Raw genomic sequence first — 55,118 nt, forward strand, 5'->3', positions numbered from 1 at the left:
CTCGCCGCATGCGCGATGGCCGAGGTCGCATGCAGATCCGCCCAGAGCGTCTCGTAGTTCTCCGGCATCTCGATCGGCGCGTCGCTGAAGCTTGAGGACACCTTGCGCGCGAGGATCGTCGTCGACGCCGAGGCGGCCGGAATGATCTCGAAGCCCGCCTTGAGCAGCATCGCCTTCAGCGTCTCGTGATTGAAATTGTAGATATGGGCGTAGTGGAAGCGCGTCGACGGCGCGTGATTGGTGTTCTGGATGTTGGGAACGGCGACCGAGAACAACCCGTTGTCGCGCAGCAGGCCGTTGATCGCGCGCAGCGAGGCGAGCGGATCGGGCAGATGCTCCAGCACGTGGTTCAGGTTGATGATGTCATAGCCGTCGTCGCGCAGATCCGCTGTTTCGTAGGTGCAGTTCTGCACCGGCAGGCCGAGCACCCGCTTCGTGTAGTCGGCATAGCCCGTGTTGGGCTCGACGCCGGTGACCTCGAAGCCCATCTTGCGGGCCATGTAGAGGAACTCGCCGCTGCCCGATCCGATGTCGAGAAAGCGCGTCTGCTCCGGGCTTGCGTGTCCGGCGATCTGGGCAACCCGCTGATAGGCGCCCGGCGCATAGCGGTAGGTGTGCTTCAGCTTCGGTTCGTAGGTCGACTTGTAGGCCTTGCGGTAGTCGACGGCATAGAAACGGTCGAGCTCTTCCTTGGTCGGGATCGGGTGGCTGTGCACCAGACCGCAGCCGGTGCAGATCACCGTCGTCAGCGGCTTTGCGTCGCGGCCCACGCCGGAGACCACGCGCCGGTCTTTCCCGGCGCAGATGCGGCATTCCGTTTCCAGCGTGATCACGCTTCCGTTTTCGACATTCGGCAAGACACGGCCCCCGTTCTGGAAAGATCTGCGGTTTGGGCAGGGCATGCGGCTCCCGCGCCGTCCCGCGGCCCTGTCATATTGGATCGGGCCGTTTGCGACCAGAAAAATGTGCCGCCGAGCAGCCCGGCGTCGGGCTTGACGTTCCACGGGCTGGAGGCGCCAGCCTTGCGGCGTGGCCGCCGTCTCGCGACAGGACGCCGGCCGGGTTTCGCAGTCGCTCGGGAGATGCAGGATGAGCCACGCAAGTCATGGTCCGGCGCCGGTGCGCGGGCGCGGAATGGCGATTTCCGCCTGGCTGACCGGGATTTACTTCGTCGTGGAACTGGCGATCGGATTGTGGATCGGATCGGTCGCCGTGATTGCGGATGCGCTGCACACATTTTCGGCCGTCGGCGGGATCCTGGTCGCGCTTCTCGCCGCCCGGCTTGCCCGGCGCCCGGCCGATGCGCAACGCTCCTTCGGCTGGTACCGCAGCGAGATCATCGGCGCATTGGTCAACGGCGGCTTCCTGCTGGCAATGGCGATCGTGGTGATCGTGATGTCGGCAATGCGCCTGTTCGACCCGATCGAGTTGCCGACCACTCCGATGCTGATCGCCGCCGCCGGCGGTCTGGCGACGGAGGTCGTCTCGCTCGCGCTGGTCTGGAGGCAGGCGCGCGAGGACATCAACGTGCGCGGCGCGCTGTGGCACATCATCCAGACCTTCGTCGGCAGCCTGTTGATCATCGTCACCGCGCTGGTGATCTGGCTCACCGGTTTCTACGCCATCGATCCCCTGTTGGGGATGGCTTTCGGCTTTGTGCTGATCTGGGCGAGTTGGGGGATCCTGCGCGATGCGTCGCATCTGCTGATGGAGGGAACACCCCCCGGCATCGAGCTGCAACAGGTGTCGGCCGCGCTTGCCGGGCTTGACGGTGTCGTCGACGTTCACCACCCCCATGCCTGGGCCCTCACCAGTGGCCGGCACGTGTTTTCCGCGCATTTGCGGGTGCGCGACGACGCCCTTTCCCCGGCGGTGCTGGCCAGCGCGCACGACCTGCTGCGGCACAGGTTCGGGTTCTATTTTTCCACCCTGCAGCTGGAAGTCCGCTGCCTCGACGAGGAAACCGCCCCGCAGATCGATGTCGCCCGCGCGTCGTACCCGCGCACGTGAGGGATTTCAGCGAAGTGCCGGCGGCGGGAGATGCGCGCCGCCCCGGGACTCGGCTTTGTCGGAATATGCGATAGAATTCGCCGGGTTGATCCCCCGATTGCAATTCCGATTCCTGGAGAGCGTATGTCCGACCTTACGAACAAGACTGTTGTCATTACCGGTGCCAGCCGCGGCATCGGCGCGGCCGCCGCGCGTCATCTGGCGTCGCTCGGCGCGAGCGTCGTGCTTGCGGCGCGCAGCACCGGCGATATCGAGCGCATCGCCAAGGAGATCGAGGCCGCCGGCGGAACGGCGACCGCCATGGCCTGCGACGTGGCCCGCAACGAGGATGTGAAGGCGCTGGTCGCGCGGACTGTGGAGCTTTACGGAGGGCTCGACGTCCTGGTGAACAACGCCGGCCTGATCGATCCGATCGCGCGGATCGCCGACAGCGATCCCGACGCCTGGAGCCAGGTCGTCGACGTCAACGTCAAGGGCGTCTACTACGGCCTGCGCCATGCGATCCCGGAAATGACCGCGCGCGGCGGCGGCACCATCATCAACATCAGCTCGGGGGCGGCCACCGGCGCGCTGGAAGGCTGGAGCCACTATTGCGCCACCAAGGCGGCGGTGCTGTCGCTGACCCGCTGCACCGACAAGGAATATCGCGGCGAGGGCATCCGCATGATCGGCCTCAGCCCCGGCACGGTGAAGACCGACATGCAGGTCGCGATCAAGGCGTCGGGCCTCAATCCGGTGAGCCAGCTCGACCCGTCGGTGCATATTCCGCCCGAATGGGTCGCCCAGGCGATCGCCTATCTCTGCGGACCCGGCGGCGATGCCTATCTCGGCACGGATTTCTCGCTGAAGACCAACGAGGGCCGCGCGGCCGTCGGTCTGCCGCCGGTGTCCTGACCCTAGACGGAGACCCCGAAGACCATGCCGACGGCGGCGGTCGCGGCCATGGCGAGCGCGCCCCAGAAGCTGACCCGCAGCGCCCCCTTGGCGATCCCGGCGCCGCCGGCGGAGGCGCCCAGGCCGCCGAGCACGGCAAGCGCCGGCAGCGTGGTGACCGCCACCGCCATCGAGATCGCGGAGGCCGGCGCAAGCCCCGCCACGATCAGCGGCACGACGGCACCGATTGCAAAGGTCAGCGCGGACACCGCGGCGGCCTGGATCGGGCGGGCGGTAATGGTCTCGGAGATGCCGAGCTCGTCACGCATATGCGCGCCGAGCGCGTCCTTTTCGGTGAGCTGGATCGCGACCTGCCGGGCCAGCCGGTCGTCGAGACCGCGCTCGACATAGATCTGCGTCAGTTCGTCGAGTTCGGCCTCCGGGGTTTCCTCCAGTTCGCGTATCTCGCGCGCGATGTCGGCCTGTTCCGCATCGGTCTGCGAACTCACCGAGACATATTCGCCGGCGGCCATCGACATCGCGCCGGCGACGAGACCGGCGAGGCCGGCGATCAGCACCTCCGGGCGTCCGGACCCGGCCGCGGCCACGCCGACAACGAGGCTCGCGGTCGACACCAGACCGTCGTTGGCGCCCAGCACCGCGGCGCGCAGCCAGCCGATGCGATGCACGAGATGGATTTCGGAGTGAAGAATACGGGTCATAGGCTTTGTCCTTTCGCATCGCTCGCCGACGGCTGCGCGCGCGGTGTGATCCTCAGGGCGCGCAGGGCATTCAGGATCACGGCCACATCGATCGCCTCCTGCAACAGCGCACCCTGCACCGGTGTCAGATAGCCGAAGGCGGCGGCAACCATGCCGGCAATCGAAAGGCCGATCCCGACGACGACGCTCTCGACCGCGATCCGCCGGGCGCCGTTCGCCACTTCCAGCCCCGGCAGCAGGCGGTCGAGATGGTCGACCAGCAGGACGACGTCGGCGGCTTCCGCCGAGGCGGCCGCACCGCGCGCGCCCATGGCAACGCCGACGTCCGCCGCCGCCAGCGCGGGGGCGTCGTTGACACCGTCGCCGACCATCATCACGGGGCCGTTCTTGCGTTCGCTCAAGACCAGCAGCACCTTCTGGTCCGGCGAGAGCTCCGAGCGCACCGCATCGAGGCCGAGGCCTTGCGTCACGGCCTCTGCCACCGCGCGCCGGTCGCCGGTCGCCAGCAGGATCCGCTCGATGCCGTTTTCCCTGAGGCCGGCAAGCAGCCCCGCCGTCCCGGAGCGCAGCGCGTCGGCCAGGAGCAGATGGCCCGCCAGAGCACCGTCGACGGAGACGGCGACGATCACCGATCCCGGTTCGCGAAGATGGTGATCCCAGCCGGGCCGCTCGGCCTGCCGGGCGACGAAACCGATGCCGCCGACGACGACGCGGCGGCCATCCACGGTGCCGGCGACGCCCTCGCCCGGCGTTTCGACGATCTGCTGCGGCACGGGCAGGACCATCCCGCGCGCCCGCGCTTCCGCGACGATGGCCTGCGCGATCGGATGTTTCGAGGCCTGGTCGAGAGCGGCGGCGAAATAGAGAACCTCCCGGTCCGCCAGGTCGCCGTGGACTTCGATTGCAACGATCTGCGGGCGCCCGTCGGTCAGCGTGCCGGTCTTGTCGAGGATCAGCGTGTTGATCCGTGCCAGTGCCTCCAGCGGTTTCGCGCCCTTGATCAGCACGCCGAAATGGGCGGCGCGCGACAGGCCCGCTACCAGCGCCACCGGCACGGCAAGGATCAGCGGGCAGGGCGTTGCGACGACGAGAACGGCGACCGCGCGGATCGGATCGCCGGTGATCCACCAGGCGGCCGTTGCCAGCACCACGGTGACGGCGAGAAAGGCGAGCGAATAGCGGTCGGCGAGCCGTGCCATCGGCGCCTTGGACTTTTGCGCCGCCTCCACCAGCCGCACGATCCCGGCATAGGTGCTGTCGGCGGCGCGGCGGGTGGCGCAGAGGTCGAAGGCCTCGCCGGCGTTGGTCGCCCCGCTCATCACCTCGGCATCGCGCTCAAGTCGCGCCGGCATGGATTCGCCCGTCAGCGCCGACAGGTCGAGAACGGCGCGATCGCTTGCAAGCGTTCCGTCGACCGGTGCGACGTCGCCTTGCCGGATGAGCAGGACGTCGCCGGGCTCGATGTCCTCCAGCGGCACCTCGTCGAGCGCGCCGTTGCGGTGCCGGGTCGCGGTGCGCGGCACGCGGGCGAGCAGCGCGCTCATCTCGCGCCGGGCGCGCCCCTCGGCGAAGCTTTCCAGAAAAGTGCCGCCCGAATACATCAGTGCGACAACGGCGGCGGCGAGCGTCTCGCCGAAGGCAAGCGCGGCCGTCATGGAAAGGGCCGCGACGATATCGAGGCCGACCTCGCCGGCGCGCAGCGAGCGGGCGATTTCCAGCAGAAGCGCTGCCAGTACGGGCAGGACACCGGCCGTCCAGACGACGCTTGCCGGCTGTGCCAGCCCGGCAAGCGACAGGGCGAGTCCGGCCAGAAGCCCGGCAAGCGCGATGGCGACAAGCGCGGTGTTCACACGGTCCTGAAACGGGGCGGTCATCTGCGGGTGGCCATGAAAGGAAGGTCCGGTGTCAGGTCACGCTTCGGGCGGTGGGGCGTCAGGCCGGGCGCGGCTGGAACAGAGATCCGACCGGCGTCCGGCGAAGCCTGTCGCCGTCGCGGTCGATGAAGAGGGCGTCGAGGGTCAGTTTACGGGCGATCCGCGCGCCCTCCAAGCGTCCTTTGACCATCAGCGCCGTTGCCCATGCGTCCGCCGCCATGCAGGTTTCGGCGACGACAGTGACCGAGGCCGGCGCATGCGCCAGCGGGCCGCCGCGTTTCGGGTCCATCGTGTGCGACAGCCGCTGCCCGCCGATCTCGACGAAATGACGATAGTCGCCCGAAGTGGCAACCGCGGCATTTTCAAGCGCCAGGATCGCGCAAGGTTTGCGTGCCAAGGGGTCGGGATCCTCGATCGCAACCGTCCAGGGCGTTCCGTCCGGCTGGGTGCCGAGCGCGCGCAGCTCGCCGTCGATGGCAAGGAGCGCCCCGGGAAGGGCGAACGCCTTGGCGACCTCGGCGAGCCGGTCAACGCCATATCCCTTGGCGATGCCGCAAAGATCGAGCGACACCGGCGCATGCTTGCGGGCCCGGCCGGCTGCCGTATCGAGTTCCACCACGTCATGCGCCGCTGGCCTCGTGGTGGAAAGCGCCGCGCGGATGCGGCTTTCCGCCGCCGCCTGCGGGCCGAAGCCCCAGGCCGCAACCGCATCACCCATGGCGATGTCGAAGGCCCCGTCCGAGGCGCGCCCGATCGCAAGCCCGGCCTCGAGCACCGTCATCAGCGCGGCCGGAAGCTCGACCCAGGCACCGGTGGGGGCCGCGTTCAGCCGCATGAGATCGCTGTCGGCTTTCCAGGTGGACATCTGGGCATCCACCTCGGCCACCGCCTGTGCCATGGCGCGTTCGACCGGCCGCACGTCGAAGTCCGCCGGCATGTGGAACAGCGCCGACCAGCGGGTGCCCATGGTCGCGCCGTTCAGCGCATGGCGGGTGAGATCAGTAAATGTCTTCGCCATATCGGCCTTCTGCTTTCAGCGTCTGGAGGGAAAGTCCGTGCGGGGCGAGGATCTCGCCAAGCGCCTCGGCGACGCCGGCGGCCATGCCGCGCCCGCCGCACACGAGCACCTCGGCACCGTTGCCGATCAGCTGCGCCACCCGCGCGCCATCGCGGCGCAAGGCGTCCTGGACGTAGGTGCGCGTTCCCGTGCGGGAAAATGCGGTGGTGAGCGAGGCGAGCCGTCCATCGGCCTGCCACTCTGTCAGTTCCTTTCCGTACAGCAGGTCGCTGTCGGGATGGCGGACACCGAACCACAGATGCATCGCCCGTCGTTTCGTGTTGGCGCGGGCAAAGCCTGCGAGCGGCCCGATGCCCGTTCCCGCGCCGATCAGGATCACCGGCGCGCGGCCGCGTTTCGGGCGAAACGTCGGGTTGGGGCGCACGAAGGCGCGCACGCTGTCGCCGGGCCGAAGGCCCAGAAGCTGGCCCGAGCACACTCCGCCGGGGTGCTTCTTCACACAGATTTCCGCAAAGCCGTCGCTTGTCGCGGAGGCAAGCGAATAGAAGCGGGTGACGGGCGATCCGTCCGGCACGATGCCGATGAGATCGCCGGCGGCGAAGCGCGGCAGGCCCTGGCCCAGCCAGCGACGCCAGACGGCAACCCGGGGCACGGCGAAACGCAGGATGGAGACAGGGGTCTGCATGTCCGTGCCGTAGTCGCGGCGCGAGAGGAGCGTCAAACCTTCCGTGTGCGGCGCGACCGGCTGGTGGTCGATCTCCAGCGGCGTGCCGATGGCCGCGCCGAAGGCCCGCGCCCAGCGGGCGAAGTCCTGCGGCGACTGGCGGTCCACGCTGTCCATCGGCAGGAGTTCCGCCCAGCCTTTCGCCGCCGCCGCATCCACGACATCTTGGGCGAAGCCGCAAAAGGCGGGAAAGTTGCGGTCGCCGAAACCGAGCACCGCAAGCGGCGCGGCGGGGGGCGTCGGCAGAGCGGCCAGCCGGTCGAGGAAGCCCGCTGCCGAGGCCGGGGCGGTTCCGTCGCCATAGGTCGCGGCCAGCACGACGATCCGCCTGGCGCCCGTGTAGCGTGCGGGTGAAAAGCGCGACATGGCATCGGTGTGCACCGTGTGGCCGGCGCCCGTGAGTGCGTCATGCAGGGCTTTTGCAAATCCCCAGGTGGTTCCGCCCTCGCTGCCGACCAGCAGGATCGTGTCGGCCCGCGCCGCCGCGGCATTGGCGCGGATGCGCGGCCTTTTGCCAGCGCCGCCTGCCCAGAGCACGACGCCCGTTCCCGCCATGACGGGAATGCCGAGCGCCATCAGGCCAAGCACCAGCCCGAGGACGGAGGCGCCTTCGCCGGTGTGCAGCATGTAGACGGTTTCGGTGATCCGCTCCAAGCCGCCGAGGTCGTTCCAGGCGATGAGCGCGCCCGTGCCCTGGTCGATATAGCCCTGGCCGGCATCGGTCTTCAGCGTGAAGGCGTCCGTCGGATCGTCGGGGTAGGGGAAGGTGAGCTCGCGCAAGGCAAAGACGGGCGTCTCGCGCAGCACCGGCATGTCGCCGACGGCGGCGCCGGTTTCTCCGCTGACGGCGGGAAAGACGGGCGGGCCGGCGCCTTCCGGCAGGAGGGAAAAGGTCGAGGCGCTCATCCAAAGCGCGGTGATGGAGGACAGCAGCAGTCCGGCGACCGAAAGACGGGCGATCTCCACATGCAGCCGCCCGGACACGGGCCCCTTGAGCGGCGAAAACACCTTCCGCCAGCCGCCGGTGCGCCGCGCCACAAGGGCGATGCCGCTGATCGAAAGAAGAAGCAGCGATGCCGCGCCGGCCGCCGCCGCGATCCGCCCGGCGTCGTCGAGGAACAGCGACCGGTGCAGGGTCTTCAGCCAGCCGTGGGCGACCGGCGCATCGGCGCTTGCGACGCCCGCGCCGGTCGCCGGATCGATTGTCGCCGCGCCCGGCGCGCCGTCTTCAAACCAGTAGGCAGTGATCTGACCCGACGGCGCACGGCGGATCTGTTCGACGCCCGGATATCGGGCCTGGATCCGCGTTGCGAGCTCCGCGACGCTGAGCCGGGCCTCGGCCTGCGCCGGGGCCTGAAGGGTCTCCAGCGCCGGGAACAGCGAGAGGGCGGCGCCCGACAGGGCGAGCACCACAAGGAGTGCCGCGGCAATGAGGCCCGGCCACCGGTGCAGGCTGCGGATCATCGCAATGTCTCCCTTACATGTCGTAGGAGAAGGAGGAGATGTAGCGCCGGCCGGGCGTGGGTTTGCCCGCGCCGGCGGAGGTCAACGGCACGGTGATTTCCGACGGGCTGTCGCGCATGTCCTCGACGGCGGCGTCGATGTGCAGCACATAGCCGGCATCGAAGAGCGCGTCGGAGAGATCGAGCGTGATGGAAAGCTGACGTCCCGCGCCGACGCTGGCACCGGTGATGCCGTTGATCTCGGCTGTGTTGCCGGCGGTCGCACGGTACCAGTCGCGCAGATGCTCGTAGTATTTGGCCTTGCCGCCGGCCATCCACAGGCTGCCCTTGTAGGCGCCCGAGGCGTCGGTGACATAAAGCGCCAGATAGGCGCCGTCGCCGCCGTAGGCGTTCAGCGTCGTGGTCAGGGTGACCGGCCGGGCCTGCGCGGCGCCGGGAAGGACGAGCACTGTCGACAGCGCGGTGGTAAGGGCAAGGGCGGCAAGAAGGGATTTCATCGGGGATCTCCGGCTTGGAAAGGGCGGGGGAGGTGGCCCGACCGCCTGAGCGGGCGGCGGGCCTTGCAGGCTTGGGCGGGGAACGGCCGTCAGTTCACCTTGACCTTGGGCGCGGCGCCGGTGCCGAACAGGCCGTTGGCCGGCGGGGCCACACTGCCGGCAGGCGCCGCGTTCATGCCGCCCCGGCGTCCGCCGTCGTCATCATCGTCGTCGTCATCATCATCGTCGTCGTGGTCATCATCGTGATCGTCATCCTCGTCATGATCGTCGTCATCATTGCTGGCGAGCTTCAGCAAACCGTGCTGGAGCGTCTCCGCACCCTTGGAGAGGGCTGCATAGGGTTCGTCCAGGTCGAGGGTCTTGATGGCGCCGATGGCGGGGACCGCGATCAGCGCGCCGAGCGCGGTGGAGGCGGCGAGAATGGCAAGTTTCGTCTTCATGGAAGCTCTCCTTGAAAATCTGTCGATGCGGGGAGAGTGGCCGTCCAGCCTGAGCGCTTGCTGGCGGTTTGCCGGTTTTCGCTTCAGCTTGGCGTCAGCTTGGAGCGCGGCGCAAAGAAAAGCCCGCGAGACCGCGGGCCCAGACTGATGACAAGCGGGCCCAGACTGATGACAAAGAGTGCGAATGCTCTCCAGCCTCATATCGGGCAAGCGGAAGCGCGACCCGGTATCGGAGAGCCAAACACCTATCCGTTTTTAGGAGTTGCCAGCGGCCGGGTCCCTGCCTCTCCGATCCCGGATCGCAGCTCACGCTGCGTCCGGGAGGACGCCTGCTCGAGGCTTTGTCATCATCCACCGCCCGCGAGACCGCGGGCTTCGGGAAAAAGGGGGCGGGCGAAACTGCGTCTCTTAGAGACGGCCGGTCTCAGTCGTCGAACTCGAATTCCACGATCTCCAGCGTCGCCGGATCGACCTTCACCTCGATGGCGCGGCCCTGGGCGTCGCGGCCCTTGATCTCGTAGCAGCCGTCATCGATCTTGATGCGCCGGACCGTCCAGCCCTTGGTCTCGGCCATGGTCTGGACCGCCTTGCGCGGCTGCCATTGCGCCATCGGCACGGTGCAGTCGTCGTCGCTGGCGCTGGCCGGACCGGCTGCGCCAAGGGACAAGGACGCGGCGAGGAGAATGAGGGGCATTTTCATGGGAACACTCCGCAGGGTTTGGATCTTGCCCCTTTCATGCACCGCCAATCTGACGCGGACCTGAAGCGGGCGCCCGGCGGGCTTCAGCTTGCGGTAAGGCCGAAAGGCGAGATAGATGCAAGGATCCACCAACGGCGAGCCATCATGCGCGTATTGCTGATTGAAGACGATGACGTGCTCGGTGCCGCCGTGCACGACCAGATCGCCGCCGACGGCCACTCGCTTGACTGGGTCAGGCGGCTCGATGCCGCCCGCGATGCCATCGCCGTTGCCGCCTACGATCTGGTGCTGCTCGACCTGATGCTGCCGGACGGGCGCGGCATTCCCTTCTTGAAGGAGCTGCGCGGTCGCGGTGATGTCACCCCGGTGATCATCCTCACCGCGCTCGACCAGGTCAGCGACCGCATCGAGGGGCTGAACGCCGGCGCCGACGACTATCTGGTCAAACCCTTCGATCTCGCGGAGCTTTCCGCCCGTATCGGCTCCGTCGCGCGGCGCTATTCCGGCAATCCCAATCCGGTCGTCACGCTGGGGCCGCTGGAAATCGATCTCGCCGCCCGCAGTGTGCGCAAGGACGGCAAGCCGGTGGCGCTGACGGCGCGCGAATGGGTGCTGTTCGAGGCCTTCGTCCAGCGCCCCGGCCAGTTGCTCTCCAAGGCGCAACTGGAAGAGCGGCTCTATTCCTTCGACACGGAGATCGAGAGCAACACCATCGAGGTGCATGTCAGCCGCCTGCGCAAGAAGCTCGGCCGCGGCGCGATCACCACCGAACGGGGGCTGGGATATCGCCTGGGCGCGCCATGAGGTGGCCGCGCTCGATCCAGCTGCGGCTTGCGCTGGCGATCAGCCTGGGGGTCACCCTGTTGTGGATGGCGGCGGCCACGGTGACGGCGACGATCCTGCGCCACGAGATGAACGAGGTCTTCGACAGCGCGCTTCAGGAGACGGCGCAACGCATCCTCCCGCTCGCCGTGATGGACATCGTCGCCCGCGAGGAAGAGGGGCTGACCCAGGAACTCGCGACCCTGCGGGCGCATGACGAGTTCTTCACCTACGTCGTGCGCGACGCGCAAGGGCGCCCCCTGCTGACCTCTCATGCCGCCGATCCGGGACTGTTTCCGGCCTTCGACGGCGTCGGGTTCCGCCAGACGGCAACGCATCGCTTCTATTTCGACGCGGCGCTGCAGGAGACGATCACCATCGCGGTCGCCGAACCGCTTGATCATCGCGCCGAGGTGGCGCGCGAGATGCGCATGGCGCTTGCCCTGCCGCTGCTGCTGGTCATTCCGCTCTCCGTGGCGGTGATCCTGCTGGCGGTCCGGCTCGGCTTCCGCCCGCTTCGCCGGCTGCGCGACGCGGTGGCCACCCGGGGCGCGGCGGACCTCTCGCCGGTGCCCGCTCACGACCTGCCCGGCGAGGTCGCGCCGATCGCGGGCGCGGTCAATCAGTTGCTTGCGCGGCTTGCCGCCGCCTTCGAGGCGGAGCGGAGCTTTGCCGCCAATGCCGCCCATGAATTGCGCACGCCGGTGGCCGGCGCGCTGGCCCAGGCGCAAAGGCTGCAAAGCGAAACGAGCGATCCCGACGCCGCCCGCCGGGCCGCGGAGATCGAGGCCACGCTGAAACGCCTGACGCGTCTGTCGGAAAAGCTGATGCAGCTGGCGCGCGCCGAAGGCGGCCGACTGCGCACCGGCCACCCGGCGGACCTGCGGCCGATCCTCAGGATGATCGCGGAGGATGTCGGGCGCGCCGAGGGGAGAGGCCGTGTGGCGCTTGAGCTTCCGCAGGCGGACGTCCTGTCCGACATGGACCCGGACGCCTTCGCCATCCTGGCCCGCAACCTGATCGAGAATGCCCTGAAACACGGCGCGCGCGAGACGCCGGTTTCCGTCACGCTGTCACCGGCCGGGCGCCTTGGCGTCACCAACGACGGCGTTGTGATCGCACCCGAAACGCTGGCCCGGCTGACGGGGCGCTTTGAACGCGCCGACGGGTCCGGCGAGGGCAGCGGTCTGGGACTGGCCATCGTGCGCACCATCGCCGAGCGCGCGGACTGCGTGCTCTCGCTCGCCTCGCCGGCGCCGGGCCGCAAGGGTGGTCTGGAGGCCGCTGTCGATCTGCCGACGACCGCGGATCGAGGCTAGGGGCGCGCGCACTTCGTTCGCTCAGCCTTCGCCAAAGACGCCGGCGACGTCGCTCTCGCGCCAGGCCCGAGGGGCGTTTCCTCCGGTTTCCCGGTGTGTTTGTCGGCCACCGTCTCGTTCCTCTCGGCCGGGTTGGTCTCGTTGCCTTGCAACAGGCGGCCCCGGAACATGGCGTCTATTGATCGCCGATGCGGATGGTTTCCCCGCCCTTGACGTGATTGCGCTTTCCAAGGGTCGTCTCCAGCGCCCGCTGCAGCTTCTTGGCAGCGCCCGAATAGGCGCTTTCAAGTGTCGCGGCCTGTTCGCTGACGGCCTCCGGTTGGCGGCCCTCCAGGCGGGCTTCGATGAGGCACCGCTTTGCGGGCGCGCCGGACTTGTTGCCGTCTTCATCGCTCAAATGCACTTCAATCCGGGTGATGTGCTGGCTGTAGCGGTCAAGGCGGGTGTGGATTTCGGAGGAGACGCGGGCCGTGAGGTCATCCCCACCGTCGATGTTCTCGTCCGTGTTGATCTGAATCTGCATGACCGCAATCCCTGCTGTGTCTTATCGGGCGCACGCCCGCTGCGGGCGACCAATCAACTGTAGCAGCCCCGGAGCGGACCACGCTGACTCAGATCAACATCTGACCGGAAGCCTGCCTGACCGGAAGCCGGGGCAGTCCTGGAAGATGGCGGATGTGTATGAAGGCCGCGTCGGCCATCGCCTGCCGCTGCTTGCGCCTGCTCGAACCTGCGAGCATCGCCGGTGCGGGGGGGGGGCGAATGGCGCGGCCGGACCAGGCATCCCCTGCGGCAAAAGTGCGGCGGCGCGAGAATGTGTTTGCAACGGAGAATTGCATTTTGTTACGATTTCGCCTTGGTCGAGATCATATTTCGGAAACGGTCACGATCCTGGCCCGGCTGTGTCAGCGTTCCGGGCTCTTCTCAGTCTTGGTGAAAAGGAATTTGGAGACAGCTGGAGGATCGAAATGGGCCGGGGTGTATTCGAAGCGCACCATATGGGCGATATTCTGTCCCGGGATCCCGAGGATGTGTTTCGGACCATCTCGACGTTCGGGATCGTCACTTTTTCTCTTCGTGGCGACAATCTGAGGGAAGAGCTGTCCTGTCTTGGCGCGGCGCTTGGCCGGGTCCGCCCTCATCCGCATTCGGACGCGGATGGTGCGACGACGATCGCCCCGAGACCGGGCACCGACCTGCGGGCCGGGCAACTGGGCTTCAGCCGGGAACACCTGCCGCCGCACACGGATGCGAGTGCGATGGAGTTCCCGCCCGATCTGCTCCTGAATGTCTGCGCGACGCCTGCCGCCCGTGGCGGCGAGGCCTTGCTGGTCGACATGCGCGCCGTGCTTGCCCGCGCCCTGCAACTGCACCCGGGGATGTTCGAACGTCTGCTGACACCGGGCTCCGCGATTTTCGGCACACCGGGACATACCCGGGCGGGATCGGTGTTCGAACTTTGCGACGGACGCGTCCATGTCCGGTTTCGCCAGGACGACGGCATGTTTTTCAACGCCAACGTGCTTGCGGAGGCAACGGCCTTGCTGGGTCTGGTCGATGCGATGACGGTTCAGCTCCACCTGAAGCGGGGACAGGGCTATATAGTCGACAATCACTGGTGGCTGCATGGCCGCACACGGTTTGACGGGCCGCGCGAAGTCATCCGGATCCTGGCCGACGTCGCATCGGAGCGTGCCGACGGTGTCCCGATGGGCGGATTTCCCTGGCAGGGCGTGTCGGCGCTGCGCGACCAAAGGCAGGCCGGAGCGGCCGGCTGACGCCGGCCGGGCGACAGTGGCGCGCAGGAAAGGCTCGCGGGATGGAGAGACAGGTTTGACCCGGGACAATCTCGTCGACGACAATGTGTCCTACCGGTTTCCCGTATCGGTCAAGGGCGTCCTGTTTGTCGACGACAAGGTCGTCCTGCTCAAGAACGAGCGCGACGAATGGGAATTGCCCGGAGGCAAGCTTGAACCCGGCGAGGAGCCGGAGAGCTGTGTCGTGCGCGAGATCGAGGAGGAACTGGGGGTCGAGGCGACGACGGCCGAGCTTCTCGACAACTGGGTCTACACGATCCGCGACGGCGTCATCGTCTATATCGTGACCTTCGGCTGTCCGGTGCTGAGCGGGGCGAGGGTCACCCACAGTCCCGAACACAAGGCGGTCGGGCTGTTCGCGCTCGACGAGGTGCCGGGGCTGACCATGCCCGAGGGCTACAAGCGCTCGATTGCCGCCTGGGCCCGCCGCCTCGGCATGGCGGCGTGACGGCCGCAATCCGCATGGCCGCGTGCGTCTATCCGAAGGTTTCGGCGAAGGCCGCGTCGTCCATCGCTTCCAGCTCTTCGATCTGGGCGAGCGTGCCGACGTCATACATGCCGTCGAATGTCACGGCCGCAACCGGAATGCCGTCGTCCATCATCATGCGGATCGCATCGGGCATCTCGTATTCGCCGCGGGGGGACAGCGGCAGATCGGCGAAATAGCGCTTCGCGTCGACGGAGAACTTGTAGATCCCGGCGATCGCAAGGTTGGAGGCCGGCCGCTCCGGCTTTTCCTCGATGCCGACAATGGTGCCGTCCGCGTCGGTGGTAACGATGCCGTAGCGTTCCGGGTCCGGCACCTCGACGACGCCGATAACGGTGCGGGCCGGACTGTCGACGACGGCGGCGACCGCATCGCGGGCAAAAAGGCTGTCGCCGAAGACCACCAGGAAATCCTCCTCGATCGCGGGAAGCGCCAGCCGCACCGCGCCGCCGGTGCCGTCCAGCGTGACCTGCTCGATATACTCGAATTTCGCGCTGTGCGGATGGCGGCCGTAATGCGCGACGATGCGCTCCGACAGATAGCCGACGACGAAGACGATCCGCTCGATCCCGGCCGCGATCAGGCTGTCGACGATGCGGTCGCACAGCGGGACGCCGCGTACGGGCACCAGGATCTTCGGGACGGTGTCGGTGATGGGACGCAACCGCGTTCCCCTGCCGGCACCCAGGATGACAGCCGTGCGGACCATGAATGTCTCTCAACGGTGGTGTGGGTCGGGCCACTGTGCGCTCCGGCAATCGTCCGCCGGCGCGCCGCGCGACAGCCGGGTCTTACGGGATCGCCGGGGCGAAGGCAACACGGGGCGGTCCAGTCAGTGGGAACGGGCGTGCATTTACAAAGCCACGATGAGCGCTGTTCCCGCCACGGTCATCAAGGCGCCGGCGATTGCCTGAGGTCGCGGAAGAACACCCTCTTTCAACCACAGGATGGGAAGGACAAGGACAGGCGCCAAGGAGCCCAAAACGGCGGAAATGCCGGCGTCAAATGTTGCGAATGCATAGAGCAGCAGCGTTGAGGACACCACATATCCAATGAAACCCGGCAAGATTGTCCGGCCTAGCAGATAGGGCGTGACCGTGCTTTGCGGTTTGAACGCCTGGTGCGGCCAGAGTGCGACAAGGGAGACGATAACGGCCGCTCCCGACAGGCGGATCGCGGACGCGGCCAAAGGGTCGGTTCCCGCAAGCATTGCTGGCTTCATCACGAGAAAACCGAAGCCCTGAAAGCCCGAGGCCGCGAGACCCAGGAGAACAATGGTCGCCATGGCGCCAGTCGAAGCATCGCTCTCGGAATGCTTGTTGCTCCCGTGGAAAATGGCAAGCACAACGCCGCATAGCGCGACGGCCGCGCCGAAAAGATCTGTGCCCGTCGGTGTTTCGTTCAGCCAGACGAATGCCATGACCCCGACCAGAGGCGCCTTCAGCGACAGCAAGAGTTCCGTGCGCCTTGGTCCTCCCCGACGCAGGCATTCGATCATGGCAAGATTGCCCAGAATGACACCGATACCGATACTTGCCGCGAAAGAGGGCCAGTATTCCCAGGCAACCGTCGGCCAGAGGTCGAGGCCCGTGCAAAGGCCTGCAAGGATTGCCGAACAGGCGACGAGCTGGATCCTTGTGAATTCAAACGTACCCAGCTGGCGAACAGGCCATTGCGCCAGAACAATGCCTCCCGCCCATCCCAAGGATGCGGTCATGGCCGCGAGGGCCGGAAGTACCAGCATGACAGTGCCTCGTTCAAACGCTACATTATAAGTAGCAATAAAATGCTACGGAAAATGTAGCAAGGGAGAATGGCATGGCCTCACGTATCCCTGTGCCCGGCGGACCCGTGCGAGGGTCAAGATCCGGCAAGCCGATCATGGCGTTGTTCGACTTGCTCGGACGCAGCTGGGCGCTTGGCGTGATCTGGCAACTTTCGGGCGGCCCCCTGACGTTTCGGCAGCTCCAGGAAAGCTGCGAGCAAGTGTCGCCGACCGTTTTGAACCGACGCATCAAGGAGCTGACGTCGAGCGGGCTGATGGAACGGGGAGACAAGGGCTATCGACTGACCGTGGCCGGTGCCGAGTTGTTTGAGCTGCTCAGACCAATGGGCGCATGGTCCAAGTCATGGGCGCACAATCTGTCTTGCGATGAACACGGCGACCGGATGCGGGATCGCAAATGAGGGTGCAATGGGGGCGAGGTAAGATGCCCCGCATCTGTCAGTACGCCTGACGGCGCCGCTCGCTCCGCAAGTCCTGGCGCCAGACCCGCGCAAGCGCGGGGTGGCCACAATGTCGGGGGTGCTGCGTCTGGTGAAGGACTGCGGGGCGGCGTTTTTCTCGGCGACGAACCTGTTGATGGCGGCTTGCATCTCGCCGGTAGTGCGGAACACGCCGTGCATCCGGCGCGGTCAACTGACACAATGAGCCGGGACCCCGCCAGAACAGGAGCGCGCGTCGTGATACGGTTGAAAGAGATTTCGCTGGCCGGGCTGGTGCTCGGTCTTGTTTTTTTCGCGGTCTCTCTCACGCCCTCGCTCATTCCGCGCGGGGCGCTGGTGCAGGGCATCCTCGGCGGGCTGGTGATGGCGCTGGGGTATCTCTGCTGGTGGGTGTTGCGGCTGATCTGGCGGTTTGCCGATATGCCGGAGCCGCATGGCGCGGCGAAACGCTGGCTGCTCGCGGGTATCGGCCTTGGCACGCTGGCGCTGTGCGGCTGGACGCTGCTGTCGAACCTGACCTGGCAGAATGACCTGCGCGCCAAGATGGGCATGCCGCTCGCCGACGGTCTGGACCTGATCCCCTTGACGCTTGCGGCGGTCGCGACCTTCTCTGCCTGTTTTGTTGCCGGCGCCTTCGTCGACTGGCTGGTGCGCCTCGTGCGCGCCCGCCTGTTGAAGGTCATGCCGGAACGCCGCGCCAATGTGCTGGCCCTCGTCGTCGTGGGGCTGGTCCTCTTCGTCGTCACGCGGGACGGGGTCTACGATCAGGTCGTGACCCGGCTCGATGCAAGCTACGAGACCGCGCAGAAGCTGTTCGACACCGCACCGCCGCCGCCCGAAAACCCGGATCTGACCGGCGGCGCCAATTCGCTGATCGACTGGGGCGGTCTGGGAACGCCCGGCCGCAACTACGTTCTCGACGGGCCGGACGCGGAGGCCATTGCCGCCTTCACCGGCGCGCCGGCGCTCGACCCCATCCGTGTCTATGTGGGCCGCGCCAACGGCGAAACCGCCAAGGAGCGTGCCGAACTCGCGCTCGCCGAACTCAAGCGGCGGAACGCCTTCGAGCGCAAGGTGCTGGTGGTCGCAAGCCCGACCGGCACCGGCTGGCTCGACCCCGGCAGCCACGATCCGCTGGAATACATGCATGGCGGCGACATCGCCACGGTGGCCGTGCAATACTCCTACCTGCAATCGCCGCTGGCGCTGATCCTGGAAACCGACACCGGCCTCGACCAGGCGACGGCGCTGCTGGAGACCGTCCACCGCCATTGGCAGACCCTGCCGCCCGACGACCGGCCCCGGCTCTATGTCCACGGTCTGAGCCTCGGCGCCTGGTCGTCGATGCATGCGACCAACCTCTTCCGCCTGGTCAACGATCCGATCGATGGCGCCTTCTGGGCCGGACCGCCGTTTCCTTCCGCCTTCTGGCGCTATGTCCAGAACGCGCGGGTCGAGGGCAGCCCCTGGGTGCTGCCGCAAATCGGCGACGGTTCCTTCATCCGCTATGCCAATCATTTCGAGGATGCCTCGAGCGGCGCGCCCTGGGGCGGCATGCGCATCGTCTTCCTGCAGTATTCCAGCGATCCCATCGTCTTCTACGAGCCGGCGTCGCTGTGGCGCGCGCCGCCGTGGATGTCGGATCCGCCGGCGCCGGATGCCTCGGCGCATATGACCTTCATGCCCGTCGTCACGCAATTCCAGCTTGCGCTCGACATGGCGCTGTCCTTCGGCGCCCCTCCGGGGCACGGCCACGCCTATTATGCGCGCGACTATATCGACCCGTGGGTCCAGGTGAGCGCGCCGGAGGGCTGGACGGCGGCCGACACGGACCGGCTCAAGGCCCATTGCGACAACGGCTTCCAGAACGGATGCGACAATGACTGACCGGACCCGGGCATGAGGCGCTGGCTGATCGGGGGCGGTATTGTCGTCGTGCTGATCGCGGCGGCACTTGCGGTGAACGGCTTTCGCGGGCGTCTCGGCTGGACGGCCAATCCGCAGACGCCGCAAGAGATCGCCGCGCTGATCGCTCCCGCCATGCGCTGGACGCTGCCTGAAGGCGAAGGGCCGCATCCGGTCGCGTTGCTGCTGTCGGGCTGCGACGGCCCGCGCACCAACCTCGACCGGCTGGCCGTGGAGCTGGCGGACGCGGGCTGGGCCTCCGTCCTCGTCGACAGCCACGGGCCGCGCGGTCTCGACGAGGCACAGCTCTGGCGGCTGGTCTGTGCCGGGCAGCTGCTGAACGGCACGGAGCGCGCCGCCGATATCGCCGTGACGCTCGCCAGCTTGCGCGACCGCCCGGAGATCGATGCGTCCCGCGTCGTCCTGATCGGCGTCTCCCACGGCGGCTGGACAACGCTTGATTATCTCGCCATGGCCCGCGCCGGCACGCTGCCGCCGCTCTTGACCGAATGGCCGGAGGAAATCGCCGCCGACCCGCTGGCCGGGATCCGGGGCACCGTTCTCTATTATCCCTATTGCGGCCCGGCGAGCCTCGGCGCCTCGGCGCCGTTGCCGTCGGAATTGTCCTATCGGTTCCTGCTGGTGGAGGGCGATGCCATCGCCGGCGAGCGGTCCTGTCTGACGGTGGCGGGGCGGCTTCTGGCGGAAAAGGCCGATGTCGCCGTCACTCTCTACAAGGGCGTGACGCACGGCTTCGATGTCCGGGAAAAATCCTTCCTGAGCCCGCTGGAGTTCGACCCGGCCACCACGGAAGCCGCGATCACCGCCACGCTGGAGTTCCTCGGCCCGCCGTGAGGCCGGCTGGCGGGGAGGGGCGAAGCGACAACGAATCATGCGCCTTGACGCGCACCGCTGACCCGGTCGTGACCGGGACCGGGGCAGGCATCGCTCATCCGCGTCCAAAGCTGCTATGAAGGGCGCAGACTGATTCCTCCATGCTGAAGACGATGACCGCCAACACCCTCGAAATCCTCAGATCCGTTTACGGTTACGACTCCTTCCGCGGGCTGCAGGCCGCTATCGTCGACCATGTCGCAGGCGGCCGGAACGCCTTCGTGCTGATGCCGACCGGCGGCGGCAAGTCGCTCTGCTACCAGATCCCGGCGCTTGCCAGGCCCGGCATGGGCCTCGTCGTGTCGCCGCTTCTGGCGCTGATGGCGGACCAGGTCGCGGCGCTGCGGCAGGCGGGCGTGCGGGCGGCTGCGCTCAATTCCGACTTGCCGGCCGAGGAGCGCGGCGCGCTGTGGCGCGACATCCATGCCGGTGCAGTGGACCTTTTGTACGCGGCGCCCGAAACGGTCTTGCGCCCCGAGGTCCTGAACCAGCTCGAACGCACGCATCTGTCGGTGATCGCCATCGACGAGGCTCATTGCCTGTCGCAATGGGGGCACGACTTCCGCCCCTCCTACCGCCAGCTCGACGCGCTGGTCCGGCGGTTTCCCGGCACGCCGCGCATGGCGCTGACGGCAACCGCCGACGAGCCGACGCGCGCGGAAATCCTCGCCCATCTCGACATCGCCGGCACCGACGCCTTTATCGCCGGTTTCGACCGTCCCAACATCCGCTATGCGATCAAGGAAAAGGACAATCCGCGCGCGCAGCTCAAGGACTTCCTGAAGCGCCATGCGAACGAGAGCGGCATCGTCTACTGCCTGTCGAAACGCAAGACCGAGGAAACCGCGGCCTGGCTGTGCGACCAGGGCCATGAGGCGCTCGCCTATCACGCCGGCATGGACAAGGCGGTGCGCGAGGCCAATCAGGCGCGGTTCCAGCACGGCGAGGCGGTGATCATGGTCGCCACCATCGCCTTCGGCATGGGGATCGACAAGCCCGACGTGCGCTTCGTCGCCCATCTCGACCTGCCGGGAAGCATCGAGGCCTTCTATCAGGAGACGGGCCGGGCCGGACGCGACGGCCTGCCGTCCGACACGCTGATGCTCTACGGGTCCGACGATATCGCGCTGCGCAGCCGGTTCATCGAGGAGTCGGATGCGCCCGACACCCGCAAACGCATGGAGCGGCAGAAGCTCGACGCGCTGCTGGGGCTGGCCGAGACGGCGGGCTGCCGTCGGCAGGCGCTGTTGTCCTATTTCGGCGACACTTGCGCGCCCTGCGGCAATTGCGATACCTGCGAGGAACCGCCGGAACTCTTCGACGGCACGATCGCCGCACAGAAGGTGCTATCCTGCATCTACCGGACCGGCGAACGCTTCGGGCAGGCCTATGTCGTCGATGTCCTGCTCGGCGTCGAGAACGAGCGCATCGCCCAGTTCGGCCACGACAGCATCTCCACCTACGGCATCGGGACCGAGCACGACAAGGCGACATGGCGGGCGATCCTGCGCCAGCTGATCGCGTTGCGTCTCGTCAATGTCGATCTTGCCGGTCACGGCGGTCTGTCGATCGCGCCTCAGGGGCGCGAGTTCCTGCGCGAGAAGCCGACCTTGATGCTGCGCGTGCCGCCGCCGCCCAAGGCTCGCCGCCGCGCGGCGGTGTCCGACGCGCTTCGCGCCGCCATTTCCGACACGGATCGCCTGTTGTTCGAAGCCCTGAGGCACACGCGCACGGAGCTTGCCCGGGCGCAGAACGTGCCGCCCTATGTGATCTTTCACGACAGGACGCTTGTCGAACTCGCGACCACGAAGCCGGCCTCAACCGCGGAAATGGCGACCGTGCCCGGTGTCGGCAAGGCGAAGCTGGAGCGCTACGGCCCGGCCTTCCTCACGGTCATCGCGGAACATGCCTGACGCCGGACCCATTCGACCTTGCGCGCCGCCCCTGTCTCGGGGGCGCTGGTGTCGACGTCGCGAGGCTGGAAAAATGCCCGACCTGAGAGATAGGTGACAGAACGTTCCGGACACATAGGTAACACTTTCCGCTTTTTCGGGAGGTGTCGATGCCGTGGCAAGAGGTGTCCAAAGTGGAGGAACGTCTTCGTTTCGTCGCGCGTCTTCTTGATGGAGAAGGCATGAGTGGGGTGTGTCGCGATTTCGGTATTTCCCGCAAGACCGGCTACAAGATCTGGAACCGTTATCGGCGGGACGGGATGGACGCCTTGTGCGACCGGACCCGCCGTCCGGTGCGCTACGCCAACCAGCTGCCGGAGCAGGTTGAGCGCCTGATCGTCGCCACGCGGCAGGACAAGCCCCATTGGGGTGCGCGCAAGATCCGGGAGGTGCTCGTGCGCAAGCTGGCCGGCGATGTGCGCATTCCGGCGCAAAGCACGGTGCATGCGGTTCTGGACCGGCACGGCCTTGTCAGCAGAGCCCGCAAGAGGCGGCGCGCCAACAAGGCTGCAGGCACGCCTCTTTCGGCCGGTCTTGCCCCAAACGATCTTTGGGCCGCGGATTTCAAGGGCGAATTCAAGCTGGGCAACCGGCTCTACTGTTACCCTTTGACGGTCACCGATCATGCGTCCCGCTATCTTCTGAGCTGCGAGGCCTTTGACTCAACGAAGGAAAGGCCGGTCCTGGACGCCTTTCTCGCCCTGTTCAAAGAGCGCGGATTGCCCTGTGCGATCCGGACGGACAACGGCTTGCCGTTCGCCTCGCCGAACGGGCTCTACAATCTGTCGAAACTCTCGGTGTGGTGGCTGCGCCTGGGCATCGGGATCGAGCGCATCAAGCCAGGTCATCCCCAGCAGAACGGCCGTCACGAGCGCATGCATCTGACCCTCAAGAAGGAGGCCACGCGGCCTCCCGGCATGAACAGCCTGCAGCAGCAGGCCAAATTCGATGCTTTCGTGAGGGAGTTCAATGACGAACGGCCCCATGAAGCGCTCGCCATGAAGACGCCCGCGGAAGTCTACACAGCATCATCGAGGCAATATCGGGGACTGCCGGACCTGGATGTAGCGCGCAAAAACAAATGGCACTGCGCGCAAGATCAAATGGCAACCGATTTCGGGTCGGGAAGCGCTATTTGAAGGCCGCTCAAACCAACTTCAATCGATGATCCCTTCTGCCCTCATGATCCGCTCGGCAAGTCCGCAGTGAGAGCTGCCCGGTTGATGGCGGATGAATGCCCCCTGTGACACAGCCCGTTCAATCGCGCCCCATGTCACAGGCTCCAGTGCGTCGTATTTGATGAAGTAGGCTTCCAGGCGATCGGTATCGATATCGATCCGGCAATGATCCGCCGCCCCCAGATAGAACGCGACCGTCTCCAGCCGTTTCATGGTGGTGGCGTCGGGCATGGCGAACAGGCTCGATGCGCTCAGAACCAAGCCGGTGGCTGCTGCAATTATCGATCGGCAAATCATGGTCTCGTCGGTCCTTGCGCAATGTCGGGACTGTACAGCCTGTCAATCAAGAGATCCTCTCACGACCACTGACTCTGTCGCAAGATCCTCCCGTCCAAGAGTTTGATCTAGGCGGGAGGACACGGGTTGATCTCGGGCGTGATGATCCACCCGCCAAAGTCGGCGAAGCGGAACACCTCGATCGCTGGATCTATTTCCCGGCGGTCGATCGGCCTTTGAACGCCAATCAGCTTCATCTCTTTTTCGGCCACGTCATGCGGGGTTGCGCCCGACTGCAGCTTGTTGTGCCAGGTGAGCCGGGCGAGCACCGTGCCCTCGTAGCCTGGCGCGGTCACGCTCTTGTCGAAGACGATGATGCACCCACCTGGTTTAAGGCTCGCCCTGAGATGGGCGAGCAACTTCAATCGTTGTGAGACCGGCAGAAACATGAGGGTGAGAAACAGGATCGCAACGTCGAAAGGCTGATAGTCGAACGTTGCCGCATCTGCACAGATCGCGGTTCCCGGAGCCTGATAGGCCCGAACCATGTCGGGGCACTCATCAAGGGCAATGAGCTGCGCATGCCGTTCCTCCAAGACACCAGCCAGCGCTCGGCCGACATTCCCGGTGGAACATCCGATATCGTAGACAAGCCCACCTTTCGGGATGTAGTGCCTCGCGATCAGAGCCGCCGCATCCGATGCCAGTTCGTACCAGGGCAGTTGCTCACGGACGTGCGCATCAAAAGCCCCTTCAAACCCCCGAAACGTCCAATCCGTCATAGCGCAACTCCCAACCGCTTGCTGAATGCGGCAAGCGCCTCTTCAACCAGCCCCATGCGGCCGTCCGCATAGGGAAGATCAAACTCGAACTCCAAAGCCTTGCGGAGCCGAGCCGGATTGACAGGATGCGGGTGTTGGCAGACCGCAGTCACGTTGTTGATGTGTTCGCCGATCGTCACCGCGCCGAAGTGCCTCTCGAAGAGCGCTTCAAACTCAGACGGCTGAAAGTACTTCTGGATCTTGGGATCAGCGTTCAGTTCGGAGACGGCAAGCCCCGGTTCGTCGCTCAACACAAAACGGGCACTGCGCGAAGAGGTTTCGCCCAAGCCGATCCCGGTCGAGCATTCCTTCCAATTCGGATCCTTGCGAGATCGCGCGGCGGCGAACAAGGTCGTGTCCGGTGAGCAAAGGGCCGCGCAGATCGTCACGACGTGCGCCCGGTCGGTCTCAAACGGAACGCTGTTCAAGACGCTGGAGAGCATCACCGACGAGAATGGCAATTGCTGCGAGACAGCTTTCAAAAAGCGGAAGGCTGATCGACGGCCTGCCGTGACCGTCGGCTTCTTCCCCGACGCCCGATAGGGTTCAAAGGTCGTGACCTTCACGCCAATCTTTCGAAGTATTCGGGCTTCATCGCCCTGGCCGGCTCCAAAGTCGAGCAGGCGCTCGCCGTACAGCGCTCTCAACTCCTTGCGGTGTTTCCCAATGGAGAAGTCGCGGCAGCGCTTGACGCCGAACGCAAACAGGTAGCCGCTTCCAAGCGATCGGCGACGCTGGCGCGCGCGCCGAAAGGCATTGTTGCGCAGGACATCCTTGAACCCATCGGAGAAGCTGAAGTCCATGCTGAGTTTGTTCAGCGTGAACCGCGCCAGTTCGGCGTCCTGATCGGGCTTGAGCACAACGCAGTCGATCATGTCCTGCCGACGCGCCGAGGCTTCCTGTAGTCGGCCAATTCCGTTCAAGACATCGCCACCCGGTGTGATGACAATCGGCATTTGGACATTGTAGGCCGCGAGCTGCCGGGCCGCATTGGCGGCGTAGCGTTCGAACCTGTCCACATTGCGCGAGAGCAGCTCCCCGACACTCCATTGCTCCATCGTCAAACAGGGATACGGATCGGGCGCGTCGGGCAGGTCCTGAAGCCGAAAGAAGAGGTCCTCGATCGGAAGCCTGCTGTGATCCGTGTCCGTCAGCCGAAAGTCGTTTGTGGCCCGATTGAATGTGAGGTTCACACCGTGGGCGTCGCGCTCGTCTTTCTGACGAAAGACGACCGGCAGTTGCCACCCAAGTTGACGAGCAGCGACGGCGCGCTGATGCCCTGAGAGAATCACACCGGCCTTGGTCGCGTAGAGGGGAAGCAGGAAGCCAAACTTCTCCAACGAGAGCCGGACCAGTTCCAGCCTTGCAGGGTCTGTTTTGCGGGGATTGTTCGGGTCTGCGACGACGGTTTCGGGGGAGACGAGTTCCATCACAGGCCGAGCCTCCGCTTGACTTCCGCCACCATGTCTTCACGCGCGAACCCGACCTCGGCCGCCAGCTCCTTCTCCCATTTCTCGAACCTGTCCCTATCCAGTTTGAACACATGCGGCCCAACCCGGATGGTCGCCATCGGTGGGGTTGAGCAAACGTCATAGTCGTGAGGATGCTTCTTAGAAGTTCCGGCCATTTTGAGCATTAATCCCGTTTTTGCGCTCCTGGCGCTCGGGTTGGGGCTCGACAGGCCTCAAGGCATTGATCGTGCCGCATCGCGGGCACTTGATTTCGATCGTGTCAGATATCGCGCGCGGTGCCGCTTTCATCAAGAGACGACGGCAGCTCGCGCATCGGATGGACTCCACGTTGTACCTCACATAGAACCAACCCCGCTGCCGATCGTTCCGGTCAGCAGAAGCGGCGGGGTCGCTGTTGAGGTAGACTTGCAGCGTGTGGGGATCTGATTGGCGTTAGGCCCCACGGTCCGGAAGTCGCATTCCGGGCTCCCCGCTCCTCACAGGGCGTTTTTCCTACTCCTGGCCTCCTTTCTTCCCGCCCTCCGGGACTTCCAGTTCAATGGTCGTTGTGTAGGTGTCGGCGAAGCTGTGTTCCACGCTCGCCACCCGCCAGCGCCCGTTGATTTCGGGGCGGAAGCCTATGAGCTGCGCATCGGTCTCCGCCTGGGCTTCGGGCAGGCCGGCAAGCGTCACGCTGCCCGATCCCGTCGCGCGCGACAGCCGCTCGCCTTCGGACTTCGCCGCAGCCTTGGCCTCGGCCTGTGTCGGCAGGGCATGGCGCAAACGGCGCTCGGGGCCTTGCATGCCGGTCTGTTCGGTCTCGATCTCGGTCTTGCCGGTTGCGCGGTCGTACCATTTGGCCGAGGTCGACCCGTATTCGGGACGCGGGTCGACATCGAAGCTCCAGTCGCGGCAATCCGACTTGGCGATGGTGAGTGCCGGCAGGGTCAAGCCGGAGGCCGACCCGGAGCCGCGTTTGACCAGCAGCATCTTTCCGTCCTTGACGGCGAAGAGCGCGCCGAAACGGTCGGCGATCCGGGTGCCGAAATCCAGCGTCGACTGGTCGAGCCGGGCGATATAGGGGAGCCTCTCGTTGGCGAGCGCGGGACTGACGACCGCCTGTAGCCCATGCCGGCCGGCAAGCTCCTGGACAAGGTCCCCGACGGTTCTATCGTCGAAATGCTCGGAGACGGGTTCCTTGAGATCGGAGCGCATGTCGGCCGATCGCCCGGAGATCGTCAGCCGCTCCCCGTCCGGCCCGCCCTCGAACGCAAGGCCCTCGACCGTGTAGAGACCCATCTTCCAGGAGCCGACGCCCCGGAACCCGAAGGATACGGCGATCAGCGCGCCGGGTGCGGGAGCTGCCACTTCATTGCGGGCATCGTCGAACACAAGCTCCACCGTATCCGCATCCTGGCCGACCTCATCGCGGATCGTTGCAGTGCTCAACCGCTCATAGAAAACCGCGTTAACCGGCTTGCCGCCGACCGTCACTTCAATGAAGGGCTTGTCGCGCATCAGTCCCACAGCCTCACGGATTGCTTGTCCTCCACGATCCGCCATTCGGGCAGGTGCACTGTCGCTCCCAGGGGCAGCAAAGGCCCGGTCGCGACCAGCTCCGGATTGGCTTCCAGGATCGCCTCGACATAGCCGGCAAGCCGGGATGCGCGTGCCGTATCGCCGAGCCGCAACGCCGCGTTTTCGAAGGCGATCAGATCGAGCGTCGCGTCGGGCTTGGTGACACGCACCGTCTCGGCAGGAAGCACGGTCATCTGAACAGCCCTCCCGGTGCGCCGTCGCCGGCATGCGGGGCAACCTCAATGGAAAACTCCAGCTTCCGGCCCTGTCCGGCGCGCGAGATGATCGATTGCGTGTCGAACACGCGCTGGATGACCACGCGGCCGAACACCCGGCCGGCGGTCTCGGCGGTCCAGCCGACCATCATCACGGGCGTTGCCGCCATTTGCGTTGCCCGGATTGCCTCGAACTCGTCGCGGCCACCGAACTCTTCCGGATAGAGAAGCCCGGTGATCGTCACGGGGTTCTCGCCGACCCCGGTGAACTGGCGCCCGGGCGCCCGGCCGAAGCGCTCGACTGCCGGCCAGCGCGCCTCGGTCTCGCGCTCGATCGACTGGAAATTGAGCGGCAGGATCTCGAAGACATGCGGCCCGAGGGCGAGAAGCGGCACGGCCATGGTCTACTCCGTTCCATCGTGCAGCGCGCCGGTCCGTCCCCGGCGCACGGCGGCCTCGATACCGGCATTCGCGGCACGTCCGGCCGCGACCGGATCGACGACGCCGGAGATCGACTGGTTGACCGTGACATTGACCTGCGGCGGGCGCTTGTCGGTGACGGAGGCGGAGATCTCCTGTTCGACCTTCGCCGGCGGCAGGCTGTCGAGATAGTTTTGGAGTGGTGGGATTGGCTCGGGCGGAGGGGATGGGAATGGAGAAACAGAAGCACCGGCTGCCAAGCCGTTCTTTTCTCGAATTGCGGCTACGTCGCTTTGGGTCTCTTCACCGCCTCCACCGAACGGCCAGTCAAACTTCAGCATCGCCTTAAGCGCATCCACCTGCGCCTGAACCCAGGTCGACAGCCGCTGCCACGACCCTTGAAGCCCTTCCAGGATCGCGTCGACGATCGCGGTTCCGAACCCGACGAAGGCGCGCAGCGTGGCCTTGATCGCATTACCGAGGCGCTCGCCGATCCGCTTGCCGGCGGCCTCGATCCCGGCCGCGTCTCCTGCGCTCAAGTTCTCTTGCGTGAAGAGCGAGCCAAAGAAGTCGGCGACCGCCTGTTTGGCCTTTGAGAGCCCTTCAATGAGGCCGGAGAAATCGAACATCCGGGCGAAATATTCCGCGACCCGATCGACGTTGATCCCGATCGCCTCGGCCATCTCGCGAGCGCGCGCGGCGACGCTGTCGACAAAGCCGTTCCAGGCGGCTTTGACCGCCTCGATTTCCGGCGCGAAGGCCTCGCCAAGCCCCTGGAAAAAGCCGGAGACGGCAGTCGACAGTCGTTCCCAATACTTCCAGACGAAAAAGGCAGCAGCTGCCAGCGCTGCGATCGCGGCCGTCACGGGCCATGCGGCCGCCGAGATTGCCGCAAGTGCGGTGGTGGCAGCGGTCTTTAAGCCGGCGAAGACCGCGCCGATCGCCGCGCCCTTTCCGAAGGTCGAAAGCATACGCAGACCGGCAAGCGCCGATTTCACCCTGTTCGGACCAAAGGATGCCAGGAAGAGCCCCGCCTGCGCGGCCAACCAGCCGAACCCGCGTCCCGCGCTGCGCAAGCCCCGCAGTGAGCGGGCAAGCATTGAGACGTTCCGGCCGCTTTCGCTGAACCGCCAGAACAGGCTGATCAGTTTGATCAGAGGCCCGGCGATCAGGGCATGCGCATAGCCAACAAGCCGCGAGGCAATACCGAAGGCAAGCAACGCGCCCGTGCCCTGGACGATGGCCTCGGTCAGTTCCGGTTGGCGTTCCGCAAAGGCGGACACCCTGTCGATCAGACCGCCGAGACCTTCGACCGCATGGCCGAGCGGTTCCAGAAGCTGATCACCGAGCACGATGGCAAGCGCGGCAAGTCGGTTGCGCAGAAGCTCCAGCTTGTTTTGCGTCGTCTCCGCGCGTTTCTCGTACTCTTCCAGCGCCGACCCTGCATAGTCGGCCTCGTTGCCCACCAGTTCGAACGCCTGGCGCAAGAGATCCGGATTGTTCAGCAACTTGGAAAAATCGTCGGAAAAGTCCTGGCCGACCAGGTCGATCAGAGCCTTCATGCCGTCCGGCGATTTCGACAACCGGTCGAACAGGTCGGAAAGGGCCGCCGGCGCATCGTCTTCCAGAGATGCCATGAAGCCGCGATAGGACAGACCTGCCGTCTTGAGCGCGGATTTCGCCTTGTTCGATCCCTGCGCAAGTCGGTTGGCAAGCGCTGAAAGACCGCGCGCGGCGGTCTCCGGCATGATGCCGGCCGCGACCATCGCCGCGCCGACGGCGTTCATTTCGACGGCCGTCAGCCTTAGGGTTCGCTGCGCGCCGGCGGCGCGATTGGCGAAGTTGGTAATCTCGGCCGCCGTCGCGGCCATGTTGTTCGACAGGTGGTTTGCGCTGTCGGCGTAGAGCTCGAGCTGGTTCTGGTTGAGCTTGTAGACGTTGCGCAGTTTGGCGAAGCGGGTGCCGATCTCGCCAGCCGTCATGTCGAAGGCGACGGCCGCGCGCGCCGTGGCCTTGGTGAAGCGCTCCAGTTCTTGCGTCGGGATACCTGCCTGCGCGGCCGAGGCCATGATCGTCGTGAGGCCGGTCGACGACAGCGCGATCTCGCGGCTCATGCCGATCAGACCCTGGCGGATCTCGCCGAGCTTGCGCGCCGGCGCATCCAGGACCTTTTCAAGGTCGGCGAAGGCCTCTTCGAACTGCATCGCCGCGCGCACCGGCGCACCGAGCGCGACGGCCATGCCGACCGCGTCCATCAGCCGACCGCGGGCCCGCGTCAACAGCTGTTCGGCGTTGTTGAGCGCGGTGTCGATGTTGCTCTCAGAAAAGCCTTGCCGGATCGCTCCTGAGAACCCCGTGCGCAGCTCCTGAAACTGCTTCCGGATGCCGCCGACCTCGTTGCGGACCTTGTCCGCGCCCTTGGTCAGGAACTGGATCAGAAGCGAGACATTCATGCCGGACATGCGCGCCTCCTAGATGATCCGGCCGGTGAGTTTCAGGACGCGCGGGAGATCGCGGCGGTACGCCAGCAACTCCCACCAGTCGAGGGCTTCGAGTTCGGACGGCGGCCAGTGATGGACCGCCGCCAGGTCGCTCATGAACTCGGCAACTCGAACGCACTCATGAGCGCGGGAAAAAAATCGAGCGTCGCCCGTCCGACGGCGAAGAGATCGATGGGATCAAGGTCGTCGATCACCGCCGGCGACACGCCGCACATGTCGGCGAGGATCCCGGTCAATCCGTCCAGCCGCTCCGGGTCGGTCAGGAGCGCCAGCGCCTCGGCGGCCGCCTTGTCCGCCGCGCCTCCGTTGCCGGACGCGCCCAGGAGCTTCGCCGGAAAGTCCGCACCGAGAAGCGCCACCAGCTTCTTCACATGCTTGGTTCGGGGCCGCTTCATGGTGAGCGAGGAATGCGTGCGGTCCCCGTCCTTCGTCTTTTCGTCGACGGGAAAGTCCAGGGGAATGGAGATCTGGCGCTTGGGTTCGGTCACGGGATCGCTCACGGGAGGGCTCCGGGTTTGACGGGTCAGGAGAAGAGAACGCGGCGGCGACCTTCGTTGACGGGCACGCCATTGCGCACCATCCAGCCGCCGCTTTGGAAGTTGAACCGGTGCAGCACCTTGCCGTCGGCCATATAGGAGTAGTTCAGGATCGACCCGATCTTGTGGTCATACCCGCTGGCCTTGCCGCCGCTCATCTCTTCCTCGGCGATGGAAATCAACCGGCCGGTCATGTCGATGGCATGCTCGTGTTCTGTGCCGTCGAGTTCGTCCACTACGAATTTCTTGCCGGTGAAGGTGCGGCGGACACCCGGCGGTCCGCCGAACAGCCCGGTGACCCCGGGCGAGTGCGACTTGAGTTTGAAGGGAGACTCAAGCGCCTTCACGCCGAGGCCCGCCACTTGGATCTGAAGGTCGCTGCCGCCAGGCTGGAAGTCCTCGGTGATCTCCTCGAGCGGCGGTAGTTGCAGGCTCTCGATCTCGAGCACAAGGTTCTGGTCGTCGTCCACGACCAGGGTGAAGCCGCGCAGGATGGGAAGGGACATGGAAAGCTCCTCTGAGTGTCGCGCTTACGCAGCCTCGCCGACGCGTTCGAACGAAACGGCGATGCGACGATTGATCTCGTCCGCGAGCAGGTTGAAATAGACCTCGTTGCGGCGTGAGCCGAAGGTGAGATCCTCAAGCGGCGGAGCCTCTTCGGCATCGAACTCGATGCGCAGCTTGCCGGAGCGAAGCAAGGCATTGGTGTTGGTGTCCCGATCCCAATAGACGGACCCGCCAAGGATCGCGCCGATCGCCTTCAGCTCGTCGAGGAACTGGTCCAGGCTTCGCATGATCGCGATGACGAGCTGCGGGCTCAGGTTCTGGTCGTTTGCCCAGCGGAAGGAGCGCGCGATGGTCTTCTCGATCAGCGCCCGCGTGCGCACCACATTGACGAACTGCCAGAGCGGATCGGTGGAGGTCGTGCGGTTGCCCCACAGGATGCGGCCGTTCGCGGCAAACGTGCCGCCGGCGCCCTGCGACAGCCGCGCGGGAATGAAGGTGGCGATGCCGTTTTCGTTTAAGAGGTTCGCCTCGTGGTCGATCTCGCCGTCGTAGTAGGAGACCGGCCGGGCGATCCCGAGGATACCGCCGCACTCCTGGTTGGAGGGCGACCAGTACGGCCCGCCCTTTTCCTTGTCGCGCTTGATGAACAGCCCGGCGGCGAAGGGCGCGGCTGGCTTCACGACGAGATTTGCGCCGGACGCGACCTTCACCATCGGATCGACCAGATAGGCGAAGCGGTCGGAGAAGTCGGCGCGATAGGCAAGGCTTGCGTCGCGGTCGGGTCCGCCGGTGTCGAGGATGGCGATCGCCTGCAGCTTCTTGGCGACCTGTTCCAGCGCATCGGCGACCGGGTTCTTGGCGCTGGCGATCTGCCCGGCCGCATATCCCGGTGCGATCAGGAGATCCGGCTCAACGCCGACATGCCCGAGCGCATAGGTGAGCGCATGGGCTCCGGTCTGCGACGCGGCCGCGCCGACCATGTTTGCCCGCGTCGCGTCGGGATCGACGCCTTCGGCAACCCGCACCATGACGATGGAGCCTTCGATCCCTTGCGCCTTCACCGCGTTGATCACATCGAGCGCGGTTCCCGTCGCGCCAAGGAGGGCGATTTTCTCCGTCTCATGCGTGTAGAGGTGAACGGGCTCGTCGAGGGGAAACGCCGTGTTGTCGGCATCGGGCGCGGTGACGAGCGCGCCGAGCGTCGACACATCGGAAACGGCGATCGGGCGCGGGCTTTCGCCAAGCCGCAGAACGCGAGTGCCATGATTGAAGGGGGCCGTGGGCATGCGCTGATCCTCGTGTTCGGGGTCAGTGCAAACCTACGTTTCGGGGATGGAACCTCGCGCCCCTGACAGTGTCAGCAGCAAGCCTCAAAGGGCTTTCGAACGCCCTTCACGCTGCCATGAAACGGGCGTTCGGGCAACGCGGCTTATGCCGCTGCGACCGCCGCCGCGAATGCCGCCTCGACTTCGGCGGGCGTCGTGAGAGTGCCCGCGTCGATGTCGGCGATTACCGCCGCCTGTGCGACGAACGCGCCATTGATGTGTGCCAGGACTGCATCCGACAGAGCGATGATGCCGGCGGCATCCAGCGGGAAAATGCCGTTGATCGCCGACCAGTCCGTGGTGAAGCCGGGAACCTCTTGAGCCGCGACGCGCGCACCAAGGAGGTTTGTCTTTCCCTCGTGGTCGGTCGCGACCTCGATCACGTCCGGCCCGATCGTGACGGACACGCCGCCGGTCTCATGGGTGCGGCGGATCGCCGAGAGGTGCGCGTTGAGATCGGCGGTCGTAGGCGGGGGTGCGGGCGCGGGATGCGACCACGAACCCTCTGGGCTGCGCTGTGAGCCGATCTGTGTATCCGTAGGAAAATCCGTTTCCGGGATAAGCACATCCCCCACAGCGACCGGGAAGTCCGCGGGCTGGTCGATCATGATCATGTTGATCACCTCGCCGTCTCGAAGAAGTGCGTGCCTCATAGTAACCCTCAGTAGAAGATGAAGACTGCGCCACCGACACCGCCGGTGGACCACGACGGACCGCTTTTGCCACCCGCGCCGGGAAGGTAGGCCCCGTTGATGTCATAGGCGATGGGTGAATGCCCTATGTTCACAGACACGCCGCCTTGCCCCACCCACTTCTCAACATCGGCGGTGAAGGGGGTTATCGCGGCATAAAAATCAACGTAAGCACCGCTCCCCACAAAACGCCCACCGGCGCAGTCCGCTTGGGTGGGAGGTGGTCCGCTGGCTCCTGAGGATGCATTTCGCCCGCCACTGGCGGTGATTGGGCCAAACGAGGACGATCCGGCGAAGTTGTAGTTGTTCTGCCCACCCGAATTGCCAGCGCCCACCGTGACGGGCATAGATGCCCCCGGTGTGACAGTGAGATGGCCCACTACAGCCGCTCCTGCTGATCCGGAAAAATAGGTGTTAGGGGGCGCACCGCCACCACCTCCGCCGATGACGACGGCAAACACACGAGTCACCCCGGCAGGCACCACCCACGTACCAGATGCAGGGACAACCGCGACATTGGTGAGCGGCTTCATCATCGCGCTCTCTAGCGCGGCGATCTGCGCCCCGGTCGGAAGCGGCTGGCCGCCGACCGTGAAACTGTCCGCATTTACATTGCCTGCGACGTCGACCTGGTTTCCCGCCCCCGGAAGCTTGCCGACCCCAACCTGACCGGCAAACCAGCCGTGACCGTAAGTCAGGCTGAACCCAATGAACGGGATACCATCGCTGGTAAGCAGGATCTGATGGCCCCAATTCGCGATCGGCAGGCGGTTCTCCACGCCGCTGCCGGCCGCATGGTAGGCGTAGACCAAGCCGAAGTGATCGCCGAAGTTGTTGGCCGTCTCATCGATCCGGTATTGGTCGCCGATCGACCAAATCCCTTGAACCTTCGACGAAGCATAATGGCCGGCCAAGCCCGCGCGCCCGATCACGCCCTTCGACGATACTTCGCCGAGAATATCGCCAGTAAACTGAACACCCCCCGTCAGATCGAGGTCGATGGGGACAACGGCACCAGTGCTGCTCTTACCGTACACCCGCCAGGATCGGCCATTGCCATTGTAGTAGGACTGCAGTTGACTGCCGTCGTCGTAGGATCCGTTGTATGGCTTAATGTCCAAATAGCCGCTCACGATCGTCGGACCCGCAGCGTCGAGCTTACCCGCGATCGCCGCCGACCAATCCGGCCCGATCCCGACCCCGCCGCCGACCTGCGTCGTGAGCGGCCGACCGGCCGGCGCGCCGGTGATGTCGACATCCGTCAGGTCGTTGATCGCGTGCGTGTGACCGGCCGCAGCCTTGCCTTCGAGCGCCGCCTGAAGCCCGGTCACGTCACCAATGACGTGACCGTGCGAAACAAGCGCCGCCTGCGACACGGAGATCAGGAGCGACGCCACGTCCCCGTCGATCGCCTGCAGCGCTGAGATCAGCCGCTGGACGTCTGTGTCGAGTTCATTTTCCGGATCCGGAAGCTGATAGCCGCGATTGGCCGTGGTTGGTGTGAGCATTCACGCCTCCTAGATCGTCGCGACGCGCAGGTCGGCGAGCGAGGGCCGCGCCGCCGGTCCGCCGGTGAGCGTCAACCGCACGCGGGTCTGTGCGCCCCAGGTCGGTTGCGGATCGGCGACATCGATTTCATGAGTGCGGTCGACCCAGCCGGCCAGTTCCAGTGCCTCGGTTTCGGCAAGCGGGATCGCCTGCCAGGAAGAGCCCGCGTCCTGCAGCTCCACCGTCACACTCGAACCCGGTGGCAGGTTTGCCTTGAGCCAGACCGGCAAGCGCGTTGCCCCGTCGACGTTGAAGGCGCGGCTCACATAGGTCGCCGTGTCCCGGAGGCTTCCCGCGATAAGCTGCGCGCCGGGGAAGAGCGTCGGGCTGGCGATCTCAGTGCCAGTGAGCACCGCGCGCACCGTCACGGTTTCCGTCAGCCGCTCGGTGAGCTCCACGACCTGATCGGGAACCATTCGCAGGATCTCGCCGCCCGGACGCTCGACCTCGAAGACAACGCGACAGGCAGCGGTGGGCAGATCGACCGCCGCGCGGATCACGAGATCCGTACAGTCGACCAGGTCCACCGTGCCGAGCGCGATGGTTTTCGTGGTCGGCGCAAAGCGCGCGACTGCGATTTCGAACGTGATGTCCTCGTCTTGATGCGGCGTCCAGGTCCGCGCGTTGCTGGACGACAGCATGACGCCGACCGAATAGGGCTGCGCCGCCACCCGTTCCTGCCGGGTCGCATCGAAATCGCCGACGGCGGCCGAGCTGATCGCATGGGCGTCGTCGTCGCTCTTGAGGACGAAACAGACCTCACGCCCCGCCGGGATCCAGATCGGCTCGGGCAGCGCGATCGTGTGCGGCTGCCCGATCACGACCGCCGACATCTCCACGAAGGCCTGCGTCAGGACCTCCGCCGTCGGCAGTCCCTGGGCGACGGTGCGGATCTCCAGAAGGCAGGGATTGGCCGCATCGCCAACCGCGCAGAAGGTGACAGTAACGCTTGCCTGATGCCGACCCGCGCCGCCGGGCAGGATGAAGGTCTGCGCCAGCGGGTCGACTGATCCGCCTTCAAGGTTCTGCGTGGACGCATCTTCCTGCGGGATCCACACAGGCGGGTCCGACCAGCGGGTGACATTCGTGACCTGCCGCATGACCGTGATGTCGATGCGGCCCTGACCGACGAAGACCGCCGAGGCCGACGTGCCCGAGGCGCCGGTGGCGCGCACAAGCTTGCGACCTGCCGGATAGGTTTCCGCCGCAACCTCGATCGTTCCAGTCACCTCGCCATTCGCATCGGCAACAAGGGCGGGATCGGGCGTTACGTCGACGCCGTCGAAAGTGAGTTCCGACAGGATCTCGCCGGCACCAAACCCGGAGACGGCGAAGGCAATCGAGATTGGCCGCAGGAACTCGGCCAGCTCTTCGCGCTGGTCGACCTCTTCCGCCTCAGTCGTGGTGCGGGAACGGTTGCCCGAACCGAAGGTGCGTGTCGCGGCTGAGGCCCATTCCGTCCGCGTCTCCGTCCAGAAATCAGCGGCGGGCGTAAGCGCCAACTCGGCCGGGATCGGCGTGAAGTTGGAATACGGATTGACCAGCCGGCAGCGCGTTGAGAGCGGCTGCAAGACCACGGTTTCAGCCGTCCAGTCCAGCATCACCGGTGCCGCGATCGGCAAGGAAAACACCGTCGGGTCAATCGCCAACTGGCAGGAGCCCTCGAAGACGGCCGCGTCCTGGGCGATGCCGCCATCGCGATAGCGATCCGACGTGAACGGATCGACGAAGACGCCTCGCTTGGCAACCGGCTCGCGGCTGTCGATCTGGCGGCGCAGTCGCTCCAGGGCGATAAGGTCCAGCGCGTCGATCAGCCTCGTGTAGAGCCGATACAATCCCGCCACCCCAAGGGGACGCACATCGGAATTGATGATTGCCGGCGCGCCGGTCCAGGAGTTGACCACCTGGCACAGCGCCAGATGCCGCTCCGGCACCGCCGGAGGCACCGCGCGCGAGCGGCTCGCTACGCCCTCGATGTAAACGACGCGGCCGTCGGGATCGAGGCAAAGCCGGTCGATGCGCGGCAGCTTGTAGTCGTAGGTGAGCAGAACCTCGCCGCCGGTCACTCCGCCGGCCAGTGTCACGCTGGTGTCGGTGGTCGAGACCGGGGCGACCGCGTCACGGTAGCGGTATTTGACTGTGTAGGACGATCCCGCCGCCGGCTCCGCACCGCCCGGCGTCCAGTCGATGCGGTCGGCGTTGAGCACGTAGTCTGTGCCGGCGGCATAGGTCGTGCCGCCCTGTTTCACCTCGACGAGGGTCGTGACGCTGGTGTTGGCGAGCGCGTCGATCGCGCCCGCGCTCGGGCCATGCGTGACCGTCTCGACCACCTCCTTCGTGACCAGCGCCGTCACCAAGTTGGCGATCGGGGGAAAACGCAGGGCGAAGCTCGCCGTGCCCGTGCCCGCGTCATCGAAACTGTGCTGTTCGGCGTCGATCCGTTCGACATCGAAGCGCTCCGCGACCGCCAACCTCAACGAGGCGGTGCGCTGGTACTTCACGCCATCGACATTGGCGATGCCGGCTTCGACAACAAAGACCTGGTCCAGCCCGACCATCCCAAGCGCTGCCACGCGGCAGCCGTCGACGATGTAGGAGCCGTTGACGTGGCGGTCGTATGCGGCAATCGCCTGCACGGTTTCCGAGAGATCCGACGGTGGCGTCTGGTCGAGCGCCACGCCGTTCTGCAGCCGATAGACCGGATACAGCTCGCCCGGCTCGCCATCGCCACCCCAGCCCCATTGCAGCGTTTCGACGATGCGCGCGGCACCGGCCTCGCCTTCGGCGGCAGTGCCCGGCGCCAGCCCCAGGAGATCCGGGTCCTCGACCTCGGTCACGACCTCCTGGACGAGCCGCACACCGATCACCACGTCACCGACCATTGGCACGCCGGCAAGCGTCGCCTGAGCGACCGGGCGCACATCACCGCCAGCAAAGACCTTGCCGGCCTCCAGGAAGATCGAGCCGGCGGCATCGTCGACGAGGATCGCGCCGCCGTCTATGCGATCGCCATCGCGTGCGGACAGTTCGCCGACACGCTTGATCCGACCGCGCAGGACGGACTGCGCCTCGTTCAGCTCGGCCCCCTGAAGAAAGCGGCCCTCTCGGAAGACCACATCGGTGACGTCCGGCTTGGCCGGCGTGCGGTCGAAGGCGTCCGCGATCAAGTGATGCTCAAAGGCCATTCGATCCTCATTCGAAATCGAGAAGGAAGGTGACGCGCTCGCGGACCGTCTGCCCGAGCGCAATCGAGACAGGTTTGCGCGCGACCGGCGCTTGCGGCGTCACGAGATCGCCTGCGTCGATCCACAGCGCGCCGGGCTTTGCCGGGTCGGCATGATGCGCGCCGCACAGGATGCCGACTTCCGCCGCCTCTTCGCCGGCGCCATCGCCGAAGCCGGTCAGGGCCTCGACATAGACCCGGTCGCCGCCAGTGGTCGGCGCAATGCTCTCGCCGCCGAAGCGGAAGATCTCGCTTGCCGCCGGCACCACGCCGACCTGTGCAAACGCCTTTGCCCGGCGCGCGCCGATGAGCGATCCGTCGCCGCGCCAGAAGCCGACATAGGCGCCGAAGCCCGCCAGCGTCTGCGCCATCTGCGCATTGCGGGTGCCCGGCGATCCGAGCTCCGCCCAGGTCTGCGAGATCTCCGCCCAGGGCGTCTGGATATCGGCCCATCGCAGGCCGGACGATCCGTCGCCCGGTATCCAGATCCCGAGGGCCGTCAGTTCCGCCTCGCTCAAGGTGATGGCGAACGGATAGTCACGACCGAAGGACCATTTCGGCCCGTCCAGATCGCCCGTTTCCGCGAGATGCACGCCGCTGTCGTCGCCAAGAATGCAAGCACTTGCTCGCGTCCAGCCGGCCTCGGCGGCCGGAACGTCATAGCCATGCACCCCGCGCCGAAAGCGGGACCGCGCCGGCTGCGACAGCCGCGCCACGCCGTCGATCGGCACAAGGTCCGCTTCACCATCGCGCACGCGGTCGAGATCAAGCTGATAGTCCGCCCAGGCGAGCCGGCGCGCGGGCGGGTCGACGATCGCCGCCGAGTAGCCGACAAAGCCGAGCCCCATCGCCATTCCGGCATGGGTGCCGCGCAGCCGCTCCCAACGAATGCCGTCGTCGAGCAGGTCGTAGAGGTTCGGCACATAGGGCGACAACGGCCCGAGGCCGTATTCGTAGGTGAGCCAGGGCGCGAGCGCCGGCTGCGGGTTGACGATCTTCCAGCCGGCAATCGCATCCGCCGCCGGCTCCAGCCCGGCGACCACGCCGGCGCCAGTCAAGTCGAGCGAACGTTCCAGCGGCGTCGAATTGGAGGGAACCAGTGTCGTCGTCATCGACCGCGGCCTCCGTCCTCAATCGTAATGGATTGCAGCGCGATCGCTTCCGTCGGCGCGGCGACGACATCCTCGGCCGGCGCGATCACCTCGACGCGGCTCACGCCGGGTCGCATGGCCCGCGCCACCAACCATGAGGCCGTGAGATCCAGCCCAAGCAGCGCCTCAGCCGTCCAGGCCTCCTGGATGATCGCGGGCAGATCGTCGAGCACCGACTGCGGCGCATCCGGCGCGAGCCGAACGCGAAGGACAATGTTGACGAACTTGCGAACGGCCGAGGCAACCTCGAAGCGATCCGAGACCACGCGCACCGCTGGCGCGTCGAGCGCCGCGCGCACCGTGTCGAGCAGTCCTTGATCGGCAACGCCGTCCGCCTCGGTCGAGAGAACGGCGATCCGCACGGTCGGGTCGCGCCCATCACGCCAGATCGCGACGTTGCGCACGCGCACGTCCGCCGCCATCGCAACGGCCTTGTAACGCTCGGCCGGGCCGCCGGCGGAGCGGCCGAAGATTGTCAGGCGCACGCGCTCGCGCAGCCGTTCGTCCGTCTCCCCAGCAAGCCGGACCAAATCGTAGAAGGCCGCTAGATGATCAAGGTCGGAGCCGCGCGCGAATGCCAGGAGATTGGCGCGGGCCGCATCGTTGATCCGCCCACGCAGGAGCAATTCGCGATAGGCAAAGGCCTGGCAGATGATCGTCACCGGATCGGTTTCCAGACCGCCGACGTCCCAGGTGATGCCGATCTCGGCAAGGCGTGCCCGTGCGTCCTCGATGAGCGCCGCCAGCAGCGCATCGTAGTCCAGGTCCTCGATAATCGCCGGTGCGGGAAGCTGCGGGATCGTCATGCGGCCCCCACCAGGAGGTCGGCGACGCGATCCTCGCGCAAGCTGTAGTCGCCAAGGTGACCGGCCGGATAGAAGACACCATCAAGGCGGAAGACGAAGCGTCCGGACCGGCCGCCTTCGATCATGTCGATCGTGCGCAGGCGGAAACCGGGTTCCCCGTTGCGCGGGTCTTCAAGCGCATCGGCGATCGCCACATAAAGCTCCAGGAGCGTGCGCGGATTGGCCGGCGCGTCCTGAAGCTCGGGCACGCGGGAGCCGAAGTCCCGCCGCATGACGCGGGTTCCGAAACGGGTCGTGAGGATCTTGGCCATCGACTGGACGCAATGGTCGAAACCTTTCACAACCTGCCCGGTGCCAGCGTCGATCCCGGTGCGCATGGGTCAGCCCTTCTCCTTTGCGGGCGCCTTCGCGGCCGGCTTGTCGGCGTCGACGGGCTTGGCCTTGCTGACGGCCGGGTCCTCCAGCTCGCCGGCGATCACCGCATATTGCGCCTGTTCCTCGGTGAGCTTGATCGTCTTCCCCTTGCCGGGGTTGCGCACGCCGGCGACCCAGGGGCCGGCGGCTTCGAGAACGCGGTAGGATTTCTGCATGTCGGGTCTCCTGTGGATGGTGTCAGACGAGCACGTCGTCTGCGCCTTCAATGGCGCGGTGGCCGGCCTCGTCGCGGGCCTCGACGTGGTGAACCTTGCGGGTGCCGTTGTTGAGCCGGGTGCGGGCGGTGGTCACCAGCTCGTCGGCGGTGATGCGCAAGGCCGTTCCGCCGATCCCGATAACGATCGCATTGCGGGTGATCTCGATGCGGGCATCGCCGTGCTTGATAACGAGCTGCTGGTCTTCTTCGGTCGGTCGCGGGTTGTCTCGCGTGTAGCCATCCCGCACGGCCAGCGATTGCGGCCCGACCTCGCCGTGTGGTGAGAGAAGCCGCATGGTCTCGCCGACGGCGACCGGCACATGGGTGGAATAACCGCCGACGCCGTCGCCGGCGCTTTCCTGCACCTGCACCCATGGCGAAAGGAACGGCTTGCCGGTGCGCGGGTCCGGCGGCATCAGCTCAAGCCGCACCTTGTCGCCCTTGATCTCCACGACCTTGCCGGTCATGTGACTTGCCGCGAGCCGTCGGTTGAGCGCATCGACCGACTTGCGCAGGGTTCGGATCTCCCGGGCGACGGTCGGGATCATGGTGCGGCCCCCGCATCCGGATCGAAGGGCTCGCCGTTCACCTCGAAAATGAGGTCTATGGTCGGCGAATTGGCGAAGACGCCGGCGGTCGCGTTGCGCAGAACCTGCGTCCATTCGACCGCGACGACGGAAACGCCGCGCCGGTCCATCTTGCCGCTCAAAACGGGCGCGATCCGCAGCTTGGAGGGCGCGCCGATGTTGTCCAGGCCGAAGCGTTGGCGCGGTGACAGGATGGCGAGAACGGCCTCGGCCATCGCCCAGGCATCATTGTCGCGCGCGGGCTCCGAGCCCTGCACGATTGCGAAGGCCGCGCATTCAAGCGGAAGGTCATACGAACCGTCGGCGTTTGACTGGACGGGCGCGCGCAGGACGCCAATGCGCAGGCCCGGCGCGCGGATCGAATTGCGCTCCAACTCGTCGAGATCGAAGCGGCCGAGCTGCAATTCGCAGCTTTTCAGGGTCGGCAAAGCGGTCTTGAAGGTGGCTTCAACGGCGCTTCGAAAGGCGTTGATCCGGCTCATTGCAGGATACTCCCGAGCCAGTCGCGCGCAGCATGCTCGATATCGACGCGGTTTTCGGCTGAGAGCCCGAGCCATGTCCGGGCTGGCATCGTGACAGTGCGCGCGAAGACGGCCGCATCGCCGATCATGAACCGAAGCACCTTGCCCTTCTTCGGCTTGATCGTGCCGCCTTCCTGATGGATGCGGGCATAGATGAGGCCTGAGCCGACCGTGACGCCATGACTGGAGGCGATGTAATCGACCGACCGCGACAGGTGGCCTTCGGCATAAAGGATCGAAGTCCCGGCGCGGTTCGGTTTCCAGGGCGTGCCGTCCGGCGCGGTCTTTTCCTCTTCGATCCGGCGCCGCGTCTGTTCCTGGACCAGCCGGCCAATGCCGTCGGCGAGCTCGTCCTTGGGCGCGTCGGCAAGCCCTTCGATTTGCACCAGGCGCGCGGCAAGATCGCTGTCATCGATGCGGATCGCGATACCGGTCATGACCGCCCCCGGCCGAAGATACGCGGTTCGGCGAAGAAGGCGGCGCCGCTGTTGCTGGATGTTCCATCGACCGAGATCTTCGGCTCGGCCGATCCAAGGCCGGCCTTGCCCTCGGCGATGCGCTTCAGGAGATCGACCGCGTCCTTGTATCGATCCTCGATCGTGGTCGTCAGCGCGGCATGGCGGTTCGCCAGGACATAGACCGCGATATTGGCGCAAGGCGAAATCAGAACGTCCGGACGCGTGGCAAGCGGTAGCTCATAGCGCGCCGAGATATGCGCATCGATCTCGCGGGCCGCGAACTCAAGGGCGCGCGCGATCGCCGCGCCCGGATCGACATCCTCGGGGAGAATATCGGCGAGGAAGTCCGCGCCCCAGATCTCTTCGATGTCGGCTTGGCTGGCGTAGATCACGATGCACTCCGGGGTGGCGGTCGACGAGCCGGCTTCAGTCGGCCGGCTGGATCTTCACGGTCAGGGCTGGATCGCTTTCGATCGCGACGCGCTCCGCTTCGCTCAGATCGGCGAGCGGGACCTCGACCGGGTCCTTGCCGAAGGCGCGCCCGGCGCGCCGACGCGGCCGGCGCGCGGTGACCACCAGAACCTCGGCGGGTTGGGACGGCGGTTCCGATTTCTCGTCGCCCTTCGGAGCGGATTTGGCGGACGCCTTCGGCTTTGCGGCTTTCGCGGCAGCCTTGTGCTTTTCGGCCGCCTGGGGCTTGTCGGCTGCCTTGGGTTCGTTGGCGGCTTGTGTCTCGGCCGCGTTCGGCTCGGCCGGGTTGGCGGTTTCGGATGCGGTGGACGGAGATGTTTCGGGGGGCATGGCGGCCTCCTGTGAGCAGGATCGGGATCAGGGCGGGGAGACGGGCGCGGCCGGCGCGCCCGTCAGGCTCAGGCGAGATGCGGGATCTCGATGATCTGCAGCAGATTGCGGTCGGTGTTGGTCTCACCGTTCGCCAGGCGTTCGGCCAGGATCAGGTCGCGGGCGGTATCGGCATGGGTGCTGCCGACGACGATCACATTCGGCTTCACCCCGAGCGGCCGGCCCGCCTCGTTTTTCAGGTCCATCATGGCCCTTCGCGCGGCGCGCAGGTTGTCCTTGGTGAGATCGGCTTTCGACGCATGGGCCATCTGCCAGAACCCGAAGCCGGCCGCCGCGCGTCCATCGACGCCATAGGTGAACTTGTCCTGGTCGAACACGCGATCGGAGGTCTTGGGATCGTCCTTGCGCACGAAACGGTAGTCACGGCGCTTCTGGTAGATCAGCGGCTTGAGAGCCCGCGTCGTGTCCATCAGGTACCAAGGCACACCGGCGCCGGCCTGCATGTTGGAGACCGACACTTCCTTGCGCGTTTCCGGGTCGATCACCGGGTGATCGGTGTCGAAAAAGGGCTGCCCGTCGTAGCACTCCGCCTCGAAGGCCTGGTCGAGCATTTCGAAGACGAGTTCGTCGGGGTGCGCTGCGGCCGAACGGCCCATTTCGGTGAAGAGCGGCGAGTAGATCCCGATCTGGTCGTCGGAGATATCGTCCGCCTCGACTTCGACCGTGCCTTCGAACTTGCGGTTCACGATCGTGTAGCGGTGCGTCGCCATCGTTTCATAGACGCGCGAGCCGATCCATTCGCGCAGCTTCGGGAACTTGCCGAGCCAGGCATAGGAGTTTTCGCGGGTCGACGACGGGATCATCGTCGCCAGTTGCGGCCAATGCGGCTTCACCTCCGCGAAGCCGTTCTGATAGGCGCGGGAGAACCCGCGAAAGAGATCGTCGAGGGATTGCTGGTCAATGATCATCGGATGCGGTCCTTGCGGAAGAAGGGAAACTCGGGTGGCGCGGCCGGGCGCTAGATCTCGACCCAGACGCCGGCGGGGTCGACGGCGACAACGCGGCCGGCGGGCGAACGTGTGCCCGTGCCGTCGGTCGCGGCGACCGTTTCGTCATCGACGATGAAGCAGGTCGTGCCGACGTCGGCCTGGGCGACCGGGTCGGCGTCGAGATTGTCGAACTGGAAAGCGCGCTTGCGCAGGATCTCGACGCGGGCTTCGCCGTCAGCACCTTCGGTATTGTCGACGGTGCGCTCCGCGCGCCCCAGCGCGATCAACCCGGTTGCCGTGCGTCCCGGCCTGGCGAACCCGCCCTCCAGCACGACGAGCGATCCGGCGAGGATCTTCACGCCGGCCGCGACCGGGTGGCTTTCGCGCTCGGGCAGGCGCATGCGGGTCTGACGTTCCTTGATGAGGGCCATGAGGTGGATCTCCGGTCGGGCGCGGCGCGCCGTGAGTCAAAGGGCTGCGGCGCGCCTCAGGCGGTCGCGGCGTATTCCTCGTCGGACAAGCCGAGCTTCGAGGCGATGCTGCGCTGCTGATCGGTGAGCGCCGTCCTGCCGGCCGCGGGGTCCTTGTCGTCGAGATCGGACGGCTTGCCGATCACCGGCAGGGTTCCGACCAGATCCTTGAAGCGATCGAGACCGCCGTCCTGGGCGCAAAGCGCGCGGTAGTGATCGCGCGAGGCCGGGGCGATCTTGCCCGCCTTCACCGCATCCTCGATCGCCGCGTTCACTTCCGCGTCGCGGATCTTCGCCTGTTCGGCGGCGAGCGCCGTCTCGGCTGTATCGGCGCGGGCGATCGCCTGGTCGTAGTCAGCGCGTGGAACGAAGCGTTCCATGTCCGGCGCCTGGGCGGCGGCAACTGCCGTCTGGTGTTCGGTTTGGAGCCGCTCGACGGCGGCGAGGATATTGTCGATCGAAGCGCCGGCATCGAGGCCGAGCGCGCGGCAGAGGGCTGTGAGGTCCATGGAGGTCTCCGGGAGGTTGGAGGGAGCATGTTTGGAAGGATTGGGGGAAGCGGGGTCTTCGGCGCGCGACAGCGCGGCCATGCGCAGCGCCGGACGGTTGACCAGGCCGGCACCGGCAAGGCGGAGGATTTCTCCGGTCTTGGAATGGAGAAACTCGGGCGACAGGAAGCGGTATTCGCGCGCCGTAATCATCGCGCTCGCCTTGTCGGTCCACTCAACCGCGCCCCAGAGCGCGCCCTCGCGGATCTCCATCGCGGTGATCCAGCCGGCCGCCGGCGCGGTCTCGCCTTTCGGCGCGCGGTGCGCCTGGCCGTGTTCGTAGTCGATGGGGAGCGGCGCGCCGTTTGCCTTGAAGGCGGCGATCACGACTTGAGGATCGGACAGGCGCCAGCGCCGGCCGTCGCGGGCGACGAGATCCGGCCCGGCTGGGAAGAGCTGCACCCATGCGGGCGCCGCCGAGCCGGTGTCGGAGGCGATGGCGGTTGTCGAAAAAAGGGCGGTTGCGGTTCGCGTCGTCATGGGCGACAACGTGCAGGACGCACCGCATACTCGCGCCCCTGACAGTGTCAGGCGGAGATTGTCGAGCCCAGAGGCTCAGGCCCGGTCGAAAGCGTCACTTCCCCGCTTCAACACCCGCACGATGCAAACCGCACCCGCGCCCCGGCGACAGCTTCGCCGTTAAAGGGGGTTTAAAGGGGATAGGACGCGCGTTTGGGGGTGGTGGCGGGGGATTGGGGACCTTGGGAGTATGGACGTGACTGGAGCTGGCGTCTCGTCAATTTTTGCTTTTCTGGCTTGGCAGAAAAACCGAAATCACTACACTGCCCCAAAAATCAAGGCTCTTAGCCGCGCAGGAGAGGGATTCGGATGATCAGAACTCCGGACAAGAGGCCTTCTGTAAAGAGCATCTATGACTGCAACAGCGAGACGTCTACTTTCAAATGCGCTCTCGACTTCGAAAATAAATTTAACGGAATTGTGAAATTACAAAGCATAATGCCAACCGAGCTTTACAAGGCAGGCCCAGCCCTATCAAAACAGAAGTGTCCGTGATGATGTCCGTTTTTTGCGTGTCATTGGCTTTCGTTGTGGACGTCCTGGGGCTATGACGAGTTTCATCACCTACGACGCCTTTGCATCGGCGGAATGGTTGTTTGCTATTGGCAAAGGCGAGCTTCCTTTGGCAGAGGGGCTGATCCAGGTCGAGGGATTTGACCCTCGAGGGCAAATGCCGGAGGTGGTGGCCACAATTGAGCGTGCGCAGAGCTATGGTGCGCGAGCTGTCCTCTTCGAAGCGCAGCGGCAGGGACGCGCCCCGATCGCCCAAGCGTTTATCTTCAGTCAACAGGATTTCAGTGATGACACCGAGTTCGCCGAAGTCCATAAGCGGCTTTGGAGCTGGGGTGGAGTCCCCCTCCTATATCGAGCTGGTCCGGGACTGGTACAACTGTTTCGGTGCATCCACAAACCCGATTTCTTGGGTGATGGTGAAACGCCGATTGTTAATCCAGTCCGGACGCTCGTAATCGGCTCCGAAATTTCCGCGCAGGAGATTTGGTGGGATCTTGATCGGATCCACAATGGTGCGATTTGGGATGATCCGAATGCATGCAAGCTTATGCTGTCTGCAAGCAAGTCGGCACATCGAAAACTTGTTTCCGGAGTTCGCGCGTTAGCACTCCAGCTTTCAGACAGCAAGCTGCTCGACGCACGCCTGCGCAGACGTCTTCTGATCCTTTCTCTGCTCATCGCCTATCTCGAAGACCGGTTGGTATTGCTTCCCCAAGATTTTAATGCGGCATTGCCTGGCGCTGAGCGATTCTTCGAAGTTCTGGAGAATGGACCGGCACTCGTCAGACTGCTTGAGATGCTGGAAGAGCGTTTCAACGGTCACGTTTTCAATCTGACTGAAGCTGACCGAGCGGTGCTCAGATCCAGTGATGAGCTAAACCAGTATGCTCGGCTGGTTCAAGGATATGAAGAAGAGAATGGCCAAATTAGTTTCTGGCGTCTCTATTCGTTCCGGGATCTTCCGATTGAGCTAATAAGTAACATATACCAATTGTTTGTTAAGGATGCGTCCAGCTCAATTTACACGCCCCCTGCGCTCGTTCGGCTGATGCTCGAAGAGTCGCTGGACTGGGACCGGATCGACAAACTAATGCTCGGAAGCGGCATTATATTGGACCCGGCGTGCGGTTCGGGTGTGTTTCTCGTCGAAGCTTATAAAAGGCTAGTCCTCCATTGGAGGTCGCGCAACAGTTGGGCTAGTCCGGACGTTGATGTTCTGCGGACTCTCTTGAGCCGTGTGCATGGTATTGATCTGGAAGAAGGCGCTGTGGAACTGGCAGCCTTCAGCTTGTGCCTAAGCCTGTGCGATGCACTAGAACCAAAGGAGATTCGTGCGAGCATCAAGCTTTTTCCAAGGCTCGCCGGGATCACGTTGCATGATAGCTGCTTCTTCGACGCAAAGAAGAATTCTTTGATCAATGCCAAAGTCTCTGTGTTGATTGGAAACCCCCCTTTTAAATCTCGCCTTACTACAGACGGTGCAAAGCGAAGCGCGGCTTCATATGCAAAGAAGCACAATCAGCTACCGGACAACCAACTCGCCTATCTCTTTCTCCACGAAGCGATGGATATGCTTTCCCCAAATGGCATCCTCGCAATGGTAGAGCCTGCCGGCTTCCTCTACAATCAGAACGCTAGGTGTTTCCGGCAGAGTTTCCTGAAAAGATGGCGTGTGCGCGAGTTGCTCGACTTCGTATCGGTTCGCGGAATGTTTAAAAAAGGGAAAGCTGATCCGAAGATCGTGATCGTTGTCGCTGAAGCAAAAGAGCCTGATCCCGATAACCGCATCCTACATGCCGTTTTCCGCCGCAATGGGCGGGCGAAAGCCGAGCAAGGTTTCGATATTGATTATTATGATTTGCATTGGCTTTGCAACAGCGACGCGGAAAGGTCTATGGATGTGTGGCGAGCTAACCTGCTGGGTGGAAGACGAGCCCGCGATTTGATCGAGCGTCTTCGTACTTATCCCACACTAGGCGACTATGCAAAACGGAGAGAGTGGAATACGGGTGAAGGCTACCTCGGTGGCGAGAAAAACGCCTCAAAAAATGTATCGCACTTGATTGGGAAGCCGCTACTTCCCACCAAGGCACTCAATGCAAATGGAATTGATAGAGACAAGATCACCACTGTACCTCAAAAAGGTATCAAAGATCCAAAGTCTGAGGACCGCTTTAAATCACCGCTCCTTCTGCTGAAGGAGCATGAGGACCTACACCTTGACGTATGGGAGGGCGACTATCTCGTCTATAAGAACGAAATAGTCGGCTTCTCCGCGCCCGGCCAGCTTGACTCTCTTCGCGCCGCAGCGGACTGGCTGGTTCAGGAGCGAACCATCCTGCAGGCATATGTAGCTGGTATAAGTCCGCGTCTTTTCACACAGCGTGCGACATCAATCTTCAGTTCTGACATCCGGGCATTGCCTTTTCCCGAGCATGGTGATCTCGATATAAGCACAAATGAAAGAATTGTAGCTGAAGATATTGTTAAGTATCAGCGCGACTTTATTCGGCTGGGTGCAGGCTCCCAGATTATGGAAAAAGCACCCTATGATGCCTTGGTGAGCTTCGATGAGGTGTTCACCAATCAGATAAGTCAAACATATAGCCGCAAACCGCTGCGATCCCTGTCTACTTATCATTGGGCAGGTGCAATTTGTAAGGCCTTTGCCTTTGGAGATGGGGATATCGATTGGTCTGGCGCTGAGGAGCTTCGTGATAAACTGGACTTACTTCTGACGCAGCGGCGTAGATCGGGCCTGACTATTACTCGTATCGTTCGGCTTTACGATAGGGAGTTTTTGTTTCTGCTAAAGCCTGATCGGCATCGTTTCTGGACACGGTCGATTGCACTTCGCGACTCCGATGATGTACTCGCAGACCTACGAGCGCAAGGCTTCTAATATGCTGGCAGATGAAGTCAATGTCACAGCCTATTCAGGCTCGCTCACCGCTGACTTACATCTGCCGAACGAGTGGATTACATCTCTGATAAATTTTATTGCGGACGCACTTCCAGCTTGGCGAGATGACCCGCGCCGTCCAATAGAGACCGGTGAGACCAAGCTTTCCGCGCAACTATGTGGTCGTCTTAACAGCTTGTGCCGTCGGACACCCGGTTGGGACTTTCTTCAGTTTCGTCGTGAGGAACCTGATGAAACAGATGGTCGTCGAACGATTGACATCGTAGCAAGCGCAGCAGGAAACATCATTTGGATTGATGGTCGGGAATACGATGACTTTAGGAGCTTGGTCCCGATCGAATGCAAACGGCTCCCTACCCCTACCAGTCGCAAACGTGACGAACGCGAGTATGTGATCACTAGCGAGGGTTCTACTGGTGGCATTCAACGTTTTAAAGCAGGCCATCACGGTGCTGAACATAAACGTGCTGTCATGATCGGTTATGTGCAAGCGTATGATGTAACCCATTGGCATAAGACCGTGGGAAGATGGATCGACGACCTTATCACGGAGCTGCCTACTGCATGGACAGTTGCAGACAAGCCTACTCTGGCCGCCCACGATAAGTCGCAGCGAATTGCCAATCTCGTATCGATTCACTTTCGGCAAAGAGGTTTGACGCCGCACATTCAAATCGACCACCTCTGGATCGAGATGTAGTGAATATAAAGGTTCTAAGCTGTTTCGAAACTCGTGATATTACGGGGCGGTATACAAAAGCTATACCCTACGCCGTTATCGCCGCTTCACTCTCAGGCTCAGCAGCATCACACGTTATAAAGGCCAAACCCCAACCCAAAGATGCTTGGGATCTGTGGTGATCCTTATCATATTATTCGAAAGCGGATCATAAGAGTTTGCAACCCGCGATGCTCATATTATGTTAAAAATACACACGGGCAAATCAAGCCTTCGGGCGCGCTCGGCCACCTGTGTTGGCGAAGGGTTTGCGACCTTCTGCCCGTGTGCCTTCACTCCACATCCGTACCGGGTTGCTTCTCGAAGTACCGCCCCTTGCCACGCGGGCGGAACAACGTGCGCAAGCGCCAGTGCCCGCCGAGCGGATCCAGCACCATGAACAGGCCGGTCTCCGGATCGAAGGCGCGTATGGTGCCGGCGAGGTCGCGCCGCAACCGTGCGCGTTTCAGGATGTCGCCGAAGTCCGGCCAGGCGGAGACATCGACCACCCGCCTGTGATCGGCCGCATGACCGATGGTCGCCGCGTCGATCATCACGGGCAGATAGTCGTCTCCGAAGCGCCCCGGCGCAACCGCCACCGGAAAGCGGGTCATGGCGAAGCCGTGCTCGCCATTCAGCCGCGCTGCAATGTCGCGGCCCGATAGCCCTTCCGCCTTGAGCGCCGGCACCCGTGCGGCGCGCTTCAAGCCGACGTCGATCGCGTCCTGGACAAAGATCTTGAACGCCGGGGATGCGGTGAAGTCAGCAATAGCCGCGCGTCGCGCCGGTGTGGGCAACTCGCCGAGCCGGCCGGACAGTAGTTCGGCGACGTTCTGCCCACGCGTCTTGCCGGGGTTGGTGTCCCAGCCCGGATCGATGCCGACCGGCACATTCACCGTCTGGCCCGTGCGCTTGTTCCGCCAGGGCCGCATGACGACCTGCGGGCCGCCGGCTTCCGGGTCGTAGCCGAGGCGTTCGGCTTCGCGTCTTGAGATCTGGCGCACGCCGCATTTGCAGCCCCAGCCGTTCGGCGGATAGTGCGTCTCCCAGAATGGATGATCGACGGGAAGGATCACGCCGACCCAGGCGCGGTGTTCCGGCCGGCGGCGCTCGGCGAGCGACAGCGTGTAGACCAGGTACGGCAGGAAGCGCTTGGTGCGCTGGGTGCGCTCCCATTCGCCGGCGGCATGGGCCGTGCGGATGTTCGCCCAATAGATCGTGCGCAGGCGGCGCGGGCTGCCGAGCTGCACGATTTTGGACACGCCGTCGGCCGGATCTTCCGCGAAGCGCTTGCCCCACCATCCCTTGGCCTGCAGCGTCGGTGTCAAACGCGCCTTGAAGGCCTCGAAGGGCACGCGGTTGACGATGGCGTCATCGACGGCTGCACGTAGATCCTCGAGCACATCGAAGCCGGCGGTCTTCGCCGCCGTGAAGGCATAGGCATGTTCGCGCGGGGCGATGTCGCGCCAGTCGAAGGTCGGCCGCGATCCCTTTTCGCGGAAATAGCGCGTGACCTCGGGCGAGGCGGTCAGGAACTCATCTGGCAGATCAGCCGGCATCGCCCAGCCCGCGCGCGATCATTGCGAGATCGGCGATCCGGCGCGCCAGCGGCCCGACATCGAGCGTGCCGGCCAGCCAGTCGAGCCGTGCCTTGAGGTCCTCATAGGACGTGGCAGCGGCGAACTCCGCCTGGAGCTGGTCCATCACCGGCGCGAGATCCGCGCCCCATTCGTCGAGCGCGCCGTCCAGAAGGTCGTCGAGTTCGTCCGGCTCTTCCCCGGCGCGAGCGGTCGCATGCAACTCGCCACAAGACGGGCATGCGCGTGCGGTTGCGGGATCGTCGGGGTCCTCGTCTTTCGGACCCGCATCCTTGGCCGGCTTGCCCTTGTCATCGGCCTTCGGCTTTGCGGCCGGCGTAAGCACGTCCGCATCTTCCTCCGGTTCGCTCAGGCCGATCTTCTCCCGAACCTCAGCCATCGACACGCGCAGGCCGAGGGGCACAAGCTTCGTCAGCGCATCGGAGAGCGTCTTGATGTCCTCGGCTTCGGCCACCGGCAGGTCGACGGTCGGATAGCGTTCCTGCGGACCGAAGTTGAAGGCAATGAAGGGCTGGATCAGATCGCGGTTGATCGTCGCCGCAAGCTGGCGCGCGTCGGCGCGCAGGATGTCGTAGCGGACGTTTTCATGCACCTGCGCCTGGGCAAGCGACGAACCGTCGTCGGTGGTCATCGTCTGGCCGAGCACGCCCTTGGAAATCTGCGCGTCGAGATAATCGGCCATCGCGCCGAAGACGGCATTGCCGCTGCCGCCCTTGGCTTCGATGAACTCGATTTCCATGCCCGAGGGAATGATCGCGGCCGCATCTGAGGCGAGATCGCGCACGGCGCGCAGGAGCACGCGCTTTTCATCCGGCGTCGCGCCGCGTCCGTAGCGGCCGACGCGCAAGGGCATGCCGAAGACTTCCAGAAACGCCGCCCAGTCCTTGAGCGTGTAGGATTTCAGCATGAAGGCCCAGGCGTTCAGCCGCGCCAGACCGCCCCGGATCGGCTGGCCCGACTTGAGCTTCGGCACATGGCGGATGAAGGAATAGCGCGACAGCGCGCGCCCTTCGATCGACCCGTCCTCGCGCAGCCGCAATTCGCGCCCCGTCTTTCGGTCGAACTGGAAGTGTCGGGGGTCGCGCCAGGCATAGCCGCGCGGGCGCCATTCCGACCCGTAGTCCCAAAGGATCTCGACGACGGAAAAGCCCTTGCCAAGCGCGTCGAGCACGTCGATCTGCATCGCCTCGAATTCCGGCGCTTCGACCAACTCGCGCACCGCGTCGAGGATTGTGTCGTCGGTCGCACCGCCGTCGGGCGGATTGACCGCCGGCTCGATCGCCAGCACCGCGCGCTTGCGGGTGCCGAGAACCGAGGCGTAGTGGAGATCGCGTTCCTCCATTTCCTCGGCAAGCGCCAGGTACTCGGCCGGTTCCCCTTCGACCGCGTCGCGCAGGATGCGGGCGAGTTTGCCGGGCGTCAGACCGGAGGCGACGGGATCGCTCCAGAGTGCGCGCACGCCGGTCAGGGTCGGTGCTGCCTCTTCCTTCAGGAGCGACGTGGAGGAGACGGGCCGTCCGTGCGGATCGACAAGCTGATAGGTGCTCACCACAAGCCTCCTGAGCGTGCTGGGTTGATCCCGCCGACGCGGGCGAAGTCGTCGTCATCGTCGAGCGGCGGACCGCCGGTGTCGCCGAACTGTGCAAGCGGCGAATGCCGCGCGGCCGTGTAGTCGAACTCGGGGAGATCCTGACGGCTCACGTACCAGGCGAGTGCGGAGGCAATCGCGCTGTCGCCGTGGCGCTTCATGCCATCCGCGCCGTTGACGCTGTGATCGTCAGGAACCTTGATGATGCCGTCGACGTATTGCAGCGCCTGATGGTCGCGCAGGATGTCGTCGTCCATGGGCAAGACGACGGTGCGGTCGGAGAACGCCTCGATATAGGCGGGCATCTCGACCTGGTACCAGGCGCGCGACAGGCTCACTTCGATGATCGACGGGCCGTATTTCTGGGCGGCGACTTCGGCGATGTAAGCACCGTTGCCGGTGGCATCGAGCGCGCCGCCCGACATGCGGGGAAGCCGGTCGACGATGTAGAACAGGATGTCGCGCTGCTGGTCGAAGGGTACATTGCGCAGCTCGACGATCAGCCCGGAACGGCGCACGAGCGCGCGGGTGATCGTCATGACATTGATCACCGTCAGATCGCCCTTGCGCGCAAAGTCCTCGCCGAAGACATGCGGTAACAGGGGGTCGAGCTTTTCCAGATGGGGTTTCAGCTCGCGTTCGCAGAAGTCGAGCGTGTCGGCCTTGCGGATGTGTTCCGGTGCGTTTTTGAAATCGTCGGAACAGGCCCATCGAACGATCGGAATGCCGTCCGCCATGCAGGCTTCGATCTGCACGCGGGTGAGTGCCGCGCCCTCCGCTTCGGCAGGGATCGCGTCCAGCTCCTGACGCATTGCCGCCTGGCGCGCGCCATAGGCGCCCCGGATCTTCGCTTCCCACTCCGCTTCGCCCTCGGCCGTCCACTCGATCCCCTTGATCAGGCAGACGCGCTTATAGAGCCCGTTTGCGACGGCGGTACCGAAGGGGATGTGATGGACTGAGAACGGCACCTTGCCGGCGCGCGCTTCGCGGATCAGCTCGTTGAAGGGGTTCAAGACGCCATTGTGCGTCGAGATCACGCGGATCTTGCCGCCCCAGATCAGGAGCGCGTTGACCGCGTCGAGCACGCCGCGCACGTCCTGATGGAACGCTGCCTCGTCGATCACGACGATGCCCTGAAGCCCGCGGATGTTTTCCGGTCGCGACGACAAGGCCTCGACGCGGTAGCCGCTGGCAAAACGGATGCGGAAGGCGGAGATCATCCGCGTCGACCCGTCCGCCTTTTGATCCTCGAACAGGAACTCCTCGATCGCCGCCAGCTCTTCGCCGATGGCTTTTGCGAACTTCGCGACATAGCCGATGAACTCGCGGCCCTTGTCCTTGGTGTCGCCGATGTAAAACACGTTGTCGCCGCCGGCCGAGCGTTTGGAGGCGGCGATCAATGTGTCGTCGAGCGCCTCGCCGAAGGTGATGCCGGTGCGGCGGCCCTTTTCGGCAAGCTTCAAATCGGATTTATCCGCAATCCAATCGATCTGGTGCTGCATCAGGATGCCATCCGCGAGCGGATCGAGATCGTCCGGCACCTCGGCACCGCGCGGCAGGTCGCCGGGCAGGTCTTCGGGTTCGCGCGTGATCAGTGGTGGACCAGCGAAGAGATCGGGATCGCGCGTCTTGCCGGGCTCTTCGCTCATTTGCGAACGCCCAGAAATTCGCGACGGAGTTGTTCAACCGCTTCCGCCGACAGACCGGCTTCCTTGCTCACCGTTTCGACGACCTCTTCAACCTTCTCGGCGAACTCGGCTTCGACCTTCTGGCGGCGGGATGTGGAAACGGATTGTGCGGCGGCGGCTGCCCGAAGCGCGTTGGCGAGTTCCTGCGCGCCCTTGGTCGACAGACCGCCGTCGCCGGCCGATTGCAGGATCTCGAAGATCAGCGTCTTGATCGCCTCGGCCGCGATGATCGTGAGATCGTCGGACGCGCCGGCGTCGAGCCGGTCGCTCAGGGCGGAGGCAATGTTGCGCGTCTCTTCAATGCGCCTCGCCATGGCGGCAAGCTTCACGCTGTAGCGGTTGAAGGACGAGAAGGACGGGATGTCGAAGCCGGCGCCGGTCTCGCCCTGGATGGCGATCAGCTTCTCGCGGAACTCGGTGTAGATCTCGACTTGCGTCCGATCGCGCGCGGTGAGTTCCTTCGCCGCCCAGGTAACGACGTCCTCGCATTCATCCGGGAGCCTGTCGATCGCTGACAGCCGGCCGCGCCCCTTGCCCATGGTCAATCCACCGGCGAGGGTTTGGCGACGCCTTCCAGATAGGCGCGGCGCTCGAC

56 protein-coding genes (2 of these 56 cut by a window edge) are annotated in these 55,118 nt (G+C 65.0%); 13 read left to right on the forward strand and 43 right to left on the reverse strand.

Annotated features, from left to right (window positions below; translation table 11 throughout):
- Window positions 1-857: the 5' portion of a class I SAM-dependent methyltransferase gene (locus LC092_RS10685; protein WP_224806512.1), read on the reverse strand. The gene continues 160 nt to the left of window position 1, outside the view; only the first 857 of its 1,017 coding nucleotides appear in the window; its start codon is at window positions 855-857; its stop codon lies off the left edge, out of view.
- A gap of 232 nt (window positions 858-1,089) precedes the next feature.
- On the opposite strand from LC092_RS10685, the gene LC092_RS10690 reads away from it, so the two are divergent.
- Both LC092_RS10690 and LC092_RS10695 read left to right on the forward strand, forming a co-directional pair.
- Window positions 1,090-2,010, forward strand: a complete 921-nt coding sequence (locus LC092_RS10690; RefSeq protein ID WP_224806513.1) for a cation diffusion facilitator family transporter — start codon at window positions 1,090-1,092, stop codon at window positions 2,008-2,010.
- A 123-nt stretch (window positions 2,011-2,133) separates the two neighbouring features.
- On the forward strand, window positions 2,134-2,904 hold the full coding sequence (locus LC092_RS10695) for an SDR family oxidoreductase (protein ID WP_224806514.1): 771 nt from the start codon (window positions 2,134-2,136) through the stop codon (window positions 2,902-2,904).
- A gap of 2 nt (window positions 2,905-2,906) precedes the next feature.
- Here LC092_RS10695 and LC092_RS10700 read toward each other — a convergent pair whose 3' ends face one another.
- From LC092_RS10700 to LC092_RS10730, 7 genes are all read right to left on the reverse strand, one after another.
- Window positions 2,907-3,605: a VIT family protein gene (locus tag LC092_RS10700; protein ID WP_224806515.1), complete on the reverse strand. Its 699-nt coding sequence runs from the start codon at window positions 3,603-3,605 to the stop codon at window positions 2,907-2,909.
- Window positions 3,602-5,479: a heavy metal translocating P-type ATPase gene (locus tag LC092_RS10705; protein WP_224806516.1), complete on the reverse strand. Its 1,878-nt coding sequence runs from the start codon at window positions 5,477-5,479 to the stop codon at window positions 3,602-3,604. The genes LC092_RS10700 and LC092_RS10705 overlap by 4 nt, the downstream gene beginning before the upstream one ends.
- Before the next feature lie 58 nt (window positions 5,480-5,537).
- Complete coding sequence (locus LC092_RS10710) at window positions 5,538-6,497, reverse strand: FAD:protein FMN transferase (protein ID WP_224806517.1); 960 nt, start codon at window positions 6,495-6,497, stop codon at window positions 5,538-5,540.
- Window positions 6,478-8,685, reverse strand: a complete 2,208-nt coding sequence (locus tag LC092_RS10715; RefSeq protein WP_224806518.1) for a PepSY domain-containing protein — start codon at window positions 8,683-8,685, stop codon at window positions 6,478-6,480. The genes LC092_RS10710 and LC092_RS10715 overlap by 20 nt, the downstream gene beginning before the upstream one ends.
- 13 nt (window positions 8,686-8,698) lie before the next feature.
- Window positions 8,699-9,181, reverse strand: coding sequence for a DUF2271 domain-containing protein (locus tag LC092_RS10720; RefSeq protein ID WP_224806519.1), 483 nt, complete (start codon window positions 9,179-9,181; stop codon window positions 8,699-8,701).
- Between the two features lie 89 nt (window positions 9,182-9,270).
- Window positions 9,271-9,621, reverse strand: coding sequence for a hypothetical protein (locus tag LC092_RS10725; RefSeq protein ID WP_224806520.1), 351 nt, complete (start codon window positions 9,619-9,621; stop codon window positions 9,271-9,273).
- A 424-nt stretch (window positions 9,622-10,045) separates the two neighbouring features.
- Window positions 10,046-10,321 (reverse strand): PepSY domain-containing protein, encoded by a 276-nt coding sequence (locus tag LC092_RS10730; RefSeq protein WP_224806521.1) that lies wholly within the window; start codon window positions 10,319-10,321, stop codon window positions 10,046-10,048.
- A gap of 144 nt (window positions 10,322-10,465) precedes the next feature.
- On the opposite strand from LC092_RS10730, the gene LC092_RS10735 reads away from it, so the two are divergent.
- Window positions 10,466-11,125, forward strand: coding sequence for a response regulator transcription factor (locus tag LC092_RS10735; RefSeq protein ID WP_224806522.1), 660 nt, complete (start codon window positions 10,466-10,468; stop codon window positions 11,123-11,125).
- Window positions 11,122-12,462, forward strand: a complete 1,341-nt coding sequence (locus LC092_RS10740; protein WP_224806523.1) for an ATP-binding protein — start codon at window positions 11,122-11,124, stop codon at window positions 12,460-12,462. The genes LC092_RS10735 and LC092_RS10740 overlap by 4 nt, the downstream gene beginning before the upstream one ends.
- 175 nt (window positions 12,463-12,637) lie before the next feature.
- Here LC092_RS10740 and LC092_RS10745 read toward each other — a convergent pair whose 3' ends face one another.
- Window positions 12,638-12,985, reverse strand: a complete 348-nt coding sequence (locus LC092_RS10745) for an HPF/RaiA family ribosome-associated protein (protein WP_224806524.1) — start codon at window positions 12,983-12,985, stop codon at window positions 12,638-12,640.
- A 145-nt stretch (window positions 12,986-13,130) separates the two neighbouring features.
- Between LC092_RS10745 and LC092_RS10750 the strand changes: the two genes are divergently transcribed.
- Window positions 13,131-14,240, forward strand: coding sequence for a TauD/TfdA family dioxygenase (locus LC092_RS10750; RefSeq protein ID WP_224806525.1), 1,110 nt, complete (start codon window positions 13,131-13,133; stop codon window positions 14,238-14,240).
- Window positions 14,241-14,295: 55 nt separating this feature from the next.
- Complete coding sequence (locus tag LC092_RS10755) at window positions 14,296-14,727, forward strand: NUDIX hydrolase (protein ID WP_224806526.1); 432 nt, start codon at window positions 14,296-14,298, stop codon at window positions 14,725-14,727.
- Window positions 14,728-14,755: 28 nt separating this feature from the next.
- On the opposite strand, the gene LC092_RS10760 is transcribed toward LC092_RS10755, so the two are convergent.
- Complete coding sequence (locus LC092_RS10760) at window positions 14,756-15,475, reverse strand: nucleotidyltransferase family protein (RefSeq protein ID WP_224806527.1); 720 nt, start codon at window positions 15,473-15,475, stop codon at window positions 14,756-14,758.
- Window positions 15,476-15,619: 144 nt separating this feature from the next.
- Window positions 15,620-16,510 (reverse strand): DMT family transporter, encoded by an 891-nt coding sequence (locus tag LC092_RS10765; RefSeq protein WP_224806528.1) that lies wholly within the window; start codon window positions 16,508-16,510, stop codon window positions 15,620-15,622.
- Between the two features lie 74 nt (window positions 16,511-16,584).
- Between LC092_RS10765 and LC092_RS10770 the strand changes: the two genes are divergently transcribed.
- The 5 genes from LC092_RS10770 to LC092_RS10790 all read left to right on the forward strand — a co-directional run bounded on the left by LC092_RS10770 (window position 16,585) and on the right by LC092_RS10790 (window position 22,882).
- On the forward strand, window positions 16,585-16,953 hold the full coding sequence (locus LC092_RS10770) for a winged helix-turn-helix transcriptional regulator (RefSeq protein WP_224806529.1): 369 nt from the start codon (window positions 16,585-16,587) through the stop codon (window positions 16,951-16,953).
- Window positions 16,954-17,229: 276 nt separating this feature from the next.
- Window positions 17,230-18,879, forward strand: coding sequence for an alpha/beta hydrolase (locus tag LC092_RS10775; protein WP_224806530.1), 1,650 nt, complete (start codon window positions 17,230-17,232; stop codon window positions 18,877-18,879).
- Between the two features lie 12 nt (window positions 18,880-18,891).
- Complete coding sequence (locus LC092_RS10780) at window positions 18,892-19,752, forward strand: dienelactone hydrolase family protein (protein ID WP_224806531.1); 861 nt, start codon at window positions 18,892-18,894, stop codon at window positions 19,750-19,752.
- 152 nt (window positions 19,753-19,904) lie between these two features.
- Complete coding sequence (gene recQ, locus LC092_RS10785; RefSeq protein WP_224806601.1) at window positions 19,905-21,704, forward strand: DNA helicase RecQ; 1,800 nt, start codon at window positions 19,905-19,907, stop codon at window positions 21,702-21,704.
- A 149-nt stretch (window positions 21,705-21,853) separates the two neighbouring features.
- Complete coding sequence (locus LC092_RS10790) at window positions 21,854-22,882, forward strand: integrase core domain-containing protein (RefSeq protein WP_224806532.1); 1,029 nt, start codon at window positions 21,854-21,856, stop codon at window positions 22,880-22,882.
- Window positions 22,883-22,900: 18 nt separating this feature from the next.
- Here LC092_RS10790 and LC092_RS10795 read toward each other — a convergent pair whose 3' ends face one another.
- The 27 genes from LC092_RS10795 to LC092_RS10925 all read right to left on the reverse strand — a co-directional run bounded on the left by LC092_RS10795 (window position 22,901) and on the right by LC092_RS10925 (window position 45,456).
- A complete protein-coding gene (locus tag LC092_RS10795) occupies window positions 22,901-23,152 on the reverse strand; it encodes a hypothetical protein (RefSeq protein WP_224806533.1) in 252 nt (83 codons plus the stop codon).
- Window positions 23,153-23,325: 173 nt separating this feature from the next.
- Window positions 23,326-23,979: a class I SAM-dependent methyltransferase gene (locus tag LC092_RS10800; RefSeq protein ID WP_224806534.1), complete on the reverse strand. Its 654-nt coding sequence runs from the start codon at window positions 23,977-23,979 to the stop codon at window positions 23,326-23,328.
- Complete coding sequence (locus tag LC092_RS10805) at window positions 23,976-25,448, reverse strand: ParB N-terminal domain-containing protein (RefSeq protein WP_224806535.1); 1,473 nt, start codon at window positions 25,446-25,448, stop codon at window positions 23,976-23,978. Before LC092_RS10805 ends, LC092_RS10800 begins: the two co-directional genes overlap by 4 nt.
- Before the next feature lie 180 nt (window positions 25,449-25,628).
- Entirely contained in the window at window positions 25,629-25,829 is a 201-nt protein-coding gene (locus LC092_RS21355; protein WP_412103569.1) for a Com family DNA-binding transcriptional regulator, read from the reverse strand.
- A 153-nt stretch (window positions 25,830-25,982) separates the two neighbouring features.
- Window positions 25,983-26,987 (reverse strand): phage late control D family protein, encoded by a 1,005-nt coding sequence (locus tag LC092_RS10815; RefSeq protein ID WP_224806537.1) that lies wholly within the window; start codon window positions 26,985-26,987, stop codon window positions 25,983-25,985.
- Window positions 26,987-27,241, reverse strand: a complete 255-nt coding sequence (locus LC092_RS10820; protein WP_224806538.1) for a tail protein X — start codon at window positions 27,239-27,241, stop codon at window positions 26,987-26,989. Before LC092_RS10820 ends, LC092_RS10815 begins: the two co-directional genes overlap by 1 nt.
- Window positions 27,238-27,663, reverse strand: a complete 426-nt coding sequence (locus LC092_RS10825) for a phage tail protein (protein WP_224806539.1) — start codon at window positions 27,661-27,663, stop codon at window positions 27,238-27,240. Before LC092_RS10825 ends, LC092_RS10820 begins: the two co-directional genes overlap by 4 nt.
- Before the next feature lie 3 nt (window positions 27,664-27,666).
- Window positions 27,667-30,144 carry a phage tail tape measure protein gene (locus LC092_RS10830; RefSeq protein ID WP_224806540.1) on the reverse strand — a complete coding sequence of 826 codons (2,478 nt, stop codon included), beginning with the start codon at window positions 30,142-30,144 and terminating at the stop codon, window positions 27,667-27,669.
- 9 nt (window positions 30,145-30,153) lie between these two features.
- The gene (locus LC092_RS10835; protein WP_224806541.1) at window positions 30,154-30,279 is read right to left on the reverse strand and encodes a GpE family phage tail protein; all 126 of its coding nucleotides are present in this window, start codon (window positions 30,277-30,279) and stop codon (window positions 30,154-30,156) included.
- Window positions 30,276-30,683 (reverse strand): phage tail assembly protein, encoded by a 408-nt coding sequence (locus LC092_RS10840; RefSeq protein ID WP_224806542.1) that lies wholly within the window; start codon window positions 30,681-30,683, stop codon window positions 30,276-30,278. Before LC092_RS10840 ends, LC092_RS10835 begins: the two co-directional genes overlap by 4 nt.
- 23 nt (window positions 30,684-30,706) lie before the next feature.
- The gene (locus LC092_RS10845; protein ID WP_224806543.1) at window positions 30,707-31,225 is read right to left on the reverse strand and encodes a phage major tail tube protein; all 519 of its coding nucleotides are present in this window, start codon (window positions 31,223-31,225) and stop codon (window positions 30,707-30,709) included.
- A gap of 24 nt (window positions 31,226-31,249) precedes the next feature.
- Window positions 31,250-32,512, reverse strand: coding sequence for a phage tail sheath C-terminal domain-containing protein (locus tag LC092_RS10850; RefSeq protein WP_224806544.1), 1,263 nt, complete (start codon window positions 32,510-32,512; stop codon window positions 31,250-31,252).
- Window positions 32,513-32,655: 143 nt separating this feature from the next.
- Window positions 32,656-33,165 (reverse strand): DUF4376 domain-containing protein, encoded by a 510-nt coding sequence (locus LC092_RS10855; RefSeq protein WP_224806545.1) that lies wholly within the window; start codon window positions 33,163-33,165, stop codon window positions 32,656-32,658.
- 47 nt (window positions 33,166-33,212) lie between these two features.
- Window positions 33,213-34,751, reverse strand: coding sequence for a hypothetical protein (locus tag LC092_RS10860; protein WP_224806546.1), 1,539 nt, complete (start codon window positions 34,749-34,751; stop codon window positions 33,213-33,215).
- Window positions 34,752-34,760: 9 nt separating this feature from the next.
- Complete coding sequence (locus LC092_RS10865; protein WP_224806547.1) at window positions 34,761-37,976, reverse strand: DUF4815 domain-containing protein; 3,216 nt, start codon at window positions 37,974-37,976, stop codon at window positions 34,761-34,763.
- Window positions 37,977-37,983: 7 nt separating this feature from the next.
- Window positions 37,984-39,126, reverse strand: a complete 1,143-nt coding sequence (locus tag LC092_RS10870) for a phage tail protein (RefSeq protein ID WP_224806548.1) — start codon at window positions 39,124-39,126, stop codon at window positions 37,984-37,986.
- Complete coding sequence (locus LC092_RS10875) at window positions 39,123-39,971, reverse strand: baseplate J/gp47 family protein (protein WP_224806549.1); 849 nt, start codon at window positions 39,969-39,971, stop codon at window positions 39,123-39,125. Before LC092_RS10875 ends, LC092_RS10870 begins: the two co-directional genes overlap by 4 nt.
- On the reverse strand, window positions 39,968-40,348 hold the full coding sequence (locus tag LC092_RS10880; RefSeq protein ID WP_224806550.1) for a GPW/gp25 family protein: 381 nt from the start codon (window positions 40,346-40,348) through the stop codon (window positions 39,968-39,970). The genes LC092_RS10875 and LC092_RS10880 overlap by 4 nt, the downstream gene beginning before the upstream one ends.
- A 3-nt stretch (window positions 40,349-40,351) precedes the next feature.
- The gene (locus tag LC092_RS10885; protein ID WP_224806551.1) at window positions 40,352-40,561 is read right to left on the reverse strand and encodes a hypothetical protein; all 210 of its coding nucleotides are present in this window, start codon (window positions 40,559-40,561) and stop codon (window positions 40,352-40,354) included.
- Between the two features lie 22 nt (window positions 40,562-40,583).
- The gene (locus LC092_RS10890; RefSeq protein ID WP_224806552.1) at window positions 40,584-41,150 is read right to left on the reverse strand and encodes a phage baseplate protein; all 567 of its coding nucleotides are present in this window, start codon (window positions 41,148-41,150) and stop codon (window positions 40,584-40,586) included.
- A complete protein-coding gene (locus tag LC092_RS10895) occupies window positions 41,147-41,671 on the reverse strand; it encodes a hypothetical protein (protein WP_224806553.1) in 525 nt (174 codons plus the stop codon). The genes LC092_RS10890 and LC092_RS10895 overlap by 4 nt, the downstream gene beginning before the upstream one ends.
- Window positions 41,668-42,147, reverse strand: coding sequence for a phage virion morphogenesis protein (locus LC092_RS10900; RefSeq protein ID WP_224806554.1), 480 nt, complete (start codon window positions 42,145-42,147; stop codon window positions 41,668-41,670). The genes LC092_RS10895 and LC092_RS10900 overlap by 4 nt, the downstream gene beginning before the upstream one ends.
- The gene (locus tag LC092_RS10905; RefSeq protein WP_224806555.1) at window positions 42,144-42,560 is read right to left on the reverse strand and encodes a gp436 family protein; all 417 of its coding nucleotides are present in this window, start codon (window positions 42,558-42,560) and stop codon (window positions 42,144-42,146) included. Before LC092_RS10905 ends, LC092_RS10900 begins: the two co-directional genes overlap by 4 nt.
- Window positions 42,561-42,594: 34 nt before the next feature.
- The gene (locus tag LC092_RS10910; RefSeq protein ID WP_224806556.1) at window positions 42,595-42,969 is read right to left on the reverse strand and encodes a hypothetical protein; all 375 of its coding nucleotides are present in this window, start codon (window positions 42,967-42,969) and stop codon (window positions 42,595-42,597) included.
- Between the two features lie 68 nt (window positions 42,970-43,037).
- Window positions 43,038-43,937, reverse strand: a complete 900-nt coding sequence (locus tag LC092_RS10915; RefSeq protein WP_224806557.1) for a Mu-like prophage major head subunit gpT family protein — start codon at window positions 43,935-43,937, stop codon at window positions 43,038-43,040.
- Window positions 43,938-43,987: 50 nt separating this feature from the next.
- Entirely contained in the window at window positions 43,988-44,389 is a 402-nt protein-coding gene (locus LC092_RS10920; RefSeq protein WP_224806558.1) for a hypothetical protein, read from the reverse strand.
- A gap of 56 nt (window positions 44,390-44,445) precedes the next feature.
- A complete protein-coding gene (locus LC092_RS10925; protein WP_224806559.1) occupies window positions 44,446-45,456 on the reverse strand; it encodes a phage protease in 1,011 nt (336 codons plus the stop codon).
- 586 nt (window positions 45,457-46,042) lie between these two features.
- Between LC092_RS10925 and LC092_RS10930 the strand changes: the two genes are divergently transcribed.
- Window positions 46,043-48,910 (forward strand): class I SAM-dependent DNA methyltransferase, encoded by a 2,868-nt coding sequence (locus tag LC092_RS10930; protein WP_224806560.1) that lies wholly within the window; start codon window positions 46,043-46,045, stop codon window positions 48,908-48,910.
- Window positions 48,876-49,631, forward strand: a complete 756-nt coding sequence (locus LC092_RS10935; protein ID WP_224806561.1) for a hypothetical protein — start codon at window positions 48,876-48,878, stop codon at window positions 49,629-49,631. The genes LC092_RS10930 and LC092_RS10935 overlap by 35 nt, the downstream gene beginning before the upstream one ends.
- A 311-nt stretch (window positions 49,632-49,942) precedes the next feature.
- On the opposite strand, the gene LC092_RS10940 is transcribed toward LC092_RS10935, so the two are convergent.
- The 5 genes in view from LC092_RS10940 to LC092_RS10960 are tightly spaced (at most 2 nt apart) and all read right to left on the reverse strand, a layout consistent with a single transcriptional unit that may run on beyond the window.
- Window positions 49,943-51,208, reverse strand: coding sequence for a phage minor head protein (locus tag LC092_RS10940; RefSeq protein WP_224806562.1), 1,266 nt, complete (start codon window positions 51,206-51,208; stop codon window positions 49,943-49,945).
- Complete coding sequence (locus LC092_RS10945; RefSeq protein WP_318245919.1) at window positions 51,198-52,796, reverse strand: DUF935 domain-containing protein; 1,599 nt, start codon at window positions 52,794-52,796, stop codon at window positions 51,198-51,200. Before LC092_RS10945 ends, LC092_RS10940 begins: the two co-directional genes overlap by 11 nt.
- Window positions 52,793-54,484 (reverse strand): hypothetical protein, encoded by a 1,692-nt coding sequence (locus tag LC092_RS10950; protein ID WP_224806564.1) that lies wholly within the window; start codon window positions 54,482-54,484, stop codon window positions 52,793-52,795. The genes LC092_RS10945 and LC092_RS10950 overlap by 4 nt, the downstream gene beginning before the upstream one ends.
- A complete protein-coding gene (locus LC092_RS10955; RefSeq protein WP_224806565.1) occupies window positions 54,481-55,062 on the reverse strand; it encodes a DUF3486 family protein in 582 nt (193 codons plus the stop codon). Before LC092_RS10955 ends, LC092_RS10950 begins: the two co-directional genes overlap by 4 nt.
- A 2-nt stretch (window positions 55,063-55,064) precedes the next feature.
- A protein-coding gene (locus LC092_RS10960; RefSeq protein ID WP_224806566.1) for a hypothetical protein crosses the window boundary here: on the reverse strand, window positions 55,065-55,118 show its end. 243 nt of this gene lie beyond the right edge of the window; 54 of the gene's 297 nt are visible here — the last part of the coding sequence; its start codon lies off the right edge, out of view — the gene reads right to left on this strand; it ends in the stop codon at window positions 55,065-55,067.

This window comes from Stappia stellulata, from assembly GCF_020176715.1.
Taxonomy (GTDB): Bacteria; Pseudomonadota; Alphaproteobacteria; order Rhizobiales; family Stappiaceae; genus Stappia.

What these genes read in the sequence shown, in the direction of transcription:
- LC092_RS10690 (WP_224806513.1), top strand. Translation starts at nt 1,090, where the DNA reads ATGAGCCACGCAAGTCATGGTCCGGCGCCGGTGCGCGGGCGCGGAATG.
- LC092_RS10695 (WP_224806514.1), top strand. Translation starts at nt 2,134, where the DNA reads ATGTCCGACCTTACGAACAAGACTGTTGTCATTACCGGTGCCAGCCGC.
- LC092_RS10700 (WP_224806515.1), bottom strand. Translation starts at nt 3,605, where the DNA reads ATGACCCGTATTCTTCACTCCGAAATCCATCTCGTGCATCGCATCGGC.
- LC092_RS10705 (WP_224806516.1), bottom strand. Translation starts at nt 5,479, where the DNA reads ATGACCGCCCCGTTTCAGGACCGTGTGAACACCGCGCTTGTCGCCATC.
- LC092_RS10710 (WP_224806517.1), bottom strand. Translation starts at nt 6,497, where the DNA reads ATGGCGAAGACATTTACTGATCTCACCCGCCATGCGCTGAACGGCGCG.
- LC092_RS10715 (WP_224806518.1), bottom strand. Translation starts at nt 8,685, where the DNA reads ATGATCCGCAGCCTGCACCGGTGGCCGGGCCTCATTGCCGCGGCACTC.
- LC092_RS10720 (WP_224806519.1), bottom strand. Translation starts at nt 9,181, where the DNA reads ATGAAATCCCTTCTTGCCGCCCTTGCCCTTACCACCGCGCTGTCGACA.
- LC092_RS10725 (WP_224806520.1), bottom strand. Translation starts at nt 9,621, where the DNA reads ATGAAGACGAAACTTGCCATTCTCGCCGCCTCCACCGCGCTCGGCGCG.
- LC092_RS10730 (WP_224806521.1), bottom strand. Translation starts at nt 10,321, where the DNA reads ATGAAAATGCCCCTCATTCTCCTCGCCGCGTCCTTGTCCCTTGGCGCA.
- LC092_RS10735 (WP_224806522.1), top strand. Translation starts at nt 10,466, where the DNA reads ATGCGCGTATTGCTGATTGAAGACGATGACGTGCTCGGTGCCGCCGTG.
- LC092_RS10740 (WP_224806523.1), top strand. Translation starts at nt 11,122, where the DNA reads ATGAGGTGGCCGCGCTCGATCCAGCTGCGGCTTGCGCTGGCGATCAGC.
- LC092_RS10745 (WP_224806524.1), bottom strand. Translation starts at nt 12,985, where the DNA reads ATGCAGATTCAGATCAACACGGACGAGAACATCGACGGTGGGGATGAC.
- LC092_RS10750 (WP_224806525.1), top strand. Translation starts at nt 13,131, where the DNA reads ATGGCGGATGTGTATGAAGGCCGCGTCGGCCATCGCCTGCCGCTGCTT.
- LC092_RS10760 (WP_224806527.1), bottom strand. Translation starts at nt 15,475, where the DNA reads ATGGTCCGCACGGCTGTCATCCTGGGTGCCGGCAGGGGAACGCGGTTG.
- LC092_RS10765 (WP_224806528.1), bottom strand. Translation starts at nt 16,510, where the DNA reads ATGCTGGTACTTCCGGCCCTCGCGGCCATGACCGCATCCTTGGGATGG.
- LC092_RS10770 (WP_224806529.1), top strand. Translation starts at nt 16,585, where the DNA reads ATGGCCTCACGTATCCCTGTGCCCGGCGGACCCGTGCGAGGGTCAAGA.
- LC092_RS10780 (WP_224806531.1), top strand. Translation starts at nt 18,892, where the DNA reads ATGAGGCGCTGGCTGATCGGGGGCGGTATTGTCGTCGTGCTGATCGCG.
- recQ (WP_224806601.1), top strand. Translation starts at nt 19,905, where the DNA reads ATGACCGCCAACACCCTCGAAATCCTCAGATCCGTTTACGGTTACGAC.
- LC092_RS10790 (WP_224806532.1), top strand. Translation starts at nt 21,854, where the DNA reads ATGCCGTGGCAAGAGGTGTCCAAAGTGGAGGAACGTCTTCGTTTCGTC.
- LC092_RS10795 (WP_224806533.1), bottom strand. Translation starts at nt 23,152, where the DNA reads ATGCCCGACGCCACCACCATGAAACGGCTGGAGACGGTCGCGTTCTAT.
- LC092_RS10800 (WP_224806534.1), bottom strand. Translation starts at nt 23,979, where the DNA reads ATGACGGATTGGACGTTTCGGGGGTTTGAAGGGGCTTTTGATGCGCAC.
- LC092_RS10805 (WP_224806535.1), bottom strand. Translation starts at nt 25,448, where the DNA reads ATGGAACTCGTCTCCCCCGAAACCGTCGTCGCAGACCCGAACAATCCC.
- LC092_RS10815 (WP_224806537.1), bottom strand. Translation starts at nt 26,987, where the DNA reads ATGCGCGACAAGCCCTTCATTGAAGTGACGGTCGGCGGCAAGCCGGTT.
- LC092_RS10820 (WP_224806538.1), bottom strand. Translation starts at nt 27,241, where the DNA reads ATGACCGTGCTTCCTGCCGAGACGGTGCGTGTCACCAAGCCCGACGCG.
- LC092_RS10825 (WP_224806539.1), bottom strand. Translation starts at nt 27,663, where the DNA reads ATGGCCGTGCCGCTTCTCGCCCTCGGGCCGCATGTCTTCGAGATCCTG.
- LC092_RS10830 (WP_224806540.1), bottom strand. Translation starts at nt 30,144, where the DNA reads ATGTCCGGCATGAATGTCTCGCTTCTGATCCAGTTCCTGACCAAGGGC.
- LC092_RS10835 (WP_224806541.1), bottom strand. Translation starts at nt 30,279, where the DNA reads ATGAGCGACCTGGCGGCGGTCCATCACTGGCCGCCGTCCGAACTCGAA.
- LC092_RS10845 (WP_224806543.1), bottom strand. Translation starts at nt 31,225, where the DNA reads ATGTCCCTTCCCATCCTGCGCGGCTTCACCCTGGTCGTGGACGACGAC.
- LC092_RS10850 (WP_224806544.1), bottom strand. Translation starts at nt 32,512, where the DNA reads ATGCCCACGGCCCCCTTCAATCATGGCACTCGCGTTCTGCGGCTTGGC.
- LC092_RS10855 (WP_224806545.1), bottom strand. Translation starts at nt 33,165, where the DNA reads ATGATCATGATCGACCAGCCCGCGGACTTCCCGGTCGCTGTGGGGGAT.
- LC092_RS10860 (WP_224806546.1), bottom strand. Translation starts at nt 34,751, where the DNA reads ATGCTCACACCAACCACGGCCAATCGCGGCTATCAGCTTCCGGATCCG.
- LC092_RS10865 (WP_224806547.1), bottom strand. Translation starts at nt 37,976, where the DNA reads ATGGCCTTTGAGCATCACTTGATCGCGGACGCCTTCGACCGCACGCCG.
- LC092_RS10870 (WP_224806548.1), bottom strand. Translation starts at nt 39,126, where the DNA reads ATGACGACGACACTGGTTCCCTCCAATTCGACGCCGCTGGAACGTTCG.
- LC092_RS10875 (WP_224806549.1), bottom strand. Translation starts at nt 39,971, where the DNA reads ATGACGATCCCGCAGCTTCCCGCACCGGCGATTATCGAGGACCTGGAC.
- LC092_RS10880 (WP_224806550.1), bottom strand. Translation starts at nt 40,348, where the DNA reads ATGCGCACCGGGATCGACGCTGGCACCGGGCAGGTTGTGAAAGGTTTC.
- LC092_RS10885 (WP_224806551.1), bottom strand. Translation starts at nt 40,561, where the DNA reads ATGCAGAAATCCTACCGCGTTCTCGAAGCCGCCGGCCCCTGGGTCGCC.
- LC092_RS10890 (WP_224806552.1), bottom strand. Translation starts at nt 41,150, where the DNA reads ATGATCCCGACCGTCGCCCGGGAGATCCGAACCCTGCGCAAGTCGGTC.
- LC092_RS10895 (WP_224806553.1), bottom strand. Translation starts at nt 41,671, where the DNA reads ATGAGCCGGATCAACGCCTTTCGAAGCGCCGTTGAAGCCACCTTCAAG.
- LC092_RS10900 (WP_224806554.1), bottom strand. Translation starts at nt 42,147, where the DNA reads ATGACCGGTATCGCGATCCGCATCGATGACAGCGATCTTGCCGCGCGC.
- LC092_RS10910 (WP_224806556.1), bottom strand. Translation starts at nt 42,969, where the DNA reads ATGCCCCCCGAAACATCTCCGTCCACCGCATCCGAAACCGCCAACCCG.
- LC092_RS10915 (WP_224806557.1), bottom strand. Translation starts at nt 43,937, where the DNA reads ATGATCATTGACCAGCAATCCCTCGACGATCTCTTTCGCGGGTTCTCC.
- LC092_RS10920 (WP_224806558.1), bottom strand. Translation starts at nt 44,389, where the DNA reads ATGGCCCTCATCAAGGAACGTCAGACCCGCATGCGCCTGCCCGAGCGC.
- LC092_RS10925 (WP_224806559.1), bottom strand. Translation starts at nt 45,456, where the DNA reads ATGACGACGCGAACCGCAACCGCCCTTTTTTCGACAACCGCCATCGCC.
- LC092_RS10930 (WP_224806560.1), top strand. Translation starts at nt 46,043, where the DNA reads ATGACGAGTTTCATCACCTACGACGCCTTTGCATCGGCGGAATGGTTG.
- LC092_RS10935 (WP_224806561.1), top strand. Translation starts at nt 48,876, where the DNA reads ATGTACTCGCAGACCTACGAGCGCAAGGCTTCTAATATGCTGGCAGAT.
- LC092_RS10940 (WP_224806562.1), bottom strand. Translation starts at nt 51,208, where the DNA reads ATGCCGGCTGATCTGCCAGATGAGTTCCTGACCGCCTCGCCCGAGGTC.
- LC092_RS10950 (WP_224806564.1), bottom strand. Translation starts at nt 54,484, where the DNA reads ATGAGCGAAGAGCCCGGCAAGACGCGCGATCCCGATCTCTTCGCTGGT.
- LC092_RS10955 (WP_224806565.1), bottom strand. Translation starts at nt 55,062, where the DNA reads ATGGGCAAGGGGCGCGGCCGGCTGTCAGCGATCGACAGGCTCCCGGAT.